Origin of the sequence: Phaeobacter sp. 11ANDIMAR09 (assembly GCF_001294455.1) — a bacterium.
In the GTDB taxonomy this organism is placed as follows: Bacteria; Pseudomonadota; Alphaproteobacteria; order Rhodobacterales; family Rhodobacteraceae; genus Pseudophaeobacter.
Genome location: NZ_LIKT01000030.1, coordinates 1 through 49,245, shown reverse-complemented (window position 1 = coordinate 49,245; position 49,245 = coordinate 1). Strand labels below are relative to the sequence as shown.

The following is a 49,245-nucleotide window of genomic DNA, read 5'->3' as shown; positions in this document are numbered from 1 at the left end:
AGCCAACAATGGGGCGATTCCAAAAGCGAATCCGTCTCTGTCACAGTGTCAGGGCCCAGGCGCGACCTTCATAGATGGCCTGAGCCGCCAAACGCGGGGCATTTGCATCGCCGATCAAAGTTGAGGTGACACCCAGAGCATGCAACTCATCCCTGAGGGACATATCGCTGACATTCACCGTAGCCATCACCAGGTCCGTTGCCGCGAGCCATTCTGTGGCGCCCGTCAAAAGCGACAGCACCTCTGCTCCCTTTGGCCCCCAGCTGCCTATGGCGGCATCCGTGATAAAACGCACCCCATCGCTGGCCAGCGCTCGGCGCAGCGCCAAATCCGTCGAGGAGCGCTGCAGTTCTTTGCCCACCAAGCCATCCGGTGTCACCAGGGTGACGCGATACCCCTGTTCAGTCAAATGCCAGGCGGTCCCGCAGCCGCGCCAATTGCCGCCTTCATCCAGAACCACAACATGGTCTCCCAGACGGGCACGGTTCGACAATACGTCCTCTGCGGACCAGACGCGGCCCCGCGGCAGGCCGGGGAGCTCAGCCAGATGGGGGAGCGCCTTTTGGAATCCAGTTTCTTGCGGCAATGATCCGGTGGCAAGCACCACTTCATCGGCCCCATGCCTTTGAACATCCTCAGCATCCATATAACGGTTAAAACAGACCTCGACCCCGAGCTGGTCAAGCTGTCGCGCATACCATTGGATCAAGTCGGTGATCTGGGCGCGGCGTGGCTGCAGCCCTGCCAGGCGGAATTGCCCGCCCAATTCCGGACTGGCTTCGGCCAGGGTCACGCGATGGCCACGTTCGGCCGCCACTCGTGCGGCCTCCAGCCCAGCCGGGCCACCGCCCACCACCAGAACCGATTTGCGCTGCACGGCCCGGGAAAACCGATCACCGCCCCAGTCGGCCTCGCGGCCAACCGATGGGTTGATCAGGCAAGAGATCCAATAGTCGCGTCCGCGCCGCCCCCAGCATTGCTGGTTACAGGAGAGGCAGCCGCGAATATCCGCTGCGCGATCCTCTGAAGCCTTGGCGACCAGATGCGGATCGGCAATTTGCCCCCGCACGATTGAGACCATATCGGCCTGCCCAGCCCCCAGCAGCGTATTGGCATTCTCCGGCGTGCGGATATGGCTTTCGGCAGTGACCAGCGCGTTGCGCACCACCTGTTTGAGGCTCTGAGACAGGTCCACCCCCAGCATCTGCCCCTCTTGGAAGCTGGGAATGAGGCGGGCGAAGTCGAAATAGGATCCGGAGCCGATGGTGACATAGTCCATTAGCTCCTCGCTATCATGCAGCGCGACGATCTCGGCCATGCTTTCGCGGCTTAGCGCCACCTCAACACCGGGCTCATCATTCACCGCAAGGCCGATGATGAAGTCCTCGCCGCAGGCCCTGCGGATGCGGGACAGGATCTCGCGCGAGAACCGGGTGCGGTTCTCCAACGAGCCGCCCCATTTGTCGTCGCGACTATTGGAGAATGGTGTCCAGAACTGGTCCAGCAAACAGTGATAGGCAGCCCAGACCTCGACCCCATCAAAGCCCGCTCTCTGACAGCGGATGGCAGCTTGCACAAAGCCTTCAATGGTTTCTTCGATCTCGGCTTCAGACATGGCGTGGCTGCCGTCGCTGTCATGGTAGCTGGGCCCGCCCGAGGGCGACCAGGCCGCGTGCCAGGAATTGTCCTGATCGCCATGGGCGCCCACGTGATAGAGCTGCTGTATCATCACCGCGCCCGCTGCTTGGCAGGGTTCCACCAGTTTGCGAAAATGCGGGATCACCGCATCGGATGAGTGCAGAAAATTGCCGCGGGTCAGCACAGCGGCAGCATGCACCGGCATCGGCTCCACCACGATCATCGCCGCTCCGCCCAGGGCGCGCTCCAGGTAATAGGCGGCATGGGCAGCCCCCGGCAGGCCATCCTGGGCCATATTTGTGGTATGGGCGCCAAAGACCACTCGGTTGCGCAGCGTCTTGTGGCGCAGCTTCTGTGGCTTAAAGAGATGTGGATAGGGTGCCATGATTAACTCTCCAACTTGTCGAGCCCCGCCGTGAGCTGCTGCACCATCCCGGCCTCTTCCATGTGCAAGCGCAGGCGCTGGTTGTAGCCGCCAGGGGTATTCAAGGCCTCAATCAGATCCTCTGCCGGACCAGCGGCCAGACTGGAGGAAATCAACATCCGCAGGAAAGCCTCGGCCTGATCTGGATCCGCGACCCGACCCCCAAGCCAGGTTGATGCAGCCGAGGTCAGTTGCGCCACAGGGGACATCACCGCCTGAGCGCAGAGAAAGGCCTCCAGCTCAGCAGCGTCGCGCAGCGCAAAGACGGTATTGCGTGGGGCAAAGATCTGTTCCAGCAGAGTGGTATCGCCCAGCGCCATGATGGCGGACCCACCCTGGGCGATACCTGGGAAAGGCATCATCACCGCCGTGGCCTGTGCAGGCGCAACCAAGCTCGCGACCTGTTCCAGGTCTGGCCCCGCCATCAGGGAGACAATCCGCACTCCTGCCGGGAAGCTCAGCTCTTCCAGGATCTGCGGCGCAGCTTCAGCCATGAGGCCCAGAAACACGATCTCACTGTGATCCAGAATCTCTTGCAGCGGGGCGATCTGCACCTCTGCGATTTCCGCCGCAAGGGCCGCTGAGCGTGCTTTGGATCGAGCACTCACCCGGATCTCATGCCCCTGCCCCGCCAATCCGCGCACCACTGCCGAGGCAATCACCCCGGTGCCGATGAAACCCAGCCGCACCTCAGATATCCTTTAGCAGGCGCAGGGCATCATAGATCGCCGCATGGGTATTGCGGGCCGCGACCGCATCGCCAATGCGGAACAGCTGGAACTGTCCTTCGCGGTTGCTGGCAATGGCCTGGGCCCGGCCCTCGATCAAGGCGCTTTGATCCACCTCGCCTCGGTTTGAGGATCGTTCCTTGAGGTCAAAATAAAGCTCATCCAGTGGTAGGGTGCCGTAGTTCACTACCACCTGATCATATTGCGCCTCAGATGTATGGCTGCTGTAGTCGGTACCAATAGTGGCCGTCAGCTGGTTGCCATCGGGAGCAACCGACAGCAGACGCCGGGTGACGGTGAAGGTCACATCCTTATCCTGCAGTGCCCGCATATAGGGCACCAGATTCATCGCCATGATGTCCGGGGCAAAGGTGCGGTCCGGTGTCATCACCTCAACCTTGGCGCCGGCATTGGCCGCCACTTCGGCGGCCATGACCCCGGGATGGTCGCCGCTTTCGTCATAGATCAGCACGTTGGACCCCGGCTTCACATCTCCCGAGATGATATCCCAGCTGGTCACCACATTGGTCGCTTCATCGCGGGTTTCATGCAGCATGGTATTGGGCATGCCGCCAGTGGCAACGATCACGACATCCGGGTTCAGCGCAGTCACATCCTCGGCCTCGGCCCAGGTGTTAAAGCGGAACTCCACATCGCGCGCCGCGCATTGCGCCATGCGCCAATCGATGATCGAGATCATCTCGGCCCGACGCGGGTTCTGCACAGTCAGGCGGATCTGGCCGCCGGGATCGGGCTGCGCTTCAAACACGATGACCTCATGGCCGCGCTCGGCCGCCACCCGCGCGGCTTCCAGACCAGCAGGCCCAGCCCCAACGACAACCACTTTCTTTGTCTGCTCGGCAGGCATGATCTCATGCGGCATGGTCAGCTCGCGCCCCGTGGCCGGGTTGTGAATGCAGAGGGCTTCTCCCGCCTGATAGATCCGATCAAGACAATAGGTGGCGCCAACGCAGGGGCGAATGTCATCCTCTCGACCCTCGATGATCTTGCGCACCACATGGGGGTCGGCCATATGCGCCCGCGTCATCCCGACCATATCCAACAATCCGGACGAGACCGCATGGCGGGCCGTGGCCACATCAGGAATTTTAGAGGCATGGAAGGTCGGCATGCCCGTCTTGGCGCGCACGGTTCCGGCAAAATCCAGATGCGGCGCGTTCTTCATGCCCTGAACCGGGATCATATCGGTCATCGCCGGATCGGTATGGATGCGCCCGCGGTTGATGTTGAGGTAGTCCACATGACCGCTGTCCTTCAGGATCTGCGCAATCTCCACGCCCATCTCTGCCGTGATGCCGCCCTCTTGCGCTTCATCCGGGGCAAAGCGCACGCCGACGACAAATTCATCGCCCACACGGTCGCGCACCGCCGCCAGAATATCAGTGGTGAGCCGCATCCGGCTTTCCAGATGTTCCCGCCCATAGGGTCCATCCAGATCATTGGTCAATGGCGAGATGAACTGATCCAGCAAATGGCCATGGGTCATGATCTCGACCCCGTCCATGCCACCCTCTTTCATCCGTTCCGCCGCATCGGCGAAATCCGATATAACGCGGGTAATGTCCCAGTCTTCGGCCAGTTTTGGAAAGGCGTGATGCGCCGGTTCGCGATGCCGGGTGGCTGAGATAGCAGGTAGCCAATCGCCTTTGTTCCAATGGGTGCGCCGACCCAGATGGGTGAGCTGGATCATGATCGCCGCGCCATGCTCATGCACCTGGTCGGTCATGTTGCGGATCCAGGGCACCACCTCGTCCTTATAGGCGAGGATATTGTTGAACACCGGTGGGCTGTTGCGAGACACCGCAGCAGATCCTGCCGTCATGGTCAGGGCCACGCCTGCTTTGGCCCGCTCCGCATGATAGGCGGCATAGCGCTGCTTGGGCATGCCCTCCTCGGGATAGGCGGGTTCATGGCTGGTGGTCATGATCCGATTGCGCAGGGTCAGATGTTTCAGGGTGTAGGGTTGCAACAGCGGGTCGTTGGACATTGGTCTTCTCCTGGGCGGCGCGTGAAACGGGCCTAGATCTGGGGTGGTTTGGATTGAAACCCCGGCAGGGGCGCATGTACAGCCCCTGCCGCACAGGGAGGCGGATCAATACCAGGCATCTGGCATCGCAGTTTTGGTTTTGGTGATGAACTCTTGCAGCGCCTCATCGGTGCCGGGATCCATTGGCGGCGCTTCATAGCTCGCCAGCTGTGCCTTCCAGCGGGCATTGGCGCGGGTGGCGGCATCAATGCCGCCTTGCTCGTCCCAGCTTTCCCAGGGCTGATGATCGTCTGTTGCACTGTCCCAATAGGCCGTCTGGTAATGGCGCAGGGTGTGCTGAGTGGCAAAAAGATGTTGGCCTGGACCACCCTCGGCCAGAGCGTCAAAGCCCAGGGTGTCTTCGGTCACCTCAAATCCTTTGAGGTAGGAATGCAAAGCACCACAGAGATCGGTGTCGAGGATGAATTTCTCGTAGGACATCGACAGCAGCCCATCCAGAAACCCCGCAGAGTGCAGAATATAGTTCGCGCCGCATTGCACCGCCGACATCATCGACATCATCGACTGCTGCATCGCCTGGCCGTCTGGCAATTTTGAGGTTGAGAAATTCCCCGCGCAGCGCAGCGGCAGCTTCAACCGACGCGCCAGCTGCCCCATCGCCAGTGATCCCAATGCGGGCTCGGGCGTGCCAAAGGTGGGTGAACCAGAGCGCAGCGACATAGAGCTGATAAAGGAGGCCAGAACCGTAGGGGATCCGGGGCGTACCAGCTGGGTAATGGCACAAGAGACCATGCTTTCCGCCAGACACTGCGCAACAGATCCGGCGATGGTCAGCGGCGACACCGCTCCGCCCAACAGGAAGGGCAAATGAATCGAGCCTTGGCCCGCCGCGGCATAGGCGCGAATGCCCCGGGTGGTGACACCATCCATGGTCAGCGGCGAGGTGGTGTTGAAATTGCCCATGATGACGCAATTCTGATCGACAAAATCAGCGCCAAACAAGATGCGGCACATTTCGATAGAGTCTTCGGCGCGCTCCGGTGCGGTGATCGACCCCAGAAAGGCGCGGTCAGAATAGCGCATATGGGCATAGACCATATCCAGGTGCCGCTTGTTCACCGCAATATCCGTGGGCTCGCAAATGGTGCCGCCGGAATGATGCAGGTTGGGGCTCATCTGTGCCAGCTTTACGAAGTTCTGGAAGTCCTCAATGGTGCCATAGCGGCGCCCCTTATCCAGATCCATCACAAAGGGAGAGCCATAGGAGGGCGCCAGCACCATGGCATCGCCACCGATCTCGACCGTATTGGCGGGGTTGCGCGCGTGTTGGGTAAAACGTTCCGGGGCTGTCGACAGGATCTTGCGAATCATGCCGGGCTCAAACTTGAGGTTCCAGCTGTCAGCCGTCAGATTCGTCACCTTTGCACCGGCAGCACGGAACAACTCGACCACCTCTGGGTCTTCGCGAAACTCGATGCCGATTTCCGCCATGATGCGCTCGGCGGTGGCTTCAATCCTATCCAGGCTCTCTTCGGAAAGGATGTCGTAGGTTGGTATCTGTCGGGTGATGAAGGGCACTTTGAGATGGGTATTTTGCCCCGGTTCCGCCGTTCGCCCCTCGCTGCGCCGCGACCGCCTGCCCCGAGATTTCACCTGCGCTTCGCCCATCCTCAAGCCCTCCTGGAAATATGTCTCCTGACATATGTGTCAATAAAACAATCATACCTGTCAACTCCGTTGCGACTTCTGCGTGTCGGTGTTAGGACATTTGCATGACTATCCAGGATCAAACCCGCCTGCCGACCTCGGAAGAGGCCTGGCTGATCGCCGCCTACGAAGAGTTGACAGCAAATGGCGTCGAATCGGTGCGCATCATGCCCCTGGCCAAGAAGCTGGGAGTTTCGCGCACCAGTTTTTACTGGCATTTCAAGGATCGCGAGGCTCTTCTCGAAGCGATGGTCCGTCGCTGGGAAGACAAGAACACCGGCAATCTGGTCGCCCAAACCGAGGCCTATGCCGCCACTATCTGCGAGGCGGTCTTCAACCTGTTTGATTGTTGGCTGGATGCGGATCTTTTTGATTCTCGACTTGATCTGGCGATCCGCAATTGGGCCCGCAATGACGCCGACCTTCAGCAACGCCTCGATCAGGCCGATGCCCGCCGCGAGGCAGCAATGGCCGCCATGTTGGAGCGCTTTGGCTATGGCACCGAAAACGCTTTGGTGCGGGCGCGCACCATGATCTACACCCAGATCGGCTATATCTCGATGCAGGTGCGCGAGGAAGAAGACAGACGGCTGGCCCTGATGCCGGATTACGTTGAGGTCTTTACTGGCCAGAGCCCAAGCAAGGCGGATACAGACCGCTTCATGGCCCGTCACCTGCCTGGCGGAAACCCGGCCGTTCTGCGCTAAAATCCTCCTGGCGACTGCGAAAATACCCCTTCAAAGCAGCCTTGCATTGGCGCACCTTGGCTGAGGTCTGCAGATCAGGGTGACTGAGCACCCAGATCGGCGCGTAGTCCTGCGGGGCGAGACACGGCAGCGGGCGTAGATCAGGCTCATCCTGCGCCAGGTAAAGCGGCATGCGCACAACGCCCATGCCTGCCTTAGCTGCTGCAATAAGCGAAGTCATATCGTCAAAACGCGCTGTGATACGGGCGTTAGGATAAAGAGCCAATGCCACTCTGGGCGGGGCCTCGTGACCGCTGTAGAGCACCCAATCCAGAGCCGCCTGAGGCTCAGCCTTTGCCCGTGCGACGATTTCGGGCAGGGCAACGCAGGTGGTTTTCTGATCCGCGAGATGCAGGCCAACCAAGCTATCCCCTGGGGATTTGCTGATCCGGATGGCCAGATCGGCCTCGCGCCGAGCCAGGTCCAACACATCATTTGTGGCCCTGACGCTCAATTCTATCTCGGGGTTTTGCCGACAGAACGCGGCCAGAAAAGAGGCCAGATGGCTTTGAATTAAAAGCTGTGGTGCTGTCAGTGTGAGTGGCCCCGAAAGCGCCTGATCCCGCCCAGACAACCTGCGCAGCGCTTCTTGCTCCTGCTGCTCCATAAGCGCCGCGGCTCTGGCCAGCTCTTGCGCCTCGGGGCTGGGCAGATAGCCTTCGGGTCGCCGTTCAAACAAAGGTCGCCCCAACATTTCCTCTGCCCGCTGCACCCGGCGTGCCACGGTGGTGTAACTGACAAATAGCGCCTCGGCGGCGCCGGCCAGCGTTCCGGCCCGGACCAAGGCCAAGATTGTGCGCATGTCATCCCAGTTGATCTGCATGACATGCATTTTTGCATGCATGGAACGCGAAAGCATGTGTTTTCTTGCGGACACCCCCAACCCATCTCTGTCCCATCGCAAAGAAAGGACAACTTATGGCTTATGTATATGTGAACCTGGTGCTGGAAGACGCTGACAAGATGGCGGCCTACCGAACAAAGGCCGGGGCAGCCCTGAAAAAGCACGGCGCCAAACCTCTGATCTCGACCCCTAGTCAGACTGTGATCGAAGGCAGCCGGGACGAAACCGGTATTGGCGTCATTCTTGAATTCCCCGATGTCGCAGCAGCCAAAGCCTGGATCACCGATCCAGAGCTGCAAGAGACCCATGCCCTGCGCCGCAGCGCTGGCCGCTCGGCCATCACTCTGCTCGCTTAAGAACAAAGGGGGGGGCTCCCGCCCGTCAGGCGCAGGGGCAAAGCCCCGCCCCCTCCCGTTGGGCCCAGCGCCGGGCTACGCCCGGCGCAACAGGGCCTGCTGAGAAGCGATTGAGGGGCAGGTCTGCCCCTCAAGACGCCAGATCAAGTCTGATCTCCGAAGAGCTGCCCTCAAGGACAGGCCGCGCGATGCGCGGGCCCTGACGGGCTCCTTGACCGCAGCTCTTCAAAAAAAGAAAAGCGCGACATCCGAGATGCCGCGCTTGCTGTGAAAGGTCCGAAATGGACAGTCCGATTATTCGGCCGCAATCTGGCCTTCGGCTTTTTCGACGCGCACCGCCGAAAACTTAAACTCGGGGATCTTGCCGTAAGGGTCAATCGCCGGGTTGGTGAGAATATTGGCCGCTGCCTCGACATAGGCGAAGGGCACAAAGACCATGTCTTCGGCTATGGCGCGATCGGCGCGAGCCATGATCTCGATTGAGCCACGCCGTGTCGACAGGCGGACCATATCTCCAGGCTCAACCCCCATAGCGCGCAGCGTCTTGGGGTTGAGGGAGCAGTTGGCTTCAGGCTCCACCGCATCCAGCACCAGCGAACGACGGGTCATTGATCCCGTATGCCAATGCTCCAGCTGACGGCCGGTGGTCATGATCATCGGGTATTCCGCATCCGGGGCCTCGTCCGGCGCGATGACGCTGGCCGGCGTAAAGCGGGCGCGGCCTTCAGCCCGCGGGAAACCATCGCCAAACACGATCGCCTGACCGGGATCGGTCTCGTGCAGCGACGGGTAGGTGATGGTCTCGGTTTCCAAACGTTCCCAGGTGATATTGTCGAGCGACTTCATATTGAGCTTCATCTCGGCAAAAACCTCGGAGACATCAGAATAGTCCCAGGGCAGGCCAATGCGTTGCGCCAGCTCAACCGTCACCTTCCAATCCTCGCGCGCTTCACCCGGAGGCGCCACAGCGGGACGCACCCGCTGCACCTGACGGTTGGTGTTAGAGACGGTGCCGTTCTTTTCATACAGCGCCGAAGCGGGCAGGATGATATCGGCAAAGTTGGCCGTTTCGGTCAGGAAGATATCCTGCACGATCATCAGATCCAGTTTGGCAAAGGCTTCGCGGGCGTGATCTGCGTCTGGGTCCGACATCGCCGGGTTTTCACCCTGGATATACATACCCTTGATATTGCCCGCATAGGCCTGATCGACGATCTCGGTCACGGTGAGGCCTTTCTCGTTCGAGAAGTCTCCCCCGCCCCAGACATCGGTAAAGCTCTTGCGGATGCCATCATCCATCACCGACTGATAGTCGGGCAAGAACATCGGAATAAGCCCCGCATCAGATGCGCCCTGCACGTTGTTCTGCCCGCGCAGCGGATGCAGACCAGCGCCGGGTTTGCCGACATTGCCGGTCATCAGCGCCAGGCTGATCAGGCAGCGTGAATTGTCGGTGCCATGGATGTGCTGAGAGATACCCATGCCCCAGAAGATCAGGCCCGCCTTGCCCTTGGCAAAGGTCCGTGCGGTGCGGCGCAGTTGTTCGGGCGAGATACCACAGATCTCTGACATTGCTTCTGGCGTGAACTGCGCCAGATGCTGCTTCTCGGCCTCCCAGTTCTCGGTGAACTTTTCGATGTAAGACTGGTCGTATAGCTCTTCTTCGACAATCACATGCATCAGAGCGTTCAGCATCGAGACATCGGCGCCTGGACGGAACTGCAGCATTTCGGTGGCAAAGCGGCGCATGCCGACACCGCGCGGATCCATCACGATCAGCTTGCCACCGCGTTTGGTGAACTGCTTGAAATAGGTCGCCGCGACGGGGTGGTTCTCGATCGGGTTGGAGCCGATGATGATCGCCACATCGGCGTTTTCGATCTCGTTAAAGGTCGCGGTCACCGCGCCGGAGCCGACGTTTTCGATCAGCGCCGCCACAGAGGAGGCGTGGCACAGACGCGTACAGTGGTCGACGTTGTTGTGCTTGAAGCCCTGGCGAATGAACTTCTGGAAGAGATAGGCCTCTTCGTTGGTGCATTTGGCCGAGCCAAAACCAGCCACCAATTTGGGGTCTTCGTCGCGCAAGGCTTTCAGACGGGTTCCCGCCAGCTCCATCGCCTCTTCCCAGCTGGCTTCGCGGAAATGGGTCGTGAGATCGCCGGGATCGACATTCAGCCCCTTGGCAGGCGCATCATCACGGCGGATCAGCGGTTTGGTCAAGCGGTGGGGGTGGTGGATGTAGTCAAAGCCAAAGCGGCCTTTGACGCAAAGACGGCCCTCATTGGCGGGGCCATTGATGCCCTCCACATGTTTGACCTTGCCGTCCTTGACCTTGAGGCTGACCTTGCAGCCAACGCCGCAGAAGGGGCAGACGCTTTCGGTCTCGGAATCATAGTCTTTGAGATCCCCCTGACCGGCGTCATCCAGCACAGCAGCTGGCATCAGCGCACCGGTGGGGCAGGCCTGCACGCATTCGCCACAGGCCACACAGGAGGAAGCCCCCATGTCGTCAGCGATATCAAACACTGGATAGGCATCATGGCCACGACCGGCCATACCAATCACGTCATTGACCTGCACTTCACGGCAGGCGCGCACGCAGAGACCGCAAGAGATACAGGCATCCAGGTTGACGGACATCGCCACATGGCTGTCGTCCAGCAGCGGAATGCGGCCCTCTTCCAGTTTGGGGAAACGCGAATCTGATACGCCGTTCAGCTCGGCCATGTCCCACAGGTGCGAGGATTTGTCATGCGCCTCTTCCTGCTTGGGCTGGTCTGCAACAAGCAGCTCCATCACCATTTTGCGGGCGCCTTCGGCGCGGGCGTTATTGGTGACAACCACCATGCCCTCGGAGGGTTCGCGAATACAGGAGGCCGCCAGAGTGCGCTCGCCTTCGATCTCGACCATACAGGCGCGACAGTTGCCATCGGGGCGATAACCGGGCTGCGGCTTGTGGCACAGGTGCGGAATTTTCAGGCCGCGGCCATTTGCGACTTCCCAGATGGTGAGGCCCGCATCTGCGGTAACCTGTTCGCCATCGAGTATGAATGTGATTTTATCGCTCATGTCTCAGACCTCCTCGGGGAAGTGTTTGATGGTCAGACGGATCGGGTTTGGCGCGGCCTGACCCAAACCACAGATCGAGGTATCGACCATGGCAGCGCTCAGCTCTTCCAAGAGATCCTGATCCCACTTCTTTTCGCTCATCAGTTTGACGGCCTTTTCGCAACCCACCCGGCAGGGAGTGCACTGGCCACAGCTCTCATCCTCAAAGAAGCGCAGCATGTTCAACGCCGCATCGCGGGCCGAGTCCTGATCCGACAGAACCACCACAGCAGCAGAACCGATGAAAGTGCCATGCGGCTGCAGCGTGTCAAAATCGAGCGGCACATCGTCCATCGAGGCAGGCAGCAGACCCGAAGAAGGACCGCCCGGCTGATAGGCCTTGAAGGCATGCCCTTCAAGCATGCCACCGCAGGCCTCTATGATGTCGGTGATGGTGGAGCCGGCGGGCAGCAGATGTACGCCCGGGTTCTTGACCCGACCGGACACGGAATAGCTGCGCAGCCCCTTGCGGCCGTTTTTCTCAACCGAATTCAGGCATTCGGGGCCTTCGCGGTTGATCTTGCAGACCCAATACAGCGTCTCGACGTTATGCACCAAGGTCGGGCGGCCAAAGATGCCCACCTGCGCCACAAAGGGCGGACGGTGACGCGGCTCGCCCCGCTTGCCCTCGATGGACTCGATCATGGCGCTTTCTTCACCGCAGATATAAGCACCCGCCCCGCGGCGCAGGTCGATGTAGCCAGGTTCGACAATGCCTGCCGCTTCCAGCGCCTTGATCTCGCAGCGCAGGATCTCCAGCACCGCAGGATATTCGTCGCGCATGTAGATAAAGCACTTTTCAGCTTCTACCGCCCAGGCCGCCATCAACATGCCCTCAAGGAAGACATGCGGCGTGCGTTCAAGATAGTAGCGGTCCTTGAAGGTGCCAGGCTCGCCCTCATCGCCGTTGACAGCGAGATAACGCGTGCCTTCATTGGCGCGCACAAAGCCCCATTTGGTGCCCGAAGGGAAACCCGCGCCGCCCAGACCGCGCAGACCGGCCTCTTTGATTTTGGCCTGTACCGCTTCCCAGTCGCCATCGGCACGCAGGTCTTTCAAAACCGCATAGCCCCCGTCGGCCTCATAGGCTGCCAGCGCCTCATACTCGGGCACATGCGCATGGGTGTCATCACCTGCAATCGCCGCTTCGACCTTTTCAAGCGTCGCGTGGTCGATGTGATTGTGGCCGATCTCCAGCACCGGCGCGGTGTCGCAACGTCCCATGCAGGGTGCCCGCAACACACGCACTTGTGAAGCGTCTAGCCCGTCTTCCAGTGCCTTTTGCAGCTGCTCGGCCCCGGCCAATTCACAGGACAGGGAATCACAGACCCGGATGGTCAGCGCAGGCGGCGGTGTTTCGCCCTCCTTCACCACATCGAAATGGGCATAGAAGGAGGCCACCTCGTAGATCTCGGCCTGGCCCGTGCGCATCTCTTCGGCCAAGGCACGGATATGCGCCGCACTCAGATGGCCATAGGCATCCTGAATCAAATGCAGAAATTCGATCAGCATATCCCGGCTACGAGGCTGATCGCCCAGAAGTTCCAGAACCTCGCTATGCGCCTGATCGTCCAGCTGACGGCCCTTGGGGGTTTTGCGCCCCTTGCCTTTGCCGGATTTCCAGACGCCCTTGCTATTGTCCAATGGTGCCACGCTGACCTCCAAAAATTCGCCTGTGCGTTTTACGGCGCAATGCCATCAGGAAATCATATCGTCAAATCCAATGTGCGGAATGCGCAATAACGAAAACTTATCGCACAAAGGCGGCAACCACGCGACGCAAAGAAGCAACCGTGGTCAATTCCGGAGTCCGCTGCAGGCTGGCCAGACAAATCGGGCGAGACTGCGCAGTTGATTCTTCTACGCTCTTCAAAGCCAGAGCTCGGGTGCCATCCACCGGGCCCAGCGCATCAGCCAGAGCGCGCGGCAGAATGGTGGCAACTGCCCCTTCACGCGCCATGATGATCGCAGACATAAAGCCGCTGGATTCTGACATCACCTCGGGTTTGAGCTCGAGGCTGGCAAAAATCCGATCCAGAATGCGGCGGTTCTGCATTCCCGGTTCCAGCAGGCTGAGCGGCAGATCCGCCGCGGCCTGCCAAGTGATGCTTTCATCTTGCTGGTCCAGCATGGCCTCGGGGGCAAGCAGCACATAGCTTTCCTCATAGAGGTCCGTAATCGTCACCAATCCAGGTGGGACGCTGTCGCTATAGGTGACGCCAACGTCGATTGTGCCGTCGAGGATACGCTGCTGAATGGCCATCGAAGTGGTGACATCAATATGCACCAGAACCCGCGGGTGCACCTCGTGCAGGCGATTGACCACCTGCGCTGCAAAGGCTGTGGCCGTAGGCACCACCCCCAGCATCAGCCTTCCCGTGACCTCTCCTCGGGACGCGGCAATTTCCTGATCCAATGCCTTGGCATCATCCAGAATCCCGCGGGCACGGCGCACGATCATCTCGCCCTCGCCAGTCAAACCCTGAAACCGATTGCCCCGCCGCACGATGGAAACGCCCAGCTTTTCCTCTAGGTTTCGAATGCGCATGGAGAAGGCAGGCTGTGACATACCGCAATCCTTGGCAGCCTTTGCAAAGTGCTGATGCCGAGCCAGGGCTGTCAGCAATTGGAGATCTCTGAGTTCTATCATCCGGCGACAATAGGGGCGAGACCGCATGAGGTGCAATCAAAGCTTGCAACAAAGGAGGTCAGGTCGGAGCCCCCAGGCCAGCGCATTGCCGGTCACACCATTGTAAAAGCAATCCACAGTGGCCGAAGAGCGCCGCGATTCTTTTGAGTGATTCTGTCCTGGCCTCGCGCGCAATGCTGACAAAACACAACCCCAGAGTGTGCGTGGCGATCTCTTACCGGTTACTCCATGAAGAAAACGCCGTAAAAACTATGAACAAATGTCCATATTTCCGTTCGAAAAACGCACTAAAGGCGAAAGAGGCAGGCCAAGGGAAACTCCAGAACAATGTGAAAAAAAGAAAAATAATCAAACGCTTGAAAGAAAATTCCAAAGCGGATGCAGTTGGAACTGAGGCTGTCAAAATGCGACATGCCAACAGCTAATCACCCCTTCCTGCTCCTGGGAGATGTCCATGCCCCTGGCCAGTTAAGATCTCGGTAAAACTTCTATCTATAGTCTTTGGGACCTGTTTTTGACGAGTAGATCCAAACGTCTTCAATTGCGCATCAAGCCCAATATCGCGCGTGTTTCTGGGTCGTTTTTTCAATCGGTCATGGCCAATTGGCGATGGCAACAGAACCCGAACGTAAAGCCGCTCTTGCAAGTAGCCCTGTGCTCCAAATGAAGAAAGTACAAAGATGAAAGCTCGCATACCCTCGATCCTCAAATTCAAAGGCATGTCAGTCTTCATGAAGTGCTGCCTGCTCATTGCTGCAACCACTCTGGTTGTTGCCAGTGTTCTAACAGTGAGAAGCGATCTCTCCTATAAGGCGGCCGTTGGAAAAGGCGTTCAAACCCTGGGCAACGGCGTCACCATTACCGTCGCAGCACGCAGTGGTGGATCCATTCGCTTTGGCGATGCGGATCGCCTGGCAACGGACATTAACAAGATCCTCGAACTGTCAGATGGTCGCGCGCTCTATGGCATCGCCGTAAATTCCAAAGGCAAGGTGGTTGCCACCGCAGGTGAAGCCCCAGCCGCAGATCATGACGTTTTGGCATTGTTGGGCACGGCCTCTGCCGAGTCAGGGGAGCTGGAAACCAGTGCGGATGGCTTTTTTGTTGCCGCCCCTGCCCTGGCCGGTGCAAGTGGTGACCTTGTCGTCGGATCCATCGCAATGATCTGGTCGCCGGAAATTGCCCTGGCCGAAGGCGCCAAGGACGAGATGATCACCCATGTCATTGCAGGCGCTGCCTTTGTCATAATGTGCCTGCTGTCGGCTTTGGCTCTGCGCAGAATCATGTCGCGCCCTCTCAAAGCCGTTGGCGACTCCATCAATGTGATTGCGGATGGTGACTATGGCCAAGCTGTTCCCTATCTGGATCGCCGGGACGAAATGGGCGGCATTGCCCGCAATGTCGAGCACCTGAAAGAGCAGCTGACAGCAGCACAGGCCGTTGAAGAGGAACGTCAGGCTGCGCAAGAGGCCCAGAAACTGGTTGTCGACCGGTTGAATGGCGCTCTGAAGAGCCTGTCCGAAGGTGATCTGACACAGAGCATCAGCACCCCCTTCAAGGGCGAATACGAAAGCCTGCGCACCAACTATAATTCCACCCTATCCACTTTGGTTGGGATCATGAATTCGGTCGTCGACAGCACCACCCGGATCCGTGAAAACGCCGAGGAAATCAGCCAATCCTCCAGCGACCTGTCGCAGCGCACCGAAAGCCAGGCGGCGACACTGGAAGAAACTGCGGCCGCAATGGAGCAGCTTACCGTGAGCGTGAAATCCGCAGCCGAAGGTGCCAAGCAGGTGGAAGTCATCGTGGAACAGGCCCAGAGCGGCGCCAAGCAAAGTGGCCAGGTTGTCACCGATGCGGTCAACGCCATGTCCGAGATCGAGACCTCCTCGAACCAGATCTCGCAGATCATCAGCGTGATTGATGACATCTCCTTCCAGACCAACCTTCTGGCGCTCAACGCTGGGGTAGAGGCTGCCCGAGCAGGCGAGGCAGGGCGAGGCTTTGCGGTTGTCGCCTCCGAAGTCCGGGCTCTGGCCCAGCGCTCTTCGGATGCGGCGCAGGAGATCAAACAGCTGATCTCCGAGAGTTCGCAACATGTGGCCAAGGGTGTGGATCTGGTCGGCAAGGCCGGCACTGAGTTGGAAAACATCATCGGCCGTGTTGGCAACATCTCCAACCATGTGGCCGAGATTGCTCAGGGTGCCAGCGAACAATCCACCACCCTGCTTGAGATCAATACTGGCGTGTCGCAGCTGGATCATGTGACCCAGCACAATGCAGCCATGGTCGAGGAAAGCACTGCCGCCAGCCAGGTTCTGCGCAATGATGCGGGTGAATTGGCCAATCAGGTCGCGGTCTTCAAGACCGGTGAGGAGCTGCCGACACGCGCTGCCAGCGCGAGCCCGACGCCAGCACCCGCCCCAACGGCTCATAGCGAGTTCCTCGAACCCGAAGATGATTTCTTTGCCGAGGAGTCCGTCCCATCGACCCTGCCAAAAGCAGCAGGCTGGGACGACTTCTAACCCGAACCGCACCAACAAGACGACCAAACCGCGCTGGCCCCGGCTGGCGCGGTTTGGCTTTGTGCTTGATGTCGTCGCAAAATGGACTTCACCTTAAAGTGACCCGGCGGCGCCCCTATGGAAACTGCCTTGCCCTGCCCTTATCTTGTCCCCGTCCAACCCGCTGCAGTCTTCCTCGGACCTCAGATGGCATATGAAATAGCGGTTCCCGGAGCTGTCCCGGCGAGCCCATGATAAAGGATCTCTCTGCATGAGCACCCAGGCCCCTGCCCCCCTGCGCATTGATGTGGTTTCGGACGTGATGTGTCCCTGGTGTATCATCGGCTACCGTCAGCTTGCCTCTGCCCTGGAGGCCACCGACACAGAGTATGAGCTGCACTGGCATCCTTTTGAGCTGAACCCTAATATGCCTGCCGAAGGGCAGAACCTGCGGGAACATCTGGTAGAGAAATATGGCGTCACCCCAGAGCAATCTGAGCAGAACCGCGCGCAGATGACCAAGCTGGGCAAGGATCTGGAGATTGACTTCCGATTCACCCCTGACATGCGGATGCACAACACCTTTGATGCGCACCAGCTGCTGCACTGGGCCGAGACCCAAGACCGCAAGCATGATCTGAAACAAGCGCTGTTCACGGCGCATTTCACCCACCACCGTGATCTGTCGAATACTGCGGAACTGGCCAATATCGCCGCTGAGATTGGACTGGATCGCGGCGAAGCCCTCGCTGTGCTGTCGGATCAGCGCTTTGCGGAGGCCGTGCGCGAGGTACAGAACTTCTGGCGGAGCCAGGGCATTCAGGGAGTGCCAGCAGTGATCTTTGACCAAAAACACCTGGTCAGCGGTGCCCAGGGGATTGAGAATTTCACCAGCATTCTAGGGCAGCTGGCCAAGATGCGTCAGGCCTGATCTCCGCCGCCTTCAAGCCTTTGCGGCGCGCTGCTACGGTTTGGCGCGCCTATCCATGGCCGCTGTCTGGCTGGTCCGACATATCGACCAGCCATTGCCGGACCTGTTCCGTGGCTTTGCTGCGCTTCTTGTGCGGCTCTGCCAGCAAATAGAACCTCTTGTCCCCCTCCCACGCCCCCGCAGAGACCTGCAACAGGGTGCCTGCGGCAAGATCGCGGGCGACCAGAAAACGGGGCACCAATGCGACGCCCTGACCTGAAATGGCCGCATCAATGGCCAGCGCAACCTGGTTAAGCCGCAGCCCCCGATCGCTTTGGTCTTTAACGCCAAGCTCCGCCAGGAACTGTGGCCAAAGATCATGACCATCGTGAAGTTTTGGAAGCTTTGCCAAGGCCCGCGCCGAGAGCGGCAGGGCCTCAGCTCCCAGCAAATGCGGCGAGGCAACAGCAATCACCTCTTGCCGAAACAGGCAGACGGCCTCCAGAGCGGCTCCAAAGGGTGGGGCCCCCTGCCGGATCGCCAGGTTGATCCCCTCACTGTGAAAGCTTGACAGTTTTTCTGTAGCCATGATCCGCAGATCAATCCCCGGGTGGATCTCGGCAAAGGCAGGCAGGTTGGGGATCAGCCACTTGGCCGCAAAGGCCGGAGTAACGCTGACCAGCACCTTGTCGGGTTCCGGCCTCAGCACCCTCGTGGCCGATCGCAATCCATCAAAGCTCGCGGTGACTGCCGCATGGTAGCCGCGCCCTGCAGAGGTAAAGGCAAGCCCCTTGGAATGGCGTTCAAACAGCGGAAGACCCAAATGCGCCTCCAGCAAGCGCACCTGTTGCGCCACGGCGCCCTGTGTCAGCCCCATCTCCTGAGCGGCCAGACGGAAATTCAAATAGCGCCCGGCAACTTCAAAAGCGCGCAGCGCATTCAGCGGGGGAAGTGGATCCATATGGCAGTAGTATTTCTACTGTTATGAAAGATCAATTCTGAATCGGAACCCAAAACAGAAGCGAATAGACTAAGCATAATCAAAATTGGAGATCGCAATGTCAGTAGAAAAAGTAGCCCTCGTTACCGCCGGTGGCAGCGGAATGGGTGCCGATGCTGCCCGCCGCCTTGCGGCGGATGGCTTTCGGGTAGGTATTTTGTCCTCGTCGGGCAAGGGCAAAGCTCTGGGCGAAGAACTGGGCGGCTTTGGCGTCACTGGTTCCAACCTCGCGCCTGCGCCCCTACAGGAGCTCGTTGATGGCGCTATGTCCCGCTGGGGGCGCGTCGATGTTTTGGTGAATTCCGCCGGTCACGGCCCCAAAGGTCCGGTTCTGGAGATCTCGGACGAAGACTGGCACATGGGCATGGAGGTCTACCTGATGAATGTGATACGCCCGACCCGCCTGGTGACGCCGATCATGCAGGCTCAGAGGGGTGGCACGATCCTCAACATCTCCACCTTTGCCGCCTTTGAGCCCGACCCCCTGTTCCCGACCTCTGCGATCTTCCGCGCCGGGCTGGCCGGCTTCACCAAACTGTTTGCTGACAAATACGGGCCCGAGAACCTGCGCATGAACAACATCCTGCCTGGTTTTATCGACAGCCTACCCGAGACTGCAGACCGCAAGTCGCGCATACCTATGGGCCGCTATGGCCGCACCGAAGAGGTCTCCTCGTTGATCTCCTGGCTGGCCTCGGAGCAGGGCGGCTATATGACCGCCCAAAACCTGCGGGTAGATGGCGGATTGACCCGCGCGGTCTGATGTCTCAGGCAACCGCTGCAGAGATTGGATCCATCAACAAGCTGGGCGCTGGAACCTGTTTTCCGCCCAGCCTTTGAAGGGCAGGCGCGCGTGTCGCACCCTTTGGCATCAAGTTCCGCTTGTTCTCACCCTGAGATTCCTCAAAAATCACCCCATATTTTTCAGGAGGATTTTTAGATGAACCTGGCAAAAACGCTGGTTGGAGCCCTTACGGCGCTGGCCCTTTCCACCCCCGTGGCTGTAGCCGATGAGTTGCTGGCCGACTACGTGGCCTTTATCGGGCGCGATGATCTGTACAATTCCAAAGGCGCGCGGCTCAGCGAGCCATGGCAGATCCTGCGCCAGGATCGGGCTAACTATCACCGCTTTGGCATTTCACAGCCCGGCGATGAATGGGACCCGATTTTCAAGGATAAGAGCAACCGCGCCATTATGGAGCGTATGGTGCAACACGGGAACATCGAAGGATCCGCCGGACGCGGTATCGTACAAGGCGGAGTCATGGTGCGGGTCAAAGTCTATGACAACGGCAGCCGCGACTATGTGCGTGTCACCGTCACCCGCTAGACTTTTGGCCAAGGCGTCTGAGGCGCCACCAATAGTAGATCAGCGCAGGCACCTCTCGCAGCCAGAATTTCACCACCTTGAGCCCTGAGGTGCCGCTTTGGAGTGGGCAGGAGGCCTGGGCTTGAAAGCCAAAATGGCGCGCCACCATCAGCGCGCGCCATTTGTGGTAGCCATCCGTCACGATAACGATAGAAGGTTGGTCCAGCCTCGCTAGGAGCGCGCGGATATTGGCTAGGTTTTCAAGGGTCGTCCTTGACTGATCCTCCAGCAGGATTGCACTGTCAGGCACCCCGGCCTCCCGACAAATTTTCTGCATAACCTCTGCCTCGCTGGGGGGATGTTTACCCAGCCCACCGCAACAGATCACATGGCTGACCCTGCCCCGGCGAAACAGTTTTGCTGCATGCAGGCTACGCCGCCGCAAGGTCGGAGAGGGTTGACCCCCAGGCCAGACAGCAGCTCCCAGCACAACAGCAACGCTCACCCGCCGAACTTCTTTTGTGACTTGCCCCGATAGGCCCGTGTGCCGGCCTTGCCCGCGCTGGAACGGCCACGGGATTTCACAGCCGCCTCAGAGGCCTTCTCTACCGCATATTGCCGTGCCATCGGATCGTCTGAAACGGCCAGATCGACGGCTTCCAAGCGTTTGACCTCATCGCGCAGCCGTGCGGCGTCCTCAAACTCCAGGTTCTCTGCCGCCTTGCGCATTTCGTCACGCAGCCCGTTCAGATGCGCCTCCAGATTGGCCCCATGCATCGGCTTGTCGATATTGGCGGTGACGCGGTTCATATCCACATCGCCCTGATAGAGGCCCGCAAGAACATCCTCGACGTTCTTTTTTACCGTGGCGGGGGTGATGCCATGCTCCAAATTATAGGCGATCTGTTTTTCACGTCGCCGATTGGTCTCACCCAAGGCGCGCTCCATCGAACCGGTGATCTTGTCAGCATACATAATGACCCGGCCTTCAGCGTTTCGCGCGGCGCGGCCAATGGTCTGCACCAATGAGGTTTCCGAGCGCAAAAAGCCTTCCTTGTCGGCGTCCAAAATGGCCACCAGCCCACATTCAGGGATATCCAACCCCTCGCGCAGCAGGTTGATGCCGATCAACACGTCAAAGGCACCGAGGCGCAGATCCCGCAGGATCTCAATCCGCTCCAGCGTGTCGATATCGGAGTGCATGTAGCGCACCTTGATCCCCTGCTCGTGCAAATATTCCGTCAGATCCTCGGCCATGCGTTTGGTCAGCGTGGTGACCAATGTGCGCATGCCGTTCTCAGTCACCTTGCGCACCTCATCCAGCAGGTCATCCACCTGCATCTTGACCGGGCGGATCTCGATCTCAGGCTCCAGCAGCCCCGTTGGGCGGATCACCTGTTCGGTGAAAACACCGCCGGCCTGATCCATCTCCCAGGATGCAGGGGTTGCCGAAACAAAAACCGATTGTGGGCGCATGGCGTCCCATTCCTCGAACTTGAGCGGTCGGTTGTCCATACAGGAGGGCAGTCGAAACCCATGTTCTGCCAGGGTAGATTTGCGCCGAAAGTCACCTTTGTACATGCCACCAATCTGCGGCACCGAGACATGGCTTTCATCGGCAAAGACAATGGCATTGTCAGGGATGAATTCAAACAGCGTTGGCGGTGGCTCGCCCGGGCCACGCCCGGTCAGATAGCGGGAGTAGTTTTCAATCCCGTTGCAATGGCCAGTGGCCTCCAGCATCTCGATGTCAAAGTTGCAGCGCTGCTCCAGGCGTTGCGCTTCCAACAGCTTGCCCTCGCCATTGAATTGATCCAGGCGCCGCTTCAGCTCTTCCTTGATCGAGATTACCGCCTGTTTCAGCGTCGGTTTGGGCGTCACATAGTGTGAATTCGCATAGACGCGGATCTGTTCAAAGGCGCCGGTGCGCTCGCCTGTCAGCGGATCAAATTCGGTGATGGCTTCCAGCTCCTCGCCAAAGAAGGACAGCTTCCAAGCGCGGTCCTCGAGGTGGGCCGGGAAGATCTCCAACGTGTCGCCACGCACCCGGAAGGAGCCGCGCTGAAAGGCTTGATCGTTGCGTTTGTACTGCTGCGCCACCAGATCCGCCATCACCTGACGCTGGTCATATTCCTCACCGACCTTCAGGTCCTGTGTCATCGCCGAATAGGTCTCAACAGACCCAATACCGTAAATACAGCTCACCGAGGCAATGATGATGACATCGTCACGTTCCAACAGTGCCCGCGTGGCCGAGTGGCGCATCCGGTCGATCTGCTCGTTGATCTGGCTTTCCTTCTCGATGAAGGTATCTGAGCGCGCCACATAGGCCTCGGGCTGGTAGTAGTCATAAAACGACACAAAATACTCGACCGCATTGTCCGGAAAGAAGCCTTTGAACTCCCCATAGAGCTGCGCCGCTAGCGTTTTATTGGGGGCAAGGATAATTGCCGGACGCTGGGTTTCGGCGATGATCTTGGCCATGGTGAATGTTTTGCCAGTGCCCGTCGCGCCCAGCAGGACCTGATTGCGCTCGCCCTCCTTCACGCCCGCGCTCAGCTCTGCAATTGCCGTGGGCTGATCGCCAGCTGGCGAAAACTCCGTATGCATGACAAAGGCCTTGCCGCCCTCTAGCTTGGGGCGCTGCACGGCGTCACGCTCAACCATATGCTCAGATGATTGTTCCTGCATCTTGGCTTCGGATTTGTCTGAATGGGCGTAGGGCATCCGGCTCTCCTGTGAGTCGTGCTGATTTTGATCTGTTTTTGTTCTTGTTCAAGGGGCATTCGACGCAATTCAGGGCGTCGACCTGTTGCAGCCCTGCAAAACCTGTTGAATGCGCAGGATTTGTCACCTTGTGGCACAGGGCTATTCGGCGCATAAATGGGCGAAGTCGAGTCACCAGGAGAGCCCCCATGCGAGCGCGGATTTACCGGCCAGCCAGAAACGCCATGACATCCGGAATGGCCAAGACCCGCAAATGGGTTCTGGACTACGCTCAGGCGAGCGCCCGTGAGGTTGATCCGCTGATGGGCTGGACTTCCTCCTCTGATACGCAAAGCCAGGTGCGCCTGCGGTTTGACACCAAAGAGGCGGCGCTGGAATATGCCCAGGATCATGGCATCGAGGCCGAAGTGGTCGAGCCAAAGGCCCGCAAAGCCAATATCCGCAATGGTGGCTATGGTGAGAACTTCGCCACCAACCGCCGCGTACCTTGGACCCATTGAGCCAACCCCCTGAGATAGAGATCCGCCGCGCTGATCCCACCTGCCCTTCAGTCGCTCCGCTGATCGAAGGCAACCAGAGCCACGGTGCGGCCGAAACAGTGGCGCAAAGCGACCATACCTTTGGCGCTGCTGAACTCTCCCGCAAGGATGTGCGCTTTTATGCAGCCTACCAAACGGGGACTTCCGTGCAGGAGTCCCCTTTGGGCTGCGGTGCAATCAAAACCCTGAGCGACGGTACCGCCGAAGTAAAATCCGTATTTGTCAGCGAAGCCGCACGCGGCCAGGGCCTTGCGCGTCGGGTGATGGATCACCTCGCCAGCGAAGCCAGAAATCAGGGCTTTCATGCGCTTGTTCTGGAAACTGGATCAGCGCTTTGCCCCGGATATGACGCGGCTCGCGCCCTCTATGAGCGCCTCGGCTATCGCTATTGCGCTCCTTTCGAAGGCTACTCTGAAGACCCGCTCAGCGTTTTCATGCACCTTCCCCTCAAGACGACCTCGGCCTGATCTTCGCAGTAGATGCGCACAATTGCCCTCTAGGTCTGCGGTTCCTGGCAGCCCCCAACAGACAGGAGCCCAATCCCCGAGAAACGCTGCGGCCATTCTGTTTTTGCCCGTTGCGCAAACTGGGGGAACCTGCAATCAAGGGCACGGATTCAGCTGACGGAATGACTGTGCCCCCATCACCGGCTCATAAACTTGGAATACTGCTGCCTGCAATGGCGTGGCTGTTCATACAGTTTGCGATGTCCGGGATCATGCTCGGCTCGCCCGCCAATGCCATGCAGATCGAGATCTGTTCGCCCTTTGGAATTCAGCAGATCACTATCGACCCGGAGACAGGAGAGCCGATCGAACCTGTCGTTGACGGGCAAGGCTGTGAATGGTGCCAGTCCTTTGGGGTGATCGCTGATACCGCTGCGCGGGGAGATGTCGCCTGGACTGTGCTGGCGCGGGACTTCCAACTCAGACTGCCCGTAACCGCGCCGCTTCATAAGCCCCTGCGTCTCTCTGCCGACTATCACAGCCGCGCACCGCCCATTCTTTGAGCCCTCTCAACAATTGATCAAAACACCTCCGGCGGCCTCGAATTTGGCTTCCGGCGTCTTGAGTGACTCAAAGGAAAAACCATGTTCAAGATTTTTACACGCGGCCTGGCCGCAGCCGCTTTGGCGGTCTCTTTTGCCATGCCTGCATGGGCAGACAACATCACCCTGACCGACACGATGGGGCGCACAGTCGAAGTGCCCGAAGATCCACAGCGCATCCTGCTTGGTTTCTATTTCGAGGACTTCATGGCCGTGGCCGGCCCCGAAGCCTATGACCGTGTTGTCGCGATTTCAAAAGACACCTGGGCGGGCTGGCGCACGCTGCAATGGCAGACCTATGCCGCCGCCATTCCACGCCTGGACGAGCTGGCGGATGTTGGTGAGGTTGATGCCGGAACTTTCTCTTTGGAAGCCGCCATTGCTGCCCAACCGGATGTGGCGGTTTTGGCGGCTTGGCAGTATAAAACACTGGGGGATGTCGCCGATCGCATGGAGGCCGCAGGCATTCCAATCGTGGTTCTGGACTACAATGCGCAGACGGTGGAAATGCACGTCAAATCCACCCAGCTGCTGGGCCAGCTCATGGGGGCGGAAGAGCGTGCGCAGACCCTAGCGGATGAATATGCGGCTGCCGTCGCCGAAGTCCAAGCACGACTGGCCACCCTGCCTGAAGGCGCGGCACCCAAGGTCTATGTCGAATTGGCGCGGAAGGGGAAAGACACCGTCGACAACTCCTATTCCGGCACCCAATGGGGCAGCGTCATTGATCAGCTGAAAGCCATCAATATCGCCAATGGCCAGATCAGCAACTGGGGCAAGCTAAGTCCAGAATATGTGCTGGCACAGAACCCGCAGGTGGTGATGCTGGCGGGCTCAGGCTGGGCCGGACGCGATCAGGCGGTGGTCATGGGACCCGGTGTAGACAGCACCCTGACGCATGAGCGCATGCAGGCCTATTTGGGGCGCCCGGGCTGGGACGGTCTGGATGCGGTGAAAGAGGGTAAGATCATCGGCATCTACCACGGCGGCAATCGCACCCTCTATGACTACGCCTTCCTGCAGTTTCTGGCCAAGGCCATCTATCCAGAGCAGTTTGCCGACGTCGATCCACAGGCCACGCTGAACCGGTTTTTTGCGACCTATATGCCGGTTGCCTTTGAGGGAACCTATATGACGGTTCTGCCGGAAAGCGGCAACTAATGGCATCCGTAGATCGGATCTATCCAGCACAGCAGAAGGGGGCGGCCCAGCGGGTCGCCCCCTAAAGGGCCGGCTCGGACCCCGCCCGCCCCATCAGATACCGCAGAATGATGCTTGGGCGCTTGGCGCGCCTGGCAGCTGGCCTCCTGCTGCTTGTGGCTCTGATCGTGGCGGACATCGTCACAGGTCCCGCCATGTTGGCACTCGGGGATGTGTTTGTCGGGCTGATCACCCCGGCACAGGCAGAGCCAATGATCCGTGTCATCGTTCAGGACATCCGCTTGCCGATGACCCTGATGGCCCTGCTGGTGGGCATGTCGCTGGGCTCTGCTGGGGTGCATATGCAGACCATTCTGGGCAACCCGCTCGCCAGCCCCTATACTCTGGGGTTCTCGGCCGCTGCGGGCTTTGGCGCGGCGCTGGCCATCCTGACCGGGGTCTCGCTTCCCCTGCTGCCCTGGCTCACCATCCCTCTGGCGGCCTTTGCCATGTGTGTCCTGGCCGCCGGTCTGGTATTTGCCTTTTCGCGCATCCGGGGCATGCGCCCCGAAATCATGGTGCTGGCCGGCATCGCCACACTGTTCATGTTTCAGTCGGCCCAATCGCTGGTACAATACATGGCGGCGCCGGAAGTCTTGCAGTCGATTGTTTTCTGGCTGTTTGGTTCCTTGTTGAAAGCAAGCTGGAACAATGTGCCAATTGTTGCCGTTGTCTTCTGTTTTGCCAGCCTGTCGGTGCTGCCAAACCTCTGGCAATTGACCGCGTTGCGATTGGGGGATGCCCGTGCTGCTGCCATTGGTGTTGATGTGCGCGGACTGCGGGTCAAGCTGTTTACCATCGTGGCCTTGTTGACCGCTGCCGCCGTTGCCTTTGTCGGCACCATTGGATTTGTCGGATTGGTGGCCCCACATATCGCTCGCATGCTGGTGGGCGAGGATCAGAGGCTGCTCTTGCCGATGTCAGCCATAATGGGAGCGATCACCATGACTGGCGCCTCGGTGCTGTCCAAGCTGGTATCGCCCGGCGGCGTCATCCCCATCGGCATCGTCACCGCTCTGATCGGTGTGCCCTTCCTGTTTTTTCTCATCCTGCGTGGACAAAGGAGACACTGGTGAGTCTACAAATTAAAAAGCTATCGGTCTCTTATGCGGACAAGCCTGTCATCCGAGAGGTGAGCGATCTGTGGCAAAAAGGGGAGGTCACCGTCTTAATCGGCTGCAACGGGGCGGGAAAATCTACCTTTTTACAGGCGCTGGCCGGGTTGCTGCCAGCCCAAGGCGATCTGACCCTGGACGGCAAGCCGCTGACCCAGGGCGCGCAGCGCAGTCAGATCGCCTATCTGCCCCAGGACACCAGCGCTCATTCTTCGTTGACCGTTCTGGAGGTGGTCCTGCTGGGGCGTTTGAACCGCTTGGGCATGCGACTGCCATCCGATATCGTCGAGGAAGCCCTAGAGGCGCTGGAGGCCTTCAGCCTGACAGATCTGCATACCTGTCAGCTGGATGAAATCAGTGGCGGGCAACGGCAGTTGGTGTTCCTGACACAGGCCCTGTTTCGCCAGCCGCGAGTCTTGCTCCTGGACGAGCCCACTGCGGCGCTTGACCTGCGGCATCAACTGATCGTGCTTGAAAAACTGCGCCACATTGTCGGCCAGGGGGACACAATTGTTGGCCTGGCCATGCATGATCTGAACCTCGCAGCCCATTACGCCGACCGTATGATAGGTCTCAGCGAGGGCAGGACCATCAGTGTCGGCAGCCCAGCGCAGGTTTTGACGTCCGAGAACCTGCGCCACATGTATCGCATTCAGGCCGAGATCACCCATGTTCAGGGGGGCAGATTAAACGTCGTGCCCTTGCAAGCCGTCTAAGCTGCGCAGGCGATCCAAGCTGGTTTTAGCAGCTATTTTGCGCAGTGCCCGGCGGAGACAACAAGTTGCTGGGGCGGCATTGGTTGTCACCGATTGCGTGAAGCTTGGTGTGCCTGCCGCCCCTCTTCAGGGATTTTGGTCCCCCGGATCGAATTCTGATCCATCAAACTCCGACCGATCAGGCGTCCACGCCCGCCTTTTTGGCACCCATGCTGTTCGATGAGCCTTGAGATAGCTTGCGTCGATCATCAACACGCGGCTTGCCAAGGGACTTCGGGACAAGGGCTCAGGGCGCGCCATCTGCGCCTCGCCCAGCCAGAAAAGATCAGACATGTTCACCGCTCGGTTTTCGAAACGTGAATCACACCAGAGGGCGGATATCAAAGGGTCCTGAGCCTAGATGAAACAGGCGGGCTTTGCCGCTTGGATGGAGCGGCTGCCATCGCGCCTTTGTCTGGCAGCCGCACTCGCAAGTATCCCGTTTGGTTAGATGTCAATCACAACTTTGCCGATGGCCTTTCCGCTTGTCAGGCGGTCATAGGCTTCAGCGACATTGTCGAGACCAAAAACCGCGTCATCCAGCAAAGGAGTCAATGCGCCTGTGTCTACAATCTTTGCAAGCTCTCCCAGGATCGCACCGTGCTTTTCACGGCTTTGGTTGCTCAACATGGGCAGCAGCATAAAGATGATGTGCAGCGACAGGCCTTTGAAATGAGCCGGCGACAGGTCAATTTCCAGCAGTCCGACAGTTGAGGCGATATTGGCGTTGAGCGCTGCGGCCTCAAAGGAGTTGGTCATATTGGCGCCGCCAACGGTATCAAAGACCAGATCAAAACCTGCTCCGTCGGTGTATTTCGCGACATAATCGACGATCTTTTCGGCAGCAAAATCAATTGGCGTCGCGCCATATCCCTGGATCACATCCATCTGGGTGTCGCCCGTGCCAGTGGCATAGACTTCAGCGCCAAAGTGTTTGGCCAGTTGCACTGCCAGGTGGCCCACACCACCAGCACCACCCTGCACCAAAACCTTTTGGCCAGCTGTGATGCCTGCACGTTCAAGCCCCTCAAAGGCGGTGATGCCAACCAGGGGCATGGCCGCGGCTTCGCGCATCGAGATGGATTTGGGTTTGTGGGCGATCAAGCGCGCATCGGCGAGCATGAATTCAGCCAATGCGCCCTGTAGATCGGCCAGTCCGCCGGCGCAGCCATAGACTTCATCACCAATGGCAAAGGCGCTCACGCCTTCGCCAACGGCCTCAATGACCCCGGCAAAGTCCATGCCCAATACCGCTGGGAGAGCCGGGGAGAGCGGCAAATCACTGCCCATTGCGCGGATCATTGTGTCGACTGTGTTCACGCTGCTGGCTGCAACGCGAACCACAACATGGCCGGAGGTCGGCTCTGGCTTGGGCAGCTCGGCAGCTTCGAATTTTGCGGTTTCACCGTAAGCGGTGAGGGTCATGGCTTTCATTGTGCACATCCTAAAGAGTAAGTGATGTGCAGGAGATATAGTATTCCGTATTGCAGTAAATTGGCCAAAAAATAAGTTCAGTTTTTCGATTGCGCATATAATTGGATACGACTGTCACAAACGGTAAAACGAGGGCCACCAGTTTTGGCGACCCTCGTAAACTTTCATAGATGGCGCGTGGCGGACCTTAGAATGGGACAAACCCGTCGTCGGGTGTTGTCGGCACACTCCAGCGCTGCCGCGCGTCTAGCTCTGTCTGAGCCCCACCAAAACGGGGCACCTCACCCTGATCTCCATAGAGCCAAAGCACCAGGTTCGATCGCTCACCCTTGGTGATCGGCATGGATTCATGGGGCACGCTGCCGTGATGGATCAGCGCCTTCCCAGGGGCAAAGTTCAGTTCCGCTACCTGCCGGGTTTCCCGATCAAAGAACCGCACACCGGATCCGGAGAATTCCTCTCCGGGCAGGTTCAAATTGAGGTTCAACGTGACAGAGGAGGCATCAGTATGGGCCCGCAAGGAGGTATCCGCATCCGCCTGCCATTGGATCGAAAACCCAAAGGTCTGGGTATCATAGCCAACAATATCCGGGAACAGCAGCCGCGAAATAGGCCGCATGTAGGCCTCCATGAGGTCACGGTAAAAACTCTGGAAACCCGGCGCAGCAAGGTAGCCTGGTGAACGGCTGTCCAGCATCGCGCCCCCGCGGTTCAGCGAAATCCCGTAGGGTGGCCGCAGGGGGATATCCGCAGCGGCGGCGCTTTCAAGATATTCGCGCAAGCTCGCGAGCCGTGCGGGATCAAAGAACTGCGCCGCGTAAACCCCTGGAAAGACCTCTTCCCACAGATCTTTGACCGCAATTTCTGTGCTTGGATCTTGCCAAGCCCTCTCGACGGCCGCACGCAGTTTTGGGTCATAGAGGCTGCTGTCCAAAACGGAATTCGGCGCATCTCCGCCCTCCCACTCCTTCCAGGCGCCCTCAAACAGGTCTTTGTTTTGGGTCCAAAACTGTTGGACTGCAGGCGCGCGGTGAAGCATTTCTTCACGAGTGGGCCGTTTCAGCGACCGCGCGTGTTGTAGTGAAGTCTGTCTCATCTCATGTCACTCCTTGTGACCGTCGCGCAGCCTCTGTGCACGGCGCTTTTTGCTGAAAGAAACCGAACCCATAGGGCTGGTTTAAGGTTTGGGGGCAGGTGATCCATTGGGCACCCCAAGGATCACCTGGGATGCCCTGTCCGGCAGGGGCTGCTATTGGATGTCCTGGACATCCATGACCAGGTTGTTCCAATTGCGCTGGTTGTCGATGTCATGCTCCAGCCCTTGCTCATCCGCGATGGTAAAGCGTTTCACGGCAGGGGTTTTGCTGGTTGCCTGATACAGCCAATAGGCCTCGGCCTTCAGGGCGTCCTCAATCGGTTTGTCGATCGATTCATAGACCATCTGCTTGCAAGCATTGATCGAGTCCGCCGGGAACCTGGCAATGCGATTAGCAAGCGTGTTGACGTATTCACCAATCTCATCCGCCTCAAAAACCTTGTTGATGGTCCCCATGGCTTCGGCCTCATCAGCGCTGAAATCCCTTGCGCTCAGGATGATCTCCAGCGCACGTCCCAGACCTGTCTGACGCGCCATGCGGGAGGCACCGCCGCCACAGGGCAGAATGCCCATGCCGACTTCCATCTGCATGAATTTGTATTTGCCCCGCACGGCAAAGCGCATGTCCAGCGCCAGCGCCAACTCGTGCCCGCCGCCGCGCGCAAAGCCTTCCAGCTTGGCGATCGTGGCCTGGGGGACCCTGCTAATGCGCTCACAGACCGATTGCAGATCAAGCAGCTCCGCCTCCTCGCGCGACACGGGGGTGGTGGACATGTCCTTTAGCAGTTCGGTGTCATAGTGGCAGACCCAAATTTCCGGGTTGGCCGATTGGAAGATGACCACCTTTGTGTCGCGGTCACGTTCCAACCGCATGGCAAGACTGTTGAGATCGGCCAGCATTTCCTGGCCCTGCACATTCACAGTCCCAAAATCAAAGGTGACAGTGGCAATTGCGTTTTCGACTGTGACGTCAAACGTGGTGAAGTTCTCATATTTCATGAGGTTGCCTTTCTTGGGGCCGCGCAGAATTATCTGGCGGATTGCTTTGGTTTTGATGGGGGAGCGGGGCAAAAGCCCGGTTTCAGCCGGGCCGAAGCTGTTTAGGGCTGTGGGGTCAGCACATCCTGGATGGCCTGCATCACATCGGCGCTATGCGCCGCATCCAGCGCAGCAGAATGTGGCTGCGCAAACTGCCCGCTGTCGTTGTCAAAATACTTGCCGCTGGCATCAGCAAAGGAAGACCCGAGTGCGGCTTCGCGCAGAATGTTTACGCCAATGCTCAGATCATTGCCTGCAATGCCAAAGCCCTCTTTGACCATTTTTGACGCCAGCAAAGAGCCTGGGTTCACCGCGACAATCACTGGGCCTTCAGGCAATTCTTTTGCCATCTCGCGGGACCAGATTGTGAGGGCCAGTTTGCTTTGGGCATAGGCGCCCATATCGTCCAGCGTTTTACGCCCAAGCAGCGCCTCCAGGTCAACCGGGGCCTGCGCAGCCGAAGACAGGTTCACGACACGACCGTCTTTTGCGAGGATCGGCAGCAGATCGCGCGTCAGCGCATAGGGGGCAAAGGTATTGACCTCAAACCTGATATCAGAGCCCTCTTTGGTCACGGGATTTGGCGCCTTCAGGATGCCCGCGTTATTGATAACCACATCGATCTGACTGTGGTTTTTGCGGAGGGCCGCAGCCAATGCATCTACGTCAGCCCTCTTCGACAGGTCCGCTATGTATTGCTCTGTGGTGCCGCCGACAGTTTTTGCCGCCGCCTCCAGTTTGGCCGCGTTGCGACCATGCAGGAGGATTCTGTGTCCTTCCGCCGCAAGGGTTTGCGCGGTCAAAAGGCCGATGCCATCGGTGGCGCCGGTGATGAGAATTGTCTTGGTCATTGCATGATCTTTCTCTTGTTGATCCCTGTTTGGGAGTTAGGCCGCGTAACGAACCAAAGTTCGGCTCTCAATGCTGCGCCGGACGGTCTGGATCTTTGGGTCCTCAACCATGCCCAAGGCACTGTGGGCCACTGAAGGCTGGCCGCGATTGTCAAAGATATTGAAGAATGCCACCTCATCAGGTGTCATATTGGACATATAGAACCAATCATGGTCAGGGTTTGCTGCAACCCCCATGATCTGGCCCCTGCGATCCGGATAGATCAGATCAAGCAGGATCCAATCGTTATCGGCGACACTGGACGGGCGGATAAACCCCAGCGGAGCCGAGTTGATTGCCGCGCTGACAGGGCGCCAGAAGTTGATAAAGGCATAGTGCCCTTTTGACCATTCGGCGGCTTTGCCTTCGCCCAGAATGTCGATCAGTCGTTTGTTGGCCCCATCTGCGCTGTAATCGCTATGAACATTGCGCGCCGGTTTGCGATCCGCATCAGGATCATCGGCGCGGACTGTATGGTCAAAAATTAGGATCTCCTGCGCTCCAGTTTCAGTCCTCAGCAGTTTGGAGAGTTCCTTTTCGTAGGTGTCTTGCCAATCACTTCCAGCGTCAAAGCACTGCACATTGGTTGGGAGAGTTGCGAAGCCAACAGAATGCTCCTGAAACGATAGACCCGCATCAAAGCTGCGCACATCCCGCACCGCCATCTGCTTTGGTGCGAGCTCGGGTGAAACAAGGTTGCCGATGATCCCGCCAGCATCCAGCTCAAAGGATTGCCGTTCTTGTTTGTGGACATGATAGTTTACGGTCGCGATCTGGGTCATTGGCTGCTCCTGTGCACGTCTCGCAAACAGATTTATCACTTTCACATGCTATATAAAGAAGTTATATTTGATTTCACTGTTCCGAAAAAGTATATGATATGGACACTCAAACCCTGCGCCTTTTTGTTCTTGCCTGCGAGACGCTGAACATCAGCGCTGCAGGTCGTACGCTGGGCATGGCCCCTGCGGTTGCCAGCACGCGTATCGCAAAACTGGAGCGACTTGTCGGCGCGGACTTGCTACATCGTTCAACCCGCAAGGTGTCGCTGTCCCTAGAGGGCCAAGATTTTCTGCCCTATGCGCGCGAGATGATCGCCCAGGAAGAGGCGGCCCTTGCTGCCTTGGGTAAGGGCCAGACAAAGGTCAGCGGGACCCTGCGCTTTGCGGCGCCCAGCACCTTTGCTCAGCTCTACATAGCGCCGCTGTTGCCGATCTTTATGGACAAATACCCTGACCTTCGGCTTGACCTGCATCTGTCGGATTCGCAGTTTGATCTAATCGAGGGCAGTTTTGACTTGGCGCTGCGCAACGCGGTTCTGGCCGACAGCAGCCTCACCGCACGCAAGCTGGCAGATGATACCCGGATCCTTTGCGCCGCGCCCGCCTATTTAGAACGGTATGGCACTCCGGCTGTTCCAAAAGATCTGGCGAAACATCGGTTGATTTCATTCAAGGATACCGACCCAAAGGCGCTGATCTCTCGCGACGGGACGCAGGCGATGTTCGACCCCAAGACCGCTGCCCATTGTCTGATCCTGAACGATGGGCTGACCCAAAAACTAACGACGCTCAACGGAGCCGGCATTTCGATCAACTCGCTCTGGGCGGTGCAAAAGGAGATTGCCGAGGGAACGCTGACGCCGGTGTTGCCAGAGTATGAGTTGGCAAACAAACCCGCCCTTTGGCTGATCTACCCCAAAAGCAATGTCGTTTCAGCCAAGGTCCGCGTGTTCATGGATTTTCTGATCGATCATTTGGGGCGGGCACATGTGGCCAATACAACCCCAAGAGATGGAAGCTAACGCAGACGAGATATCATGCAATCCAGTCGCGACATACCTAAGATCAGGACGATAGATCTGAGGCGTTTGATCTCGTATCCGCGCGGGTTCTGGGGAAAAGCTTGAAACCCCATTTGGCAGCCATGACAATTCCAGCTAGGGTCGCGCCAAAGATCCGGCGGTGCTGTGCAATACTCTGCAAACGACGGATGCCGCCGGAGAGATAAGGGGACGATCATGAGCTTTGACGAAGACCTGTTTTTGAAAGGGTTGGAGCAACGAAAAGCGACATTGGGCGCGGAGTATGTTGAAAAGAACCTCGCTGCAGCCGATGATTTTACCCGGCCCTTCCAAGAAGCCATGACAGCTTGGTGCTGGGGCTTTGGCTGGGGAGACGATGTGATCGATGCCAAGACGCGGTCGATGATGAATCTTTCAATGATTGGCGCTTTGGGAAAGATGACCGAATGGGAGCTCCACTGCCGCGGCGCGATCAGAAATGGCGTCAGCCAGGACGAAATCCGGGCCATCATCCATGTTATTGGAATCTATTGTGGTGTTCCGCAGGCGGTGGAATGCTTCCGCGTTGCCCGTAGGATCATCGAGGAAAGCTGACAGTTCGGAGCGGTGGGACATCCGCTTTCCTCTCCTCGCCCAGCGCTCTTGGCATTTGGTCCGCAGTGCCATTAGGGTGGACCCGTCAGAATGGGGGCTGGGCTCGTTTCCTTAGGGTGCGATGACATCAGCTGTTTGCAAAATGGGTGAGATGTGACGAGAGAGAACTCAGAAGCGGCGCAACAGAAAACCCGCGAAGTTTGCCAATTGGCCCCTATCATGCCGGTTCTTGTGGTCCGGGAGGCTGCTGACGCGGCACCGCTGGCCAAGGCCCTGATAGCTGGTGGGTTGCCCGCGCTGGAGGTGACTTTGCGCACGCCTGCCGCGCTGGATGTGATTGCCGCAATGGCCGAGATCCCCGGGGGGGTCGTCGGGGCGGGTACCCTGGTCACGCCGCAGGATGTGCGCGCAGCCAAGGCCGCCGGTGCGGAGTTTGGTGTCTCGCCTGGCGCCACGGATGCGCTGACTGAGGCCTGCCTTGAAGAAGATCTGCCCCTGCTTCCTGGCGCTGCCACTGCAAGCGAAGCCATGCGCCTGCTGGAACGCGGCTACACCACGCAGAAGTTTTTCCCGGCAGAGGCCTCAGGAGGCGCGCCTGCGCTCAAGGCAATTGGCGCGCCTTTGCCGCAGATCCGTTTTTGCCCAACCGGAGGGATCAGCCTGTCAAATGCCCGGGACTACCTTGGCCTGTCCAATGTGCTCTGTGCGGGCGGCAGTTGGGTGGCTCCGGATGCGTTGGTCTCGGCGCAGGCCTGGGATGAGATCACCACCCTGGCACGTGAGGCAAAACGGCTCTTGTCAGTTTAGACCGGTGTCGTGACCCGCGATCCGGTCGACGCGTCTGGCAATACGGGCTTTGCTGAGGGCGAGACAGGAAAATTTGGCCCCCTGTCAGGGAGCTTTCAGGTCCAAAAGCAGCCGGTCCATAAAGGCATCGCAGCGGAAAAGCTCTGCCTGGTTGAGCCCCTCATCCGGCTGATGCCCATCTGCGGCCATGTCGCCGGGGCCGATCACAACAACGGGCAGGCCGAGATTGGCAAAAAAACCAGCCTCGGTTCCAAAGGCAACTTTGGTTATTGCTGTGCCGCCGGTTAACTGTTGCGCCCAAGTGACCACTGGCGCTTCAGGCAAAGTGCCCAGCCCGAAATAAGCGTTCACCTCGGCCACCTGAATTGCATTGGGGGCGTTGTACCTTTGGCTGATCTGGCGGGCTTTGGTTTCGATCAGGGAGCGTAACGCCGCAGGGTCGACCTGTCCCAAATGGCGAAACTCCATGTCGATCTGCGCCAGATCTGGAACAATGTTCAGCGCTGTTCCCCCTGCAATTTTGCCAATATGGATCGTGGAATAGGGAATGCTATAGGCGCTGTCACAGGCGCCCTGTGCCAGATCATCCTGCAGTTCGCGCATCGCGGTGACAAAGTCTGCAGCCAGGTGGATGGCATTGCGAAACTCTGGTGCCAGAGCGCTATGCCCGGATTCCCCCTGGCAGGTGACGCGCAAAGCCACCTTGCCCTTGTGTCCGATGGCGACCTGCATCGAGGTCGGCTCACCCACAATCACGGCGCGTGGATCTCCCAAGAGCGGTTCCAGCTGAGGCATCATCTGACGAATGCCGACGCAGCCGATCTCTTCGTCATAGGAAATCACCAGGGTCAAAGGTTCGGCCAATTGCAGCTGTGCAGCCCGTTCGACACAGGCCAGAGCCGAGGCCAGAAATCCCTTCATATCCGTGGTGCCGCGCCCCAATAGCCGATCGCCACGCGCGGTGAGCTTGAAGGGGGCCGTGCTCCACTTCTGGCCCGCCACGGGCACGACATCGGTATGGGCAGACAGGCAGACCCCACCGCTGCCCGCGCCTATCCGCGCAAAGAGTCCCGCCTTCTGGCCACAGGGCGACAAAAGACGGACCGTCTCGGCCCCGGCGGCCTGCAACAGACCCTGTACATAGTCGATCAGCGCCAAATTGCTGTCAGCGCTGATCGTGGGAAAGGCGATCAACCGATCCAATATCTCTAGGGTGCGAGTCATAAAGGCTCCTTATTCGGCAGCCAGCTCAGTGATTTCGCGGCGAAACGGCAGGGCATCGCCAATGTCCTCTGCGTCCAGTTCCCGCGCATAGCGGTGCCCGGCATAGGTGGCCCAGGCAATCGGGCCCGGTGCATTGGCATCTCCGATCAGCTTCACCGATTTGATCCCGGCATCGGCCCATTCCTCCTGCCGGGCCACCAGATCAGCGTAAACGCCGTTGTTCTCCTGGCGGGAAGACACCAAGAGCACAGCGTCACATTGTATGGGGCGGCTTTGATCGGTGAACATGCAATTGGTGATTACATGGTCTTTGCCAATGCCGGAAACGCCACGGTTGAGTTCAATCATTACGCCCAAACGTGCCAGGCGGCGATGAATTTCATGCTGTTCCAGCGTGTTGAGGGTCCATTCGCTGACATAGGCTGCGGGAGTTACCAGCGTGACTGTGCAGCCCTTTTGCACCAACAGTTCAGCCATGACACCGCCCATATAGTAGTGATCATCGTCATAGATCACGACATGCCCCGTGGGGCTTGCGCCATCCATCAGGTCATCCGGTGTAAACAGCGACATATGATCATCCGTTGGAAAGGGCACCACATGCTGGCGGGCCACCCCATCGCGGCGCCATTTGGCGCCAGTGGCGATACAGACGTTTTCAAAGCCGAACTCCAGGATGCTGTCGGCGTCCAGGGCACTGTCAAAATATGTCTCTACATTGGGCTTCTGGCTGATCTGATAGTCGCGGTAATCCACGACCCGTCCCCAAGCCGACAGGCCGGGCAACAGGCGTTCCCGTGCAACGCGGCCGCCAATGGCTCTGCCCGCTTCGGCCAAGGCCACGTCGTAGCCCCGCTCGGCCAGGGCCCGGGTGGCTTCCAGTCCTGCAGGGCCGGCGCCAAGCACCAGCACGCTAGAGCTGTCACCTTTGGTGTTCATCCGCTCGGGATGCCAGCCCTTGCGCCATTCCTCCATAAAAGTGGGGTTCTGGGTGCAGCGGCTGATCGACATGGTCATATCGCCAGTGATGCAGATATTGCAGCCGATACATTCACGAATGTCTTCGATCCGGCCCTCTTCGACCTTTTTGGGCAGGAAAGGGTCCGCAATGGACGGGCGGGCGCAGCCAATGAAATCAAGCGTGCCATTGCGCACCATCTTGGCCATCACATCCGGGCTGGTGAAACGTCCAACGCCAACAATCGGTTTGTCTGTCAGCTCATGGATACCCCTGACCAGCGCCTCTTGCGCCGCCTCTTCCTTAAAGCGGGAGGGGCCGGAACAATCTTCCCAGGTGCCCTGAGCCAAATCCCAAAGATCCGGTAGATTGCGGTTCATTTCGACAAAATCGCGCACCTCGGCATTGGAAAACCCAAGATCGCCAATGGTTTCATCCAATGACACCCGCAGGGTAATGCCCATTGTGTCGCCCACAGCATCTTTGATGTCCGAGATCACCTCATTCACAAAGCGCGACCGGTTTTCCAGACTGCCGCCATATTCATCGCTGCGGTGATTGGTGGCGCGACTCAGGAAATGTTGGAAAATGCCAAACCCATGCGCCCCATACAGACAGATCAGGTCAAAGCCGGCTTCTTTGGAACGCAGCGCGGCATTGACAAACCAGCGGCGCAGATCGCGGATATCGCTTTTGTCCAAGGCGCGAGCCTGAACCGGATCATTGGTAAAGGTGCGGATTGGCTGCGCCGAAACGGCCAGGGGCACCTCTTTGGAATAGAGGTTCGGACCATTGACGCCCGAGTAGGCCAGCTGGATACCCGCCAGAGCACCATGTTCCTTCATCCGGTCTGACATCCTGCGCAGCATCGGGATGTCCTTGTCTTCCCAGAGGCGCAGCTCGATGAAGGGGGTGATTTCCGAGGTGTGATGCATTTCGCATTGTTCGGTAAAGATCACCCCCCAGCCGCCCTCCGCTTTGGAACGGCGCATTTCGGCTGCCGCAGAGGGGTCACGATACCCGCCACCATTGCAATGTGGCACCTGGTAAAAGCGGTTCTTGGCCGTCACCGGGCCAATTTTCATTGGGTCAAATAGGACATCATACCGTTGGTCGCGCACGTCTCTCTTGCTCCTGTCGGGATCACAGTTTCAGACGAAGGTGACAGAAGATTGGATTAGCCTAAAGACAAGGTTGCGAAAGCGTGGCTTAGGCAAAGCTTAAGCGATGGGCCTGCCAGGTTTAGCTAATTATCTGCCCCGGATAGTTCCAATTCTGAATGACTTCGCTGGCATGATCTATAAAGGCATTTACAGTCAATACGTTGCGCGCACCCTCTGGAATGATAAGCCCCAGTTGCATCGGCCGTTGCTCCCCTTTGATCGGAATGAACACCAACCGTCGCCCATCCGGGGAGAGATCGGAATAGGGGCGGATATTGGCGATGGCATAGCCAAAGCCATTGGCCACCAAAGACCGCATGACGGCCATGTCACGGGTGCGCTCCACAACACGTGGCTTGCGCCCCGTGGCATCAAAGAAGCTAAGGAAATAGTCACTGCTGAGCGGCAGATCCAACAGCACCATCGGATAGTCGAGCAGCTCTTCGACACCGACCTCATTTTGCCGCGCCAAGGGATGGCCTTCGGGCACCATGGCATAGGGGGGCAGACTGCGCAGCGGCACAAATTCCAGATCCGGCGGGATCTCCAGATCATAGGACAAGGCAACGTCGATTTCGGCACGGCGCAGCAGTTCAATGATGCGGGACTGATCGGTTTCCACCTGGCTGACGCGGGTATCTGGATACTTCAGCTCGAATTGGCGGCGGATCGCGGGCAGCAGAACCTGGGCGAAACTCAGCAGGCAGCCGATATTCAGTGGCCCCTGAACGTTGCCAGAGATATCACCGGCGAGGCGGTTCAGAGCTTCGGCCTCGCTTAGCACCTGATTGGCCTGTGACATGAATTGCCGCCCAGCCTGTGTCAGGCTGAGCCCATGTGCATGTTTGCGGACAAACAGCGGCAGGCCAAACTCGTCCTCAAGCTGAGAGATCGCCGCCGAAATAGAGGGTGAAGAGACATTCACCCTTTCGCTGGCCTGCGCAATCGAGCCGGCCTCGCCAACGGCGACAAAATATTCCAACTGCCGAAGAGTGAACCGCAATGCCATAGTGTCATTATGCCCTGTGAGTGACCCGGTTCAAGCCTTGTACTTGATCCAGGTTGTTTTCAGCGCAGTGTATTTGTCAAAACTGTGCAGTGACAGATCACGGCCAAAGCCTGACTGCTTCATCCCGCCAAACGGGGTCTGGGCTGAGAGCGCATCAACCGTATTGACCGAAACAGTCCCGGCGACCAGTTGATCCGACACCCGCAGGGCGCGGCTCAGATTATCCGTCCAGACTGAGGCCGCCAATCCGTAGATGCTGTCATTGGCCATATTGATCGCCTGTTCTTCGCTGTCAAAGGGGATGATCGAGAGCACCGGGCCAAAGATCTCCTCCCGCGCCAAGGGGTCGTTGTGATCCACATCATCAAAGATCGTCGGCTGTACAAAGCAGCCCTTGCCATCGACAAAGGCGCGCGCTCCTCCGGTGACGAGCCTGGCGGTCTCTTTGCCAGCTTCAACCGCGGCCATGATGCCCTCTGTCTGCCTGGCATCGACAATGGCCCCCATTTTGGACGCCGGATCCAGGGGATCTCCCGGTTGGGTAGCTTCGGCGCGGGCGATCATTTTTTCAACAAAGGCGCCTTTGATCGAGCGTTCGACATAGAGCCGGGAATTGGCCGAACAGACTTCGCCCTGATTAAAGAAGATACCAAAGGCGGCCATGTCGGCGGCGGTCTCCAGATCTTCGCAATCGGCAAAGATCAGATTGGGGCTTTTGCCACCGGTCTCGGGCCAGACCTGTTTCAGGTTGGACTGGCCGGAGTATTCCATGAATTTCTTGCCGATCTGAGTGGAGCCGGTAAAGGCAAGGCAATCCACATCCATATGGCGGCCCAGGGCTTGCCCGGCAGTATGTCCAAAGCCGGGGATCACGTTGAAGACGCCTTCGGGAATGCCCGCCTCTGCCGCCAGCTCGGCCAGACGCAGCGCAGACAGCGGGGATTGCTCGGCAGGTTTCAGTACGACAGAGTTGCCTGCGGCAAGGGCTGCAGCTGATTTCCAGGTCGCCATATCAAGCGGAAAGTTCCAGGGCGTCACGGCCCCGACAACCCCTAGCGGCACCCGTGACACCAGCGCGAGATCGCCGGGGCCAGTGGGGGCGACCTCGTCGTAAAGCTTATCTATGGCCTCGGCATGCCATTGAAAGAAATGCGCGGCACCGGGGGCGTCGATTGTCGCCGCGTCCGTGACCAGCTTGCCCATATCAAGACTGTCGAGCAGCGCCATCTCTGCGAGGTTCGCCCGGATCAAATCGGCCAGTTTCAGCAAGACCACCTTACGATCGCCGGGTGCCATGCGTGACCAGGATCCGGAGTCGTAAGCGCGACGGGCCGCAACAACAGCCAGATCCACGTCAGCGGCATCACATTCGGCAACGGCGCTCAAGGTCTCGCCAGTGGCGGGGTTGATGCTGTCAAAGGTGCGGCCTGATAGGGCATCGACAAACTTGCCGCCGATAAAGGCCTGACTGTGAAACTGCAGCGCTTTGGCCCGCGATTTCCAATCTGCGTGGCTATAGTCCAACATGATGATCTTCCTGTTTATTCGTCGCCTGGAACGCCATAGGAGGGCGCTTCGCGCGGATCCAATGCACGCTGAACATAGGCGTCGAGCTGTGGTTTATAGACATTCCAGGCGGTTGCGATGTTTTCAATCGGGCAATCTTCGGTCCAGTCGCAGCGCAGATCCGCCACCGGCCAGGCGACCTGATCAACCAACATCATACCCGCCGAATGCACCGGCCCTGCTTCGCCACCCGCTGCCAGCCCTGCGCGCATGGCTGCGATCAACCGGTCCCCCAGATGGCCCGAGCTGGACATAAATCCATCTACAATGGCCTGCGGAATACCCTCATTGGCCAAGAGATTACCGCCAGAAGCCACATTCATCCCCTGCGCCTGGCTCCATATACCTAGGCTATTGGGGCCGGAGTGAATGGCGGTGGTGCCGCTTGCGTCAACAGCGAGAACCTGGCGGTAGTCGACAAATTCCCCCCGCCTGCGGATCTCGGCGATGGCTTCATCCGCCGCCATTCCGCCCTGCATCAGATCCAGGGTCAGCGGCCCCAGGCTGGGGTCAGTGATGTTCTGAGATGCCACAGCCCCGACGCCTGCGCGCGCATAGGAGCAGCGCGCTGCCACTGCCGGTGAGGACGAAGAAATCGCCACTCCAAACATGCCCGTCTCAGCGCAGCGCGCCACCAAGGAAAATGTCATCCCTTCTTCCTTCCAATCTTCATTTGGCCACAAATATCCTCGGGGGAGTGTGAGGGGGCAGAGAGCCCCCTCATCCTTGCCATTTACGACCTCAGTCGGGAATGACTGCAGTGCCGTCGATTTCGACCAGCCAATCTGGGCGCGCCAGGGCCTGGACAACCAGGCCCGTCGACACCGGATGCACCCCTTTGATGTATTCGCCCATGGTGCGGTAGACATCCTCGCGGTGACGCACATCGGTGATATAGACCACCACCTTGACCAGATGTTTCATCTCGCCGCCGGCCTCTTCGATCAGCTGCTTGATGTTCTGCATCACCTTATGGGTTTGCTCTACCGGGTCATGACTGTCGATATTGACCGCGTCATCCAGGTTTTGCGGGCATTGTCCCCGCAGCCAGACGGTTTTACCACCCTGGGTGACGACGGCCTGACAGAGATCATTGTCGAGGTTCTGCTCGGGATAGGTATCCGAGGTGTTGAATTTGCGAATGCGTGTATGTGCCATTTTGGTTCCTGTCGCTGTGGTCTGGCCGGGCGGGGGTCAACCCGCTTGCCCGGCTTCGATTTTGGCCATGAGATATTGCGCAAAATCATAGTTTGGCCGCTCCAGATGGCTCAGGTGACCAGCAACGGCGCGCTCCGAGCTGAGGCCTACGAATACCTTTTCGGTGCAGCCCCGGTCCTCAATGTTGACCTCATCCAACAGGGCCTTCAGATCGGAAAAATTCTGCTCGATATCGGGGTCATTGGCAAAATCATTGGACATGCCACCGCCAAAGCGAATGTGGACCTGGCCGGGCCCCTTTGGGTGCAGCGAAAGATACCAGAAATAGCCGGGGGTTAGCGTGATCAACAGGCTGGGATAGATCGCCAGCAGATAGGTGGTGCGGCGCTCTTCTCCGGTTAAGCGGTCATTGTCGGGATGCGCCATGGCGATGCGCAGCGACTCCTCCTTGAGGATGGTGTGATAGTTGAAGGCAGGCAGGCCCGGCGGGCAGATCATATCTTCCAGCTTTGACAAGCCGCCAATCGTGCCGGCATGGCAGACCGGCAGGTGGTAGCTCTCCATAAAATTCTCGGCCAGGACTTTCCAATTTGTGTCCCAGACATGCTCTTCAAAGAAGGTCTCGGTGTAGTTGGTCATGCCATAGCCGGAGACCATTTCTTCGACCTGCTTGAGCTGTTCTGCCACATCAGGGGCATCCATGTTTAGCGTGACAAAGACCCAGCCCAGCCACTCCTGGCATTTGACCTGGGGCAGTTTGTACTGATCCTTGCAAAACCCCTCGTTCAGGGTCATCGCCGGGGCGCCGCGCAGGGAACCGTCCAGATTATAGGTCCAGGCGTGATAGGGGCAGACAATGGCCCGGGTGTTGCCGCTGCCTTCTAGTAGGGTGGACATACGGTGCAGGCACACATTGGACAGGGCCCGCAGATTGCCATCGCGATCCCGGATCACTGCGATGGGCTGACCAGCCAGTTCGCAGGTGGTGTAGTCCCCAGGATTTGCCAGGGCATCAGCGCGGCCAACACAGAACCAATCCTTGGAGAAAATATGTTCCAGCTCCTGCGCCAGAAAGGCTTCGGAGGTATAGACCGATGGGGGCATGGCCTGCGCCCGCTCAAAGGGCTGGGCAGTGTTCTGGCGCAATGCGTCGACGGGGTCCAGATGATCTTTGGCCATGGGTTCTCTCTCTTGTCGGGTCATTCAGCTGCTGCAGAGGCAACGATGGCGGCGGCGCCATCATAGTCGAGATAGGCGCGTTGCGTGGCAATCTGGTCCGCGATGTGTTTCGCATCATGCCAGACACCCCACAAAAACGTGGATCCGCGTCGGGATTGCCAGGGTAGGCCCAGGAAATAGACATCGGGCTCGATGGACACACCGCGCTGATGCACTGGCGCCCCTTTGTCATCAAAGGCATCCAAATCCATCCAGCTGAAATCCTGCCGAAAACCGGTGGCCCAGATGATCGTGGTGATGCCTTCCTGCGCCAGATCAAGCGAGGTGATAGGGTTGGTCAGGCAGTCGGGGTCAGGCCAGACATTGCGCGCCTCCGGCTCGGCGGGAAGATCCAGCCCGTTGCGCTCGAGATAGGCATCTGCCGCATCCAGCATTTCTTTGTAATTTGCGTCGCCACCGGCAATGTTCTTTTGCAGATCATCGCGAAAGCTCAGCCTGCCATCGGCAAATGTATCCGTCAGGCCCAACAGGGTCACGCCTTCGCTCGCAAGGCGGCGGAAATCCATGGTGCGACCGCCATAGGCACCGCTGACCGAGATGGTGACATGCTCGGTGCCCGGAGCCTGGGCGGCAATATCCCAAAGGCCCAGAACCCCAAGCCACCAGACAAAATCGCGGCCCCGGTAGCGGCGGGGCGGGCGATCATGGGGGCCCACCGACAAAAAGACCTTGCGCCCAGCGCGCTGCAGCTCATCCGCGATCTGCGCGCCCGAAGAGCCGGCGCCGACCACCAGAACCGCGCCCTCAGCCAGTTGGTTTGGGTTCTTGTAGTGGAAGGAATGCAATTGAGTTAGATTGGCAGTGTCGGGGACAATCGGCGGGATCACAGGCTGTTGAAAGGCGCCGGTGGCCGCAACCAGCCGTTTGGCTTCGATCTGCCCTTCGGAGGTTTCAACCAGAAACCCGGCCTGGCCCGCAAGGCGTTTGGCCTTGATCACTTCGACACCGGTGCGAATGGGGGCTTGGACCATTTCTGCATAGGATTCCAGGTAGTCAGCAACAGCATCTTTGCCGACAAATTCATCCGGCTGGCTGTTTGGGAACTCCAGGTTGGGAAACCGATCATGCCAGACCGGACCATTGGTCACCAAAGTATCCCAGCGCCGTGACCGCCAGGCTTCGGCAATCCGGTTTTTCTCCAGCACCAGATGAGGCACGCCGCGGTCTCCCAGGTGTTCACTGAGCGCGATGCCCGCCTGACCACCCCCCACAACAAGCGTATCTACCTTTTCAACGGCCATAATGTCTGTCCTCTCAATCTGACCGGGAGCCGCCTATCGCTTCTGCCGACACCTCCCGCTTTGGGCAGTGTGACACGCGGTGAGAACCAGAAAAGAACGATATGCATCAGCGTTGATTAGGGTGGGGCTAACCAGTTTCGGCATCGCAAAGCCTTAGCCTAATCCAACATTCGCCAGATACGAATTTTTACAAAGATGTGTCGCGCGTACTCTTTAAACGCAGACTCGGAGGTCACCATGCGCATATATCCCTATCCCCCTTCGGGGGGACACGACAGCAGCTCTTTCCCAAGGCTAGGATTCCTTCAAACCATGGGATCTTCGCTATGACAGATGCCAGCCAGATTGCGGTCGACGTCCGCGATGCCGTTAAACGCTACGGTGATTTCACCGCCTTGCAAAAGATCTCTTTGAGCATCCGCGACAATGAGTTTTTCACCCTGCTTGGACCGTCAGGCTGTGGCAAGACCACGCTGTTGCGGATGATTGCCGGGTTCGAGGACGTCTCGGAAGGGGGCATCTTCCTCTATGGCGAAGAAATCGAGAACCTGCCGCCGCATCAGCGCCCGGTGAACACGGTGTTTCAGAACTACGCGCTGTTTCCGCATATGACGATCCTGGACAATGTGGGCTTTGGGTTGGAAATGCGCGGAGCCTCCAAATCCGAAGCGCGCCGCCGCGCCGGAGAAATGCTGGATCTTGTGCAGCTGTCCCAGTTCGCCAGCCGCAAACCCGCGCAGCTGTCAGGCGGGCAGCAACAACGTGTTGCCCTGGCCCGCGCGCTTGCGCCCTCGCCCAAGGTTCTGCTGCTGGACGAACCGCTTTCGGCGCTGGATCTCAAGCTGCGCAAGGCGATGCAGATCGAGCTGAAACATATCCAGCGCGAAACCGGGATCACCTTTATTTTTGTGACCCATGATCAGGAAGAAGCCCTGACCATGTCGGACCGCATTGCCGTCATGTCGGCTGGGCGGATGCAGCAATTGGGTGCGCCCCAGGACATCTATGAGGCGCCGCGCAATATGTTTGTCGCGGATTTCATCGGCGAGACCAATCTGCTCGAGGTTTCGGTGGATGCCATCGAGGCAGGCCGCGCCACCTGCCATCTGGGCGGTGGCCATGAGCTGACCTGCAACGCGGTGGATGAGGTAAAACGGGGCGCGCGCGTGCATATGTCGATCCGCCCCGAACGTCTGTTTTTATCCGAACACCCCACCGAGAGCGAGAGCCTGAAAGGGACCATCGTCGAGAATATCTTTATCGGCACCGATATCACCACCATCATTGACTTGGCGGAGGGGCCAAATTTTACTGTTCGGACCTCGAATTCCGATCGAGGCACCAAGCGGATCTTTGAACCGGGCGCTCAGGCCTATGTCAACATGGAGCATGGCGCGGCGCGCCTGTTGGTTGACTGATGGCGGGGGGCGCAGCAAGCGGCGGTTCGGCCGCATCCGACACCTATGCCAAAGCCCGGCATTGGCTGTTGTTGCCCAGCTGGGTGGTGGTCGGAATCTTTGTCCTGGCACCAGTTTTGATGATGATGGTCTATTCCTTTTTGACCAAAGAATTCCGGGGCGGTGTCATCTGGGAGTTCTCGCTCTCTGCCTATGATCAGTTCTTTTTTGATCGCGGGCTTTTTGGGGATGAACCCGCCAAGATTGACTGGACCTATATCGCAATTTTCTGGCGCTCGATCTGGCAGGCCGGTGCGGCCACGATCCTGTCGCTGCTGATCGGTTTTCCGACAGCCTATTTCATTGCGACACGGCCTGAAAAAAATCGCGCTATCTGGGTGTTTCTGATCACCATTCCCTATTGGGTCAATCTGTTGATCCGCACGGTCTCGATGAAGTTTCTGCTGCGCGATCAGGGGCCGCTAAATGATTTTCTGGTCAATATCGGGCTGATCGACACCCCCCTGCACATCATCAATACCAATCTGGCGGTACAGTTGGGCCTGTTTTACAGCTATCTGCCCTTTATGGTGCTGCCGATCTATGCCTCGGTTGAGCGCTACAACTTCGCGCTCAGCGAAGCGGCGGCAGATCTCTATGCAACCAAATGGGTGACCCTGCGGCGCATTCTGCTGCCAGCGGTGAAACCCGGCGTGATCGCGGGCTGCATTCTGGTCTTTGTGCCCAGCCTCGGCGCCTTCCTTGCGCCCGATCTGTTGGGCGGTGCCAAGAACTTCATGATCGGCTCGCTGATCGAAGAGCAATTCAAAGGCAACGCTGGTAATTGGCCCTTTGGAGCGGCGATTTCGATGATCCTGCTGACCATGGTCCTGACCATTCTGCTGATCTATGCGCGCCAACAACGCCAGGCGGAGGATCTGTCATGAGCGCTAAAACCGATGTAAAAACCTTTTTTGGGTTCAAGGGCATAACCCTGTTGTGCCTGGTGATCCTCTATGCGCCGCTGATTGTCGTCACCCTCTATTCCTTTAACGCGTCCAAATCGATCACGGTTTGGGAAGGGCTGTCGTTTCATTGGTATCTCGATGTCTTTGTTGGCCCTGAGAGCGCTAAGTTCAAACAGGCGGCGCTGAACTCCTTTGTTATTGCCATCGTGGCGGCAACTCTTTCGACTGCCATTGCTACCGCAGCTGCCACCGCCATCGTGCGGGGGGGCAAATTCCGGCTGCGCACTGCCTCGCTGGGTCTGATCAGCCTGCCTTTGATGGTGCCCGAAATCGTCACCGCAGTGGCGACGCTGATCTTTTTCAATTCGATCGGCTTTACCCGCGGTTTCCTGACGATCCTGGTGGCCCATACCGCCTTTTGCATTCCCTTTGCCTATCTGCCCATTCAGGCGCGGATGCAGGGGATCGAGGACACCTATGAACAGGCGGCAATGGATCTGTATGCGACCAAGACGCAGGCCTTTCGCCGGGTGCTGCTGCCCCTGATGATGCCGGGCATTGTCTCGGGTTTTCTGCTGGCCTTCATCGTCAGTCTTGATGATTTCATCATCACCAATTTTGTCAAAGGCGCCGGTGTTGAGACACTGCCGACGGCGATCTTTGGTTCGGTGAAACAGGGGCTCAAACCAAACATCATGGCGATTTCAACCATGCTGCTGGCTGTGTCGATCATGATGGTGACGATCTCTTACTTCGTCTCAAAATCGGACAACACAAAATAACCACAACAGGGGAACGATACTATGAAATTTCTGACAACATCCGCCATGGCTCTGGCCTTGATGGCAAATGCGGCCAGTGCCGAGGGCAATCTGGTTCTGTATCACTGGTTTGAATACATGCCGCAGGCCCTGCTGGATAAATTCACCGCAGAGACCGGCATTACCGTCACCATGGATACCTATGATTCAAACGAAGCCATGCTGGCCTCGCTCAAAGCGGGGGGACTGGGCACCTATGATCTGTCGGTGCCGGGGGACTACATGGTTGCCATCATGGCCGGCGAAGGCCTGTTGGATACCATCGCCGAGGGTGAGCTGAGCAACAAAGGCAATATCGCCGCCGAATGGGCCGATCCAAGCTTTGATCCGGGCCGCGCCCATTCGATCCCCTATCAGTGGGGCTCGACCGCCTTTTCGGTCGACACAACGGTCTATGACGGCGACATCAATACCACCGACATCCTATTCAACCCACCAGCTGAACTCTCGGGCAAGATCAACCTGCTGGACAGCCAGGGCGAAGTTCTGGCCATGGCGGCCCTGCATATGGGCATTCCGCAATGTTCGACCGATCGCGACCAGCTCAAGGCGCTCAATGCGATGCTGATGGGCGCCAAGGCGCATTGGGCGTCTTTCAATTCGGATACCGCCAAAGAGGTTCTGGTCTCGGGCGATGCCGCTGCAGGAATGATCTACGATGGCTTTGCGGCCAAGGCCCGGGCCGAGAAGGACACGCTGCAATACGCCTTCCCAACGCAGGGCTACGTGGTGTGGATGGACAATGTCGTGTTGTTGAAAGACGCGCCGAACCGGGAAAACGCGCTCAAGTTCATGGATTTCCTGCTGGTGCCAGAAAACATCGCTGCCGTGTCCAACTATGCCCGCTATGCCTCTGGCCTGTCCGGTACGGCAGAGTTCCTGGACCCGGAACTGGCCAGCCTGCCGGAAGCCAACCCGCCCGCAGCAGCCGGAGCCGGTGCCTTTATTGAGGTCTGCGACAAGGCCACCCAGGCGGTCTATGATCAGATCTGGACCAATGTGAAAAAGTAGCCTTAGACACACAGCTGCCGGGTAGTCATGGAACCCCGTGACCGCCCGGCAGCCCTCTTTCGACCCTCTTCTCTGGAATCTGGATCAGTAAAGAATCCATGAAGTATTTAGTATCCACTCATAGGTCTAGGGTCAGGATTCATAACCAAAACATGACGACGGCAGCCAATGCGCATGCCGACAGGAAGACCTTGGGGCACCTGTCGTAGCGTGTTGCGACCCGCCGCCAGTCCTTGAGCCGGGCGAAGCTGTTCTCGATCTTGTGGCGCTTGCGGTATCGGGCTTCGTCATGGGGGATCTGCACCTTGCGGTTCTTTCGGGACGGGATGCATGGTGTGATCCCCTTGTCTGCAAGGGCTTCTCGATACCAATCCGCATCGTATCCACGGTCCGCCAGCATGTGTTCGGCGGCAGGAAGGCCGTCCAGTAGGGCCCGGGCACCGATGTAATCGCTCCGCTGGCCAGCCGTCAGAAACATTCGCAGCGGGCGGCCAGACGCGTCTGTAA

General features: G+C 58.5%; 44 protein-coding genes. 19 read left to right on the top strand and 25 right to left on the bottom strand.

Annotated elements, in window-relative coordinates:
• Positions 1-40: 40 nt before the first annotated feature.
• The 4 genes from AN476_RS19425 to AN476_RS19410 form a co-directional block, all read right to left on the bottom strand.
• Positions 41-2,023, bottom strand: coding sequence for an FAD-dependent oxidoreductase (locus AN476_RS19425; protein ID WP_054463436.1), 1,983 nt, complete (start codon positions 2,021-2,023; stop codon positions 41-43).
• A gap of 2 nt (positions 2,024-2,025) precedes the next feature.
• Complete coding sequence (locus tag AN476_RS19420) at positions 2,026-2,751, bottom strand: NAD(P)-binding domain-containing protein (protein ID WP_054463435.1); 726 nt, start codon at positions 2,749-2,751, stop codon at positions 2,026-2,028.
• Between the two features lies 1 nt (position 2,752).
• Entirely contained in the window at positions 2,753-4,798 is a 2,046-nt protein-coding gene (locus AN476_RS19415) for an NADH:flavin oxidoreductase (RefSeq protein ID WP_054463434.1), read from the bottom strand.
• Between the two features lie 105 nt (positions 4,799-4,903).
• The gene (locus AN476_RS19410; RefSeq protein ID WP_054463433.1) at positions 4,904-6,466 is read right to left on the bottom strand and encodes a trimethylamine methyltransferase family protein; all 1,563 of its coding nucleotides are present in this window, start codon (positions 6,464-6,466) and stop codon (positions 4,904-4,906) included.
• 104 nt (positions 6,467-6,570) lie between these two features.
• Here AN476_RS19410 and AN476_RS19405 point away from each other — a divergent pair, with 104 nt between their 5' ends.
• Entirely contained in the window at positions 6,571-7,212 is a 642-nt protein-coding gene (locus tag AN476_RS19405) for a TetR/AcrR family transcriptional regulator (protein ID WP_054463432.1), read from the top strand.
• On the opposite strand, the gene AN476_RS19400 is transcribed toward AN476_RS19405, so the two are convergent.
• Positions 7,166-8,110, bottom strand: a complete 945-nt coding sequence (locus AN476_RS19400) for a LysR family transcriptional regulator (protein ID WP_253279939.1) — start codon at positions 8,108-8,110, stop codon at positions 7,166-7,168. The two genes, AN476_RS19405 and AN476_RS19400, sit on opposite strands and share 47 nt — an antisense overlap.
• 59 nt (positions 8,111-8,169) lie before the next feature.
• On the opposite strand from AN476_RS19400, the gene AN476_RS19395 reads away from it, so the two are divergent.
• The gene (locus tag AN476_RS19395) at positions 8,170-8,451 is read left to right on the top strand and encodes a DUF1330 domain-containing protein (RefSeq protein ID WP_054463431.1); all 282 of its coding nucleotides are present in this window, start codon (positions 8,170-8,172) and stop codon (positions 8,449-8,451) included.
• Positions 8,452-8,745: 294 nt separating this feature from the next.
• Here AN476_RS19395 and fdhF read toward each other — a convergent pair whose 3' ends face one another.
• The 3 genes from fdhF to AN476_RS19380 all read right to left on the bottom strand — a co-directional run bounded on the left by fdhF (position 8,746) and on the right by AN476_RS19380 (position 14,209).
• Entirely contained in the window at positions 8,746-11,520 is a 2,775-nt protein-coding gene (gene fdhF / locus AN476_RS19390; protein ID WP_054463430.1) for a formate dehydrogenase subunit alpha, read from the bottom strand.
• A 3-nt stretch (positions 11,521-11,523) separates the two neighbouring features.
• A complete protein-coding gene (locus tag AN476_RS19385) occupies positions 11,524-13,212 on the bottom strand; it encodes an NAD(P)H-dependent oxidoreductase subunit E (protein ID WP_054463441.1) in 1,689 nt (562 codons plus the stop codon).
• 97 nt (positions 13,213-13,309) lie between these two features.
• Complete coding sequence (locus AN476_RS19380; protein ID WP_054463429.1) at positions 13,310-14,209, bottom strand: LysR family transcriptional regulator; 900 nt, start codon at positions 14,207-14,209, stop codon at positions 13,310-13,312.
• Positions 14,210-14,889: 680 nt separating this feature from the next.
• Here AN476_RS19380 and AN476_RS19375 point away from each other — a divergent pair.
• Positions 14,890-16,737, top strand: a complete 1,848-nt coding sequence (locus AN476_RS19375) for a methyl-accepting chemotaxis protein (protein ID WP_083464413.1) — start codon at positions 14,890-14,892, stop codon at positions 16,735-16,737.
• A gap of 250 nt (positions 16,738-16,987) precedes the next feature.
• Positions 16,988-17,647, top strand: coding sequence for a DsbA family protein (locus AN476_RS19370; protein ID WP_054463428.1), 660 nt, complete (start codon positions 16,988-16,990; stop codon positions 17,645-17,647).
• A gap of 49 nt (positions 17,648-17,696) precedes the next feature.
• On the opposite strand, the gene AN476_RS19365 is transcribed toward AN476_RS19370, so the two are convergent.
• Entirely contained in the window at positions 17,697-18,587 is an 891-nt protein-coding gene (locus AN476_RS19365) for a LysR substrate-binding domain-containing protein (protein WP_054463427.1), read from the bottom strand.
• A gap of 97 nt (positions 18,588-18,684) precedes the next feature.
• Between AN476_RS19365 and AN476_RS19360 the strand changes: the two genes are divergently transcribed.
• Both AN476_RS19360 and AN476_RS19355 read left to right on the top strand, forming a co-directional pair.
• A complete protein-coding gene (locus AN476_RS19360; RefSeq protein ID WP_054463426.1) occupies positions 18,685-19,389 on the top strand; it encodes an SDR family oxidoreductase in 705 nt (234 codons plus the stop codon).
• A gap of 177 nt (positions 19,390-19,566) precedes the next feature.
• On the top strand, positions 19,567-19,956 hold the full coding sequence (locus AN476_RS19355; protein ID WP_054463425.1) for a hypothetical protein: 390 nt from the start codon (positions 19,567-19,569) through the stop codon (positions 19,954-19,956).
• Here AN476_RS19355 and AN476_RS19350 read toward each other — a convergent pair.
• Both AN476_RS19350 and uvrB read right to left on the bottom strand, forming a co-directional pair.
• Positions 19,946-20,425: a YdcF family protein gene (locus tag AN476_RS19350; RefSeq protein ID WP_253279940.1), complete on the bottom strand. Its 480-nt coding sequence runs from the start codon at positions 20,423-20,425 to the stop codon at positions 19,946-19,948. The two genes, AN476_RS19355 and AN476_RS19350, sit on opposite strands and share 11 nt — an antisense overlap.
• 11 nt (positions 20,426-20,436) lie before the next feature.
• Positions 20,437-22,662: an excinuclease ABC subunit UvrB gene (gene uvrB, locus AN476_RS19345; protein ID WP_054463423.1), complete on the bottom strand. Its 2,226-nt coding sequence runs from the start codon at positions 22,660-22,662 to the stop codon at positions 20,437-20,439.
• A 188-nt stretch (positions 22,663-22,850) separates the two neighbouring features.
• On the opposite strand from uvrB, the gene AN476_RS19340 reads away from it, so the two are divergent.
• The 6 genes from AN476_RS19340 (at position 22,851) to AN476_RS19315 (ending at position 27,280) form a co-directional block, all read left to right on the top strand.
• Positions 22,851-23,162, top strand: coding sequence for an ETC complex I subunit (locus AN476_RS19340; protein ID WP_054463422.1), 312 nt, complete (start codon positions 22,851-22,853; stop codon positions 23,160-23,162).
• Positions 23,159-23,668, top strand: coding sequence for a GNAT family N-acetyltransferase (locus AN476_RS19335; RefSeq protein WP_054463421.1), 510 nt, complete (start codon positions 23,159-23,161; stop codon positions 23,666-23,668). Before AN476_RS19340 ends, AN476_RS19335 begins: the two co-directional genes overlap by 4 nt.
• Before the next feature lie 212 nt (positions 23,669-23,880).
• Positions 23,881-24,210, top strand: a complete 330-nt coding sequence (locus tag AN476_RS19330; protein WP_054463420.1) for a hypothetical protein — start codon at positions 23,881-23,883, stop codon at positions 24,208-24,210.
• A gap of 81 nt (positions 24,211-24,291) precedes the next feature.
• Positions 24,292-25,410 carry an ABC transporter substrate-binding protein gene (locus AN476_RS19325; RefSeq protein ID WP_083464412.1) on the top strand — a complete coding sequence of 373 codons (1,119 nt, stop codon included), beginning with the start codon at positions 24,292-24,294 and terminating at the stop codon, positions 25,408-25,410.
• Between the two features lie 107 nt (positions 25,411-25,517).
• Positions 25,518-26,525, top strand: coding sequence for an iron ABC transporter permease (locus AN476_RS19320; RefSeq protein WP_054463419.1), 1,008 nt, complete (start codon positions 25,518-25,520; stop codon positions 26,523-26,525).
• Positions 26,522-27,280: an ABC transporter ATP-binding protein gene (locus tag AN476_RS19315; RefSeq protein WP_172684863.1), complete on the top strand. Its 759-nt coding sequence runs from the start codon at positions 26,522-26,524 to the stop codon at positions 27,278-27,280. The genes AN476_RS19320 and AN476_RS19315 overlap by 4 nt, the downstream gene beginning before the upstream one ends.
• A 486-nt stretch (positions 27,281-27,766) precedes the next feature.
• On the opposite strand, the gene AN476_RS19310 is transcribed toward AN476_RS19315, so the two are convergent.
• The 5 genes from AN476_RS19310 to AN476_RS19290 form a co-directional block, all read right to left on the bottom strand.
• Positions 27,767-28,753 carry a zinc-dependent alcohol dehydrogenase family protein gene (locus AN476_RS19310; RefSeq protein WP_054463417.1) on the bottom strand — a complete coding sequence of 329 codons (987 nt, stop codon included), beginning with the start codon at positions 28,751-28,753 and terminating at the stop codon, positions 27,767-27,769.
• Positions 28,754-28,940: 187 nt separating this feature from the next.
• Positions 28,941-29,849 carry a 2OG-Fe(II) oxygenase gene (locus tag AN476_RS19305; RefSeq protein ID WP_054463416.1) on the bottom strand — a complete coding sequence of 303 codons (909 nt, stop codon included), beginning with the start codon at positions 29,847-29,849 and terminating at the stop codon, positions 28,941-28,943.
• Between the two features lie 153 nt (positions 29,850-30,002).
• Positions 30,003-30,848, bottom strand: coding sequence for an enoyl-CoA hydratase/isomerase family protein (locus tag AN476_RS19300; RefSeq protein WP_054463438.1), 846 nt, complete (start codon positions 30,846-30,848; stop codon positions 30,003-30,005).
• A gap of 101 nt (positions 30,849-30,949) precedes the next feature.
• Positions 30,950-31,738: an SDR family NAD(P)-dependent oxidoreductase gene (locus AN476_RS19295; RefSeq protein WP_054463415.1), complete on the bottom strand. Its 789-nt coding sequence runs from the start codon at positions 31,736-31,738 to the stop codon at positions 30,950-30,952.
• A 36-nt stretch (positions 31,739-31,774) separates the two neighbouring features.
• On the bottom strand, positions 31,775-32,560 hold the full coding sequence (locus tag AN476_RS19290) for a CmcJ/NvfI family oxidoreductase (protein ID WP_054463414.1): 786 nt from the start codon (positions 32,558-32,560) through the stop codon (positions 31,775-31,777).
• A 98-nt stretch (positions 32,561-32,658) separates the two neighbouring features.
• Between AN476_RS19290 and AN476_RS19285 the strand changes: the two genes are divergently transcribed.
• From AN476_RS19285 to eda, 3 genes are all read left to right on the top strand, one after another.
• On the top strand, positions 32,659-33,582 hold the full coding sequence (locus AN476_RS19285; RefSeq protein WP_054463413.1) for a LysR family transcriptional regulator: 924 nt from the start codon (positions 32,659-32,661) through the stop codon (positions 33,580-33,582).
• Between the two features lie 213 nt (positions 33,583-33,795).
• Positions 33,796-34,176, top strand: coding sequence for a carboxymuconolactone decarboxylase family protein (locus AN476_RS19280; RefSeq protein ID WP_054463437.1), 381 nt, complete (start codon positions 33,796-33,798; stop codon positions 34,174-34,176).
• Positions 34,177-34,329: 153 nt separating this feature from the next.
• Positions 34,330-34,983: a bifunctional 4-hydroxy-2-oxoglutarate aldolase/2-dehydro-3-deoxy-phosphogluconate aldolase gene (gene eda / locus AN476_RS19275; protein WP_256363960.1), complete on the top strand. Its 654-nt coding sequence runs from the start codon at positions 34,330-34,332 to the stop codon at positions 34,981-34,983.
• Between the two features lie 84 nt (positions 34,984-35,067).
• Here the strand turns inward: eda and argE are convergent, their stop codons facing one another.
• From argE to AN476_RS19235, 8 genes are all read right to left on the bottom strand, one after another.
• A complete protein-coding gene (gene argE, locus AN476_RS19270; RefSeq protein WP_054463411.1) occupies positions 35,068-36,207 on the bottom strand; it encodes an acetylornithine deacetylase in 1,140 nt (379 codons plus the stop codon).
• Positions 36,208-36,216: 9 nt separating this feature from the next.
• Positions 36,217-38,286: an NAD(P)-binding protein gene (locus AN476_RS19265; protein WP_054463410.1), complete on the bottom strand. Its 2,070-nt coding sequence runs from the start codon at positions 38,284-38,286 to the stop codon at positions 36,217-36,219.
• Between the two features lie 121 nt (positions 38,287-38,407).
• A complete protein-coding gene (locus tag AN476_RS19260; RefSeq protein ID WP_054463409.1) occupies positions 38,408-39,337 on the bottom strand; it encodes a LysR family transcriptional regulator in 930 nt (309 codons plus the stop codon).
• 30 nt (positions 39,338-39,367) lie between these two features.
• Positions 39,368-40,864: an aldehyde dehydrogenase gene (locus AN476_RS19255; protein WP_054463408.1), complete on the bottom strand. Its 1,497-nt coding sequence runs from the start codon at positions 40,862-40,864 to the stop codon at positions 39,368-39,370.
• Between the two features lie 14 nt (positions 40,865-40,878).
• Positions 40,879-41,553, bottom strand: coding sequence for a DUF1028 domain-containing protein (locus AN476_RS19250; RefSeq protein ID WP_054463407.1), 675 nt, complete (start codon positions 41,551-41,553; stop codon positions 40,879-40,881).
• Positions 41,554-41,644: 91 nt separating this feature from the next.
• Positions 41,645-42,061: a RidA family protein gene (locus AN476_RS19245; RefSeq protein ID WP_054463406.1), complete on the bottom strand. Its 417-nt coding sequence runs from the start codon at positions 42,059-42,061 to the stop codon at positions 41,645-41,647.
• A 36-nt stretch (positions 42,062-42,097) separates the two neighbouring features.
• A complete protein-coding gene (locus tag AN476_RS19240) occupies positions 42,098-43,240 on the bottom strand; it encodes an aromatic ring-hydroxylating dioxygenase subunit alpha (RefSeq protein ID WP_054463405.1) in 1,143 nt (380 codons plus the stop codon).
• Positions 43,241-43,260: 20 nt separating this feature from the next.
• A complete protein-coding gene (locus AN476_RS19235; RefSeq protein WP_054463404.1) occupies positions 43,261-44,541 on the bottom strand; it encodes an NAD(P)/FAD-dependent oxidoreductase in 1,281 nt (426 codons plus the stop codon).
• A 326-nt stretch (positions 44,542-44,867) separates the two neighbouring features.
• On the opposite strand from AN476_RS19235, the gene AN476_RS19230 reads away from it, so the two are divergent.
• The 4 genes from AN476_RS19230 to AN476_RS19215 are packed head-to-tail and all read left to right on the top strand — an operon-like array spanning position 44,868 to position 48,738.
• A complete protein-coding gene (locus AN476_RS19230; RefSeq protein ID WP_054463403.1) occupies positions 44,868-45,959 on the top strand; it encodes an ABC transporter ATP-binding protein in 1,092 nt (363 codons plus the stop codon).
• Positions 45,959-46,885, top strand: coding sequence for an ABC transporter permease (locus tag AN476_RS19225; RefSeq protein ID WP_054463402.1), 927 nt, complete (start codon positions 45,959-45,961; stop codon positions 46,883-46,885). Before AN476_RS19230 ends, AN476_RS19225 begins: the two co-directional genes overlap by 1 nt.
• Positions 46,882-47,688, top strand: coding sequence for an ABC transporter permease (locus AN476_RS19220; protein ID WP_054463401.1), 807 nt, complete (start codon positions 46,882-46,884; stop codon positions 47,686-47,688). Before AN476_RS19225 ends, AN476_RS19220 begins: the two co-directional genes overlap by 4 nt.
• Positions 47,689-47,709: 21 nt before the next feature.
• Positions 47,710-48,738: an extracellular solute-binding protein gene (locus AN476_RS19215; protein ID WP_054463400.1), complete on the top strand. Its 1,029-nt coding sequence runs from the start codon at positions 47,710-47,712 to the stop codon at positions 48,736-48,738.
• Between the two features lie 139 nt (positions 48,739-48,877).
• On the opposite strand, the gene AN476_RS19210 is transcribed toward AN476_RS19215, so the two are convergent.
• The coding region (locus AN476_RS19210) for an IS5 family transposase (RefSeq protein ID WP_054463399.1) at positions 48,878-49,245 on the bottom strand (368 nt) is incomplete at its 5' end.

Excerpts from the sequence above, each read along its gene's own strand:
- AN476_RS19425 (WP_054463436.1), bottom strand. The coding sequence starts at position 2,023 with ATGGCACCCTATCCACATCTCTTTAAGCCACAGAAGCTGCGCCACAAG.
- AN476_RS19415 (WP_054463434.1), bottom strand. The coding sequence starts at position 4,798 with ATGTCCAACGACCCGCTGTTGCAACCCTACACCCTGAAACATCTGACC.
- AN476_RS19410 (WP_054463433.1), bottom strand. The coding sequence starts at position 6,466 with ATGGGCGAAGCGCAGGTGAAATCTCGGGGCAGGCGGTCGCGGCGCAGC.
- AN476_RS19405 (WP_054463432.1), top strand. The coding sequence starts at position 6,571 with ATGACTATCCAGGATCAAACCCGCCTGCCGACCTCGGAAGAGGCCTGG.
- AN476_RS19400 (WP_253279939.1), bottom strand. The coding sequence starts at position 8,110 with ATGCTTTCGCGTTCCATGCATGCAAAAATGCATGTCATGCAGATCAAC.
- AN476_RS19395 (WP_054463431.1), top strand. The coding sequence starts at position 8,170 with ATGGCTTATGTATATGTGAACCTGGTGCTGGAAGACGCTGACAAGATG.
- fdhF (WP_054463430.1), bottom strand. The coding sequence starts at position 11,520 with ATGAGCGATAAAATCACATTCATACTCGATGGCGAACAGGTTACCGCA.
- AN476_RS19380 (WP_054463429.1), bottom strand. The coding sequence starts at position 14,209 with ATGATAGAACTCAGAGATCTCCAATTGCTGACAGCCCTGGCTCGGCAT.
- AN476_RS19375 (WP_083464413.1), top strand. The coding sequence starts at position 14,890 with ATGAAAGCTCGCATACCCTCGATCCTCAAATTCAAAGGCATGTCAGTC.
- AN476_RS19370 (WP_054463428.1), top strand. The coding sequence starts at position 16,988 with ATGAGCACCCAGGCCCCTGCCCCCCTGCGCATTGATGTGGTTTCGGAC.
- AN476_RS19365 (WP_054463427.1), bottom strand. The coding sequence starts at position 18,587 with ATGGATCCACTTCCCCCGCTGAATGCGCTGCGCGCTTTTGAAGTTGCC.
- AN476_RS19360 (WP_054463426.1), top strand. The coding sequence starts at position 18,685 with ATGTCAGTAGAAAAAGTAGCCCTCGTTACCGCCGGTGGCAGCGGAATG.
- AN476_RS19355 (WP_054463425.1), top strand. The coding sequence starts at position 19,567 with ATGAACCTGGCAAAAACGCTGGTTGGAGCCCTTACGGCGCTGGCCCTT.
- uvrB (WP_054463423.1), bottom strand. The coding sequence starts at position 22,662 with ATGCCCTACGCCCATTCAGACAAATCCGAAGCCAAGATGCAGGAACAA.
- AN476_RS19340 (WP_054463422.1), top strand. The coding sequence starts at position 22,851 with ATGCGAGCGCGGATTTACCGGCCAGCCAGAAACGCCATGACATCCGGA.
- AN476_RS19330 (WP_054463420.1), top strand. The coding sequence starts at position 23,881 with ATGGCGTGGCTGTTCATACAGTTTGCGATGTCCGGGATCATGCTCGGC.
- AN476_RS19325 (WP_083464412.1), top strand. The coding sequence starts at position 24,292 with ATGTTCAAGATTTTTACACGCGGCCTGGCCGCAGCCGCTTTGGCGGTC.
- AN476_RS19320 (WP_054463419.1), top strand. The coding sequence starts at position 25,518 with ATGATGCTTGGGCGCTTGGCGCGCCTGGCAGCTGGCCTCCTGCTGCTT.
- AN476_RS19310 (WP_054463417.1), bottom strand. The coding sequence starts at position 28,753 with ATGAAAGCCATGACCCTCACCGCTTACGGTGAAACCGCAAAATTCGAA.
- AN476_RS19305 (WP_054463416.1), bottom strand. The coding sequence starts at position 29,849 with ATGAGACAGACTTCACTACAACACGCGCGGTCGCTGAAACGGCCCACT.
- AN476_RS19300 (WP_054463438.1), bottom strand. The coding sequence starts at position 30,848 with ATGAAATATGAGAACTTCACCACGTTTGACGTCACAGTCGAAAACGCA.
- AN476_RS19295 (WP_054463415.1), bottom strand. The coding sequence starts at position 31,738 with ATGACCAAGACAATTCTCATCACCGGCGCCACCGATGGCATCGGCCTT.
- AN476_RS19290 (WP_054463414.1), bottom strand. The coding sequence starts at position 32,560 with ATGACCCAGATCGCGACCGTAAACTATCATGTCCACAAACAAGAACGG.
- AN476_RS19285 (WP_054463413.1), top strand. The coding sequence starts at position 32,659 with ATGGACACTCAAACCCTGCGCCTTTTTGTTCTTGCCTGCGAGACGCTG.
- argE (WP_054463411.1), bottom strand. The coding sequence starts at position 36,207 with ATGACTCGCACCCTAGAGATATTGGATCGGTTGATCGCCTTTCCCACG.
- AN476_RS19260 (WP_054463409.1), bottom strand. The coding sequence starts at position 39,337 with ATGGCATTGCGGTTCACTCTTCGGCAGTTGGAATATTTTGTCGCCGTT.
- AN476_RS19255 (WP_054463408.1), bottom strand. The coding sequence starts at position 40,864 with ATGTTGGACTATAGCCACGCAGATTGGAAATCGCGGGCCAAAGCGCTG.
- AN476_RS19250 (WP_054463407.1), bottom strand. The coding sequence starts at position 41,553 with ATGACATTTTCCTTGGTGGCGCGCTGCGCTGAGACGGGCATGTTTGGA.
- AN476_RS19245 (WP_054463406.1), bottom strand. The coding sequence starts at position 42,061 with ATGGCACATACACGCATTCGCAAATTCAACACCTCGGATACCTATCCC.
- AN476_RS19240 (WP_054463405.1), bottom strand. The coding sequence starts at position 43,240 with ATGGCCAAAGATCATCTGGACCCCGTCGACGCATTGCGCCAGAACACT.
- AN476_RS19235 (WP_054463404.1), bottom strand. The coding sequence starts at position 44,541 with ATGGCCGTTGAAAAGGTAGATACGCTTGTTGTGGGGGGTGGTCAGGCG.
- AN476_RS19230 (WP_054463403.1), top strand. The coding sequence starts at position 44,868 with ATGACAGATGCCAGCCAGATTGCGGTCGACGTCCGCGATGCCGTTAAA.
- AN476_RS19225 (WP_054463402.1), top strand. The coding sequence starts at position 45,959 with ATGGCGGGGGGCGCAGCAAGCGGCGGTTCGGCCGCATCCGACACCTAT.
- AN476_RS19220 (WP_054463401.1), top strand. The coding sequence starts at position 46,882 with ATGAGCGCTAAAACCGATGTAAAAACCTTTTTTGGGTTCAAGGGCATA.
- AN476_RS19215 (WP_054463400.1), top strand. The coding sequence starts at position 47,710 with ATGAAATTTCTGACAACATCCGCCATGGCTCTGGCCTTGATGGCAAAT.